The following is a 57,322-nucleotide window of genomic DNA, read 5'->3' as shown; positions in this document are numbered from 1 at the left end:
CCAGGTCTCGGCCAGGGCGGTCTCCGGCTCGTGTTGCACCATCTCCACGCGGACGTCCGGGTGGTCGCGCCGCATGGCGCTCAGGGCCGCCGGCATGAGCGCGAGCGCCGCCGACTGGAAGACCGCGACGCGGATGGTGCCCGACACGGTCGTGAGGGACGCCCCGAGGTCGGCCTCGGCGCGCTCGAGCGTGTCGAGGAGCGCGTCCGTGTGCCCCACGAGGATCTCGGCCTGTGGGGTGAGCTGCACCCGTCGACCGACCTTCCGCAGGAGCTCGACGCCGGTCTCCTGCTCGAGGACCGAGAGCTGTTGCGACACCGAAGAGGGGCTGAAGTTGAGGGCGGAGGCGACCTCGGCGATCGTCCCGCGGATCTTGAGTTCGCGCAGCAGGCGGAGCCGTCGGACGTCCAGCACGGTGCCCTCCAAAACCATCGGCTCAACCGATGGATATCATTCGAAAACCTTCGCTGTATCTTATTGGTCCAGACGCCGATACTGGCTCCATGACCGACACTCTTGCATCGACGCAGCAGCTCGACCGCGACGCCCTCGCCACCGAGGCCATCGCCCTCGTCCGCCGCTGGCTCCAGACGGCCTCGACGATCCCCGCCGACGCCTCCGCGCAGCAGCTCGCCGGTGTATTGAAGGACCCGACCGGCCTCGAGTTCACGGTCGGCTTCGTCGACGGCGTCGTGCGTCCGGAGGACCTCCGCGTCGCGGCCCGCACCCTGCAGACGATCGCCCCGAAGGTGCCCGCATTCCTCCCCTGGTACTTGAAGGCCGCCGTCCGCTGCGGTGGTGCGTTCGCCCCGATCCTGCCCGGCGTCGTCATCCCGATCTCCCGCAAGGTGCTCCGGAACATGGTCGGCCACCTCGTCGTCGACGCCACCGATAAGAAGCTCGGCCCCGCGATCGCGAAGATCAAGACGCCCGGCACGCGGCTCAACGTCAACCTGCTCGGCGAGGCCGTCCTCGGCACGGGTGAGGCGGCACGTCGTCTCGAGGGCACCCACAAGCTGCTCGCGCGCCCCGACGTCGACTACGTGTCGATCAAGGTGTCGTCGACCGTCAGCCCCCACTCGGTCTGGGCGTTCGACGAAGCCGTCGAGCACGTCGTCACCAGCCTCACCCCGCTGTTCGAGCGTGCCGCCAAGGCGACACCTGCGAAGTTCATCAACCTCGACATGGAGGAGTACAAGGACCTCGACCTCACCATCGCGGTCTTCACCAAGCTCCTCGACCTTCCGCAGTTCCACGACCTCGAGGCCGGCATCGTCCTGCAGGCCTACCTCCCCGACGCGCTCTCCGCGATGATCCGTCTCCAGGAGTGGTCGGCCGGTCGTCGTGCCGCGGGCGGAGCCGGCATCAAGGTGCGCATCGTCAAGGGCGCCAACCTCCCCATGGAACAGGTCGAGTCCTCCCTCCACGACTGGCCGCTCGCCACCTGGTCCACCAAGCAGGACTCCGACACCAACTACAAGCGCGTCGTCGAGTACGCCCTGCACCCCGACCGCATCGACAACGTGCGCATCGGCGTCGCCGGCCACAACCTCTTCGACATCGCCTTCGCCTGGCTGCTCGCCAAGCAGCGTGGCGTCGAGCGCGGCGTCGAGTTCGAGATGCTGCTCGGCATGGCCCAGGGTCAGGCCGAGGCCGTGAAGCGCGACGTCGGCGAGCTCCTGCTCTACACGCCGGTCGTGCACCCGCAGGAGTTCGACGTCGCCATCGCGTACCTCATCCGCCGCCTGGAGGAGGGCGCGAGCCAGGACAACTTCATGTCCGCCGTGTTCGAGCTGAGTGAGAACGAGACCCTCTTCGCCCGTGAGCAGCAGCGATTCCTCGCGTCGCTTGCGGAGCTTGACACCACCGTCCCCGCGCCGAACCGGCAGCAGGACCGCACGAAGCCCGCAGAGGCCTCGCCGGTGGACGCGTTCGAGAACACCCCCGACACCGACCCGTCGCTCCCCGCGAACCGCGTCTGGGGACGCGACATCCTCACCCGCGTCGCCGAGTCGCGGCTCGGGAACGACACCGTCGCCGCGTCCATCCTCGACAGCGTCGAAGCCCTCGACGCCGTCATCGACGGGGCGACCGCAGCGGGCGCCTCGTGGGGGTCGCTCTCCGGCGCCGAGCGTGCGGTCATCCTGCACCGCGCCGGCGACGTCCTCGAGCAGCGTCGCGCCGACCTCATGGAGGTCATGGCGTCCGAGACCGGCAAGACCCTCGACCAGTCCGACCCCGAGGTGTCGGAGGCGATCGACTTCGCCCACTACTACGCCGAGCGCGCCCGCGAGCTCGATCACGTGGACGGCGCGACCTTCACCCCCGCGAAGCTCACCGTCGTCACCCCGCCGTGGAACTTCCCCGTCGCCATCCCCGCCGGCTCGACCCTCGCGGCGCTCGCCGCCGGATCGCCCGTCATCATCAAGCCCGCCCGTCAGGCTCGCCGCAGCGGTGCCGTCATGATCGAGGCGCTGTGGGAGGCCGGTGTGCCGCGCGAGGTGCTCCGCTTCGCCCAGCTGGCCGACAACTCGCTCGGTGAGCGCCTGATCGCCCACCCGGCGGTGGAGCGCGTCATCCTCACCGGTGGCTACGAGACCGCGGAGCTGTTCCGCTCCTTCCGCCCCGAGTTGCCGCTCCTCGCCGAGACGTCGGGGAAGAACGCGATCATCGTCACGCCGAGCGCCGACCTCGACCTCGCGGTGAAGGACGTCGTCGCGTCGGCCTTCGGTCACGCCGGCCAGAAGTGCTCGGCCGCGTCGCTCGTGATCCTGGTCGGTTCGGTCGCCTCCTCGCGCCGCTTCCGTCACCAGCTCGTCGACGCCGTCACGTCGCTCAAGGTCGGCTACCCGGTCGACCCGAGCACGCAGATGGGCCCGATCATCGAGCCGGCGAAGGGCAAGCTGCTCGGCGGCCTGACGACGCTCGGCACCGGTGAGTCGTGGCTCGTCGAGCCGAAGCAGCTCGACGACAGCGGCAAGCTGTGGAGCCCAGGCGTCCGTGCGGGCGTCGCGCGCGGCTCCGAGTACCACCTCACCGAGTACTTCGGCCCGATCCTCGGGATCATGACGGCCGAGACCCTCGAGGAGGCCATCGCGATCCAGAACGAGATCGACTACGGCCTCACCGCCGGGCTGCACTCCCTGAACCCGGCCGAGCTGCGCCTGTGGCTCGACGGCATCCAGGCGGGCAACCTGTACGTGAACCGCGGCATCACCGGCGCGATCGTGCAGCGTCAGCCGTTCGGCGGTTGGAAGAAGTCGGCCGTCGGTGCGGGGACGAAGGCCGGCGGACCGAACTACCTCATCGGTCTCGGCTCGTGGACCAGCGCCGAGAGCACGGCTGAGCGCACCGTCGGTCGGTCGGCGGAGCGCCGCGGCCCGAAGCCCGCTGTCGCCTCGTTGCTGCGTGCCGCTGACGCGGTGCTCACCGCCGACGAGTTCGCGTTCCTGCGTCGGTCTGTCGCGAGCGACGCTGCCGCGTGGGCGGACGAGTTCGGGGTCGCGAAGGACGTCTCGAAGCTGACCGCCGAGCGCAACGTGTTCCGGTACGTGCCTCGTGAGGTCCACGTGCGTCTTGTGGACGGTGGTTCGGTCGCGGAACTCCTCCGCGTCGTCGCCGCCGGTGCGACCGCGGGCGCGACCGTGCACGTGTCGTCCGCCGTCGCGCTGCCGCCGAAGCTCGTCCCGGCCGTCGAGGCCATCGCCGGTGGGATCACCGTCGAGAGCGAGGACCGCTGGTACGTGACCGCCGCCTCACTCGTCGGGACGAAGGCCGGCGCGCGCGTCCGGATCATCGGCGGGACGACCGAGGGTGTCGCCCACGCGACCTCCGGCAGCCCCGACGTCGCGATCTACGCGGGCGACGTCACCGAGGCCGGCCGCATCGAGCTGCTGCCGTTCCTCCAGGAGCAGGCGGTCTCGATCACGGCGCACCGCTTCGGCACGCCGAACCACCTCTCGGACGAGCTCATCTGATCCGACTCCGCGCGGTTCGCAACGCAGGAACGCCCCGGCGTGTCATCCCGACACACCGGGGCGTTCTGTATCACACGCCGGCATCCTCCTGAGTTGTGGACCTGTCTCAGGAGAACCTCGGCGGGTCGGGTGGGTGCGGGGGCGACGCGCCGGAGCTTTCCTGAGTCGGGGACAGAGCGGGGGATCGGCCGAAGGGAGCGGTGGCTAGCGCAGGGTGCCGTGGACGGCGAACTCGTCGATGCGCGCGAGCTCGGCGTCGTCGAAGTCCAACCGGTGGATCGCCGCGTAGTTGCCCTCGAGCTGCTCGACCGAGCTGGCGCCGATGATCGCGGACGTGACCGTGTCGCGACGCAGTACCCACGAGAGCGCCAGCTGCGCCAGCGTCTGGCCGCGTTCTTCGGCGATCGCCTGCAGGCCGCGGGCGCGCTCGAGGTAGGTGTCCGTGATCGACTCCTCGTTGAGGAAGTGGCTCGTCGCCGCACGCGAGTCCGACGGGACCGTGCCGCCGAGGTAGCGGTCGGTCAGCATGCCCTGCGCGAGGGGGCTGAACACGACGGCACCGAGACCGAGGTCGTCGAGGGTGTCGAGCAGGCCGTCCTCGACCTCGCGGGAGAACATCGAGTAGCGGGGCTGGTGCACGAGCAGCGGGACACCGTGCTCACGCAGCGCGGCCACCGCGGCGATGGTCTGCTCGGGGGAGTAGTTCGAGATGCCGGCGTACAGCGCCTTGCCCTGCTTGACCGCCGTCGCGAGCGCACCCATCGTCTCCTCGATCGGGGTCTCCGGGTCGGGGCGGTGCGAGTAGAAGACGTCGACGTACTCGACACCGATACGGCCGAGGCTCTGGTCGAGCGACGACAGCATGGTCTTGCGCGAGCCCCACTCGCCGTAGGGGCCCTGCCACATGTAGTAGCCGGCCTTCGAGGTGATGATGATCTCGTCACGGTGGGCGGCGAGGTCCTCGGCGAAGATGCGGCCGAAGGCGGTCTCGGCGGAACCCGCGGGCGGGCCGTAGTTGTTGGCGAGGTCGAAGTGGGTGATCCCGAGGTCGAAGGCGCGGCGCACGATGGCCCGCTGGACCTCGATGCTGCGGCCTTCGCCGAAGTTGTGCCAGAGACCGAGGGACAGCGCGGGGAGGCGCAGTCCGCTGCGGCCCACTCGGCGGTAGGTCATGTCGTCGTAACGGGTTTCGGCTGCTTCGTAGGGCATGGTCTGCGCTTTCATCATCGAATCGTCGTGGTGCCGGGAGCAAGCGTACCGTGATCGTTCACGGCCGGGCCGGTGCGGCGTCGAGTAGCGTGAGCACGTGTCGTCCACCACGCTTCCACCCGCTGGAGAGCCTCTGCCGCACCCGCGCTCCGGATGCGGGGTCGCGATCGTCCGCGAGGGTCGGATCCTCCTGCTCGAGCGCCTCCGCGAGCCCGAGGCCGGTTCCTGGGGCATCCCCGGCGGAAAGGTCGACTGGATGGAGCGCCTCGAGGATGCCGTCCGCCGTGAGGCTCGGGAGGAGACCGGGCTCGAGCTCGGCTCGATCGAGCTGTTGTGCGTCGTCGACCATTTCGAGCAGGCGCTGCACCAGCACTGGATCTCGCCGGTGTACCTCGCGGAGGACACCGCGGGCGAGCCTGAACTCCGAGAGCCGGAGAAGCACGGCGGTCTCCGGTGGTTCCGGCTCGACGCGTTGCCGGAACGGGTGACCGTGTCGACGGTGGCGGCGGTCGAGGCGATCGCTCGGTCTCGGGAATTCAGGCGCCCGGGCGGCGCCCACTCGTAGACTCGGGCGCGTGACCGATCACCCGTCGTCCGACGCCCGCAACGACTTCGTCACCTTCGACGCGCTCCGTGCGGAGGCCGTCGAGCAGCCGGTTCGACGCGGAGCGGGCGCGTGGGGGTTCTTCGGCACAGTCGCGATCGTGATCGGCGCCCTGTTGATCCCGGTCGCCCTCGTGAGCACGTGGGCGGACACGATGCTCCGCGACACCGACGCGTTCGTCGACACCCTCGCCCCACTGGCCACGGACCCGGCCGTCCAAGCCTTCGTGGGGGACCAGGCGCTCGCCGCGCTGGAGAGTCAGGTCGACCTCGACGCGGCGGCTGCGGTGCCGGCCGACCTCGCGGCGACCCTCTCGCTCCCGCCGGCGATCTCGGACGTGCTGGGTGCGATCGGTGGCGACACCGCGGATGCGCTGCGCGAGGTCCTGCGCCGGAACGTCGCCGAGTTCGCGGCTTCGCCCGCGTTCGCGACCGCCTGGACCGAAGCCCTCCGGGTCACGCATGAGCAGCTCGTCGCCGGCGTCTCCGGTTCCCAGGGGGCGGTCATCGACGTCTCGGCCGAGCAGGGCTTGGGTGTGCAGTTGGGGCCGATCGTCTCCGCGACCCGCTCGTGGCTGGTCGACGCGGGATTCGGCTTCGCGGCCGCCATCCCGGACGTCGACCGCGTGGTCGACGTCGTCCCGGCGTCGCAGGTCGCGCCGGTACTCGGTGGGATCCAGGTGATCGAGACGGCGGCTGGTTGGTCGCCCTGGCTCGCGATCGGGCTCATCGCACTCGGGGTGATCCTGCTCTGGCTGGGCCGCCGCAACCCGAGCCGGACCGTCGCCGGAGCGGCGATCGGTGTCCTCCTCGCAGCGGGCCTGACGCTCCTCCTGCTCGGCGCTGCCCGACTCGCCCTCGTCCTCGCGGTGTCGGTCGCGATCCCCGGCGGCGTCGGGGACGCGGCGGCGTCGCTCCTGCTGGGCCCACCCACCGATGCGGCCTGGTCCGTACTGTGGGTGTCGCTCACCGTGGCGGTCCTCGCCTTCGTCAGCGCCGCGTTGCGGCTCCCCGAGCGCATCGCGCGGGGCGTCCGGGCGGCGCGGCGTCCGCTGGCGGGCACGAACGCCTAAGCGCCGGTGGCCGATCCGTCCGCATGGACGGCCCGGCTCGTCCGCGGTGCTGCGAGTCTGCGATGCCACGGCACCTCCACGAGCGTGTGGAGCAGCCAGGACGCGGCGAGGATCGAGCCGAACCAGACCAGGCTGATCGGAGCCCGGAGGAGGAACGGCATGCCGTCGACGGCGTTCGGCGGGATCGCCTTCGCCAGCAGGATGAGCACGAAGACGTGCACGAGGTACGTGGAGAACGAGAGCTGCCCCAGGATGCGCGCGGGGCGACTGCGCAGCACCGCGGTGGAGCGCGGGCTCGCGACCGCCAGCCCTCCGACGATGATCGCCGCGAAGGTGATCGCGGCCCAGGCTCGTGGTGCTCCGGGTTCGAGTGCGATCGCCGCCGCCACCAGGCCGCTGGCGCCTCCTGCGGCGACCCACGCCGCTCGTCGGGTGACCGGGAGGGCTGCCGTCCACTCCGCCAGACAGATGCCGAGCGCGAAGCAGCACAGCACCCGGACGGCCGGGGTCGCCATGCCGTTCATGGCCGACGGGGCGATGGCGGCGGCGATCGTCGTCGTGGAGACGAGCCCGACCGAGAGGGCGATCACCGGGACCGGGCCGCGCATCCGGTCGCGGAGGGCGAGGGCGAACACCGGGAACAGGATGAACGTGAGGAATTGGGCCGACAGCGACCAGGCGGGTGGGTTCCACCAGAGTGCGTCGCCGAACCATGCGCGGGTGAGGGTGAGTTCGGCGAGGAGGCCGATGGGCGGGAACGCCCCGTCGTCCGTTGGGACACCGACCATCGCCCCGCCGACGCAGAGCAGCACGAAGGCGAGGAGCACGGTCACGTGTGCCGGGTATATCCGCGCGAAGCGGTTCCGGAGGTAGCGACCGTAGGTGGGCCAGGTCCAGCGTCGATGCAGGTAGGCCCGGGCGATCGTGTACCCGCTCAAGACGAAGAACACGTCGACGGCGAGTCCGGTGTGGGCCATCGGCGCGAGCCACGAGAGCTCGGGGAGCACGGAGAACAGCCAGTCCGCGGAGTGTGAGAACACCACCCACCAGGCGGCGACGGCGCGGGCACCGGCGAAGGCGGTGTGGTCGACGCGGGGTGCCGGTCGGCGGTCGCGTCGGGGGTTTCCGGTCGCGTGGTTCTCCGGTGACGGCATGGTGCTCCAGGATGATCGGACGGCGGTGGTCACGCCGGATCTCCACTCTAGGATGCTTCTGTACCTCATGGTTCTGTACTGTGTGGACTGTGGACAGGACATCACGAAGCGCCGGAACAGCTCGGTGGCGGAGGACCGGAGCCGAACCCGGACCGGTCCCGGAACCCGAACCGACGGCCGTCGAGCCCGAACCCGATCCCGACCGTGAGGCCCCGTCGTCGCCACCCGAACCCGATCCCGCACCGTCGGCACCGACCGGGAACGCGGACACCCAGGCCGTCCCGCCCGTCGAGCTCGTCCTCGAAGGTCCCGGGATCGACCCGACCGGTGCCTCCGTCAGCACCGCCGCGGTCCTCGCCTGGTTCGCGGCCGTCCCGGCCGGTGGCACCGTGGTCGTCCGCGGCGGCGACGTCATCGCCGTGGACGCGACGATCAGGATCGACCGTCGCCTGCACCTCCGCGGGCGCGGCGAGCTCCGGTTCGTCGGAGGTGTCGAGGCGGCCCCGGCGCTGAAGCTCATCGTGTCGGGCAGCTCGGTGACCGGCGTCCGGGTCAGCTACGCGGGCCCGACCGCATCGAGCACGGGTGAGCGCAACACCGCGATCAGCATCTGGGCGAGCGACGTCCTGATCGACGGCGTCACCGTCGACGGGTTCCAGAACGGCATCGCCGTGCAACCGTCAGGTGAGTTCGAGGGCGTCGTCATCTCGGGGTGCCATGTCCTGAACATCCTCGGCTCGGGCGGAGGGCGAGGCTCCGCCTCATCCGCGGGCGAGGATCGTGGCGACGGCATCACGGTCTGGGGTGCGCGTTCGGCGGTCGTCGGCAACATCGTCTCGGCCGCCCCCGGAACCGACGCACGGGTCGGCATCCACGCCGAGAACCTGCCCGACTACGCGGTCGACCCCGGTTCCTGGGCCGACTCGATGGTCACGATCGAGGGCAACGTCGTCACCGGGCCGTTCCGCCGGTCCATAGCCGTGGAGGGGATGGCCCACACCGTCGTGACCGGTAACACCGTGTCCGACGCCACCTGGTGGGGACTCGCCGTCATCGACACCCGATCGGTCGCCCTGGTCGCGAACACGGTGCGCTGGACGCGGATGGCCGACGACGACCAGGGGTCCGCCTGGGGGCCCAAGCGCTGCCCGGTGATGATCTACCGCGATGCGCAGGGAACCGTGGTCTCCGGGAACGTCATCGAGATCCGCGGCGTCGCTGCTGCGGGCATCATGGCCCAGGCGGCGGCACCGCCGGGCGGTTCGACCACCGTCATCGGCGCCGTCGACGCGCTCATCACCGACAACGTGGTCCGGATCGGAGGCGGCACCTGTCCGATCGGGATCGCGCTCGATCGGACCGGACAGCCTGTCGTCTCGGGCAACCGCGTCGCCGTCACGCTCGCATCGGGCTCGGTGGGCGGTGTCGTGTCGTACCTCGCCCACGACGCGGTGGTCTCCGACAACTCCATCACCGGGGCCGCGACCTCCAACGGGTTCGGGGTGCTCCACCAGGGTGCCGGCTCGATCGTGGTCATGGGGAACCGCATCGACCGCGTCAGAGCCGCGGTCGCCGTGAACAACTGCACCGGTGGCGCGACGATCATCGGCAACACCGGACGCGACTGCGAGTACGGCCTCGACACCTTCGGCACGACCGGTCCATCCGTGGTCCACGGCAACCGTTGGGAGTCGAACAACACGGCACACGCGAACGCGCAGCCGAACACGAGCTACCTCTCCACCCGGCACATGGGTCTCGCGCGGCCGTACGGTGGCCAGTCCGGCGACATCCTCGTCGGGAACGGAAGGCTGTGGGTGAACGATCAGGGCACCTGGCGGTCGGCCACCCTCAGCTGAACGCGCGTCAGGCGGGCCCCGATGATCGGGGCCCGCCTGACGCGGTGTGGGAGCCGACTCAGCTGCGCGGGGCGTGTGCCGTGTCGGACCCGCTGGCGACGGCCGCCTCGTCGATCGCCGACTGCTCCTCGCCGCCGCGGAACTGCGTGCGGTAGAGCTCGGCGTACGCGCCGTCGACCTCGAGGAGCTGCGCGTGCGAGCCCTGCTCGACGATCCGCCCGTTCTCCATCACGAGGATCGTGTCCGCGTCGCGGATGGTCGACAAGCGGTGGGCGATGACGAAGGAGGTCCGGTCGGAGCGCAGTGCCGCCATCGCGTGCTGCACGAGCAGCTCCGTCCGTGTGTCGACGGAGGACGTCGCCTCGTCGAGGATGAGCAGCTTCGGCTTCGCGATGAACGCACGGGCGATCGTGATGAGCTGGCGTTCACCGGCCGAGACGCTGCCGCCGTCCGCGTCGAGGACGGTGTCGTAGCCGTCGGGCAGCTGGCGCACGAAGCGGTCGACCATCGTCGCCTCGGCGGCCTCGACGACCTCCGCGTCGCTCGCGTCGAGTCGCCCGTACCGGATGTTCTCGCGGATCGTCCCATCGAACAGCCAGGCGTCCTGCAGCACCATCCCGACCTGCGACCGCAGCTCGGCGCGCGTCAGGGCGGTGATGTCGACGCCGTCGAGCAGGATGCGACCGCCCGTGAGCTCGTAGAACCGCATGACGAGGTTCACGAGGGTCGTCTTCCCGGCCCCGGTCGGCCCGACGATCGCGACGGTCTGACCCGGCTGCGCGGAGAAGGAGAGGTCCTCGATGAGCGGCTTCTCGGGGTCGTAGCTGAAGGAGACGCCGTCGAACTCGACGTGGCCGTCGGTGTGCTCGGGCAGGTGTGCGTCCGCGGTCTCCGGGTCCTGTTCCTCGGCGTCGAGCAGCTCGAAGGTGCGCTCGGCGGACGCGACGCCCGACTGCAGCTGGTTCGCCATGCCGGCGATCTGGCTGAGCGGCTGCGAGAACTCACGCGAGTACTGGATGAACGCGGTCGCGTCGCCGAGGGTCATCTGGCCGGAGGCGACCCGGAGGCCGCCCACGACGGCGATGAGCACGTAGGACAGGTAGGAGACGAAGGTCATCGCCGGCATGATCATGCCGGACACGAACTGCGCGCCGAACGCCGCCCGGTAGAGCTTCTCGTTGCGCTCGTCGAACTCGGCGAGCATCTCCTTGTCGCGGCCGAAGACCCGCACGAGCTCGAGGCCTGAGAACGACTCCTCGATGTGCCCGTTGAGCGAGCCGGTGTTCTTCCACTGCGCGGTGAAGAGCTTCTGTGACCGCGAGCCGATGACTCCGGCGATCAGCGCGGACAGCGGCAGTGCGATCAGCGCGATGAGTGCGAGCTGCCACGACACGATGAACATCATCGCCGTGATGCCGAGCACCGTGAGGGCCGACTGCACGAGTTGCGAGAACGCCTGTTGGAGGGCGGTCTGGATGTTGTCGACGTCGTTCGTGACACGCGACATGAGGTCTCCGCGCTGACGGGTGTCGAAGTAGCTCAGCGGAAGGCGGTTGAGCTTGCGCTCGATGTCCCGACGGAGGTTGTAGACCACGCGCATGACGAGCCCGTTGAGGATGTACCCCTGGGCCCAGTTGAGGATCGACGCGACGATGTACATGCCGAGCACGATGATGATCAGACGGCCCAGCAGGGTGAAGTCGATCCCCTGCCCCGGGGTGATGTCCGATTTCTCGAGCATGTCGGCGTACTGGTCGTTGCCGGATGCGCGTGCCTGGTCGACGACCTGGTCGAGCGTCGCGCCGGCCGGGAGCTGCGACCCCATCACGCCGTTGAAGATCGCGTCCATCGCGAGACCGAGGATCTTCGGGGCGATGACCGTGAGCACGACCGAGAGCACGACGAGCCCGACGACGATGCTCATCTTGACCTTCTCGGGGGCGAGGAGTCCGACGAGTCGCTTCGCGGAGGGCCAGAACTGCTCGGCCTTCTTCGACGGGGTGCCGCCGAACATGTCGCCGTCGGACTCACCCGGGGTGAACTCCGGTGCGAGCGCCTCCTCCTCGACCGCGTTCAGCTCGGGAGCCTGAGCGGTGTCCTTCGAGGTGCCGGAGGAGCGCTTGTCACGTGGTGAACGGGCCATGGTCACGCCACCCCTTCCACAGCGAGCTGCGATTGGACGATCTCGCGATACGTCTCGTTGGAGTCCAGGAGTTCGTCGTGGGTGCCGCGGCCGACGATGCCGCCGTCGTTCATGACGATGATGTGGTCGGCCTCGCGGATCGTCGCGATGCGTTGCGCGACGATGATGACGGTCGCGTCGGCGGTGCTGTCGCCGAGGGCTGCCCGGAGTCGGGCGTCGGTGGCGACGTCGAGGGCCGAGAACGAGTCGTCGAAGAGGTAGACCAGGGGCTTCGCGACGAGGGCCCTGGCGATGCACAGACGTTGACGCTGGCCGCCGGAGACGTTCGTGCCGCCCTGGGCGACGCCGTCGTTCAGCATCTTCGGCTTCGCGCGGACGAAGTCCTCCGCCTGCGCGACGTCGAGGGCGCTCCACAGCTCGTCGTCGGTGGCGTCGGGGCGTCCGAATCGGAGGTTCGACGCGATCGTGCCCGAGAACAGGTACGGCTTCTGCGGCACGATCCCGACGACCCCGGCGATCTGCTGCCTGGTGAGCTGCGAGACGGGGACGCCGTCGATGGTGACGTGACCCTGCTGCGGGTCGTAGAGGCGCGGGATGAGCGAGAGGAGCGTCGTCTTGCCTGAGCCGGTCGAGCCGACGATCGCGGTGGTCTTGCCCGGCTCCGCCGTGAACGTGACGTCCGACAGGACCGGTCGCTCCGCGCCGGGGTAGCCGAAGGTGACGCCGGTGAACTCGACCCGTCCGACCGACGGCACGCGGATGTCGGTGCTCGTCGGCACGGTGAGGCTCGGCTCGGTGTCGAGGACGCTCTGGATGCGCTCGGCGCACACGACCGCGCGAGGGATCATCATGACCATGAAGACGCCCATCATCACCGAGGTGAGGATCTGGAGCAGGTACTGGAGGAACGCGGTGAGGGAACCGACCTGCATCTGGCCGGCGTCGACCCGCTGGCCACCGAACCAGAGCACGGCAGCCGTCGCCAGGTGCAGGATCATCATGATGACCGGGAACATGAGGACGAAGATGTTGCCGACCTTGATCGACACGCGCGTGAGCGCCTCGTTGGCACGGTTGTACCGCTCCGACTCGAACGGCTCGCGGACGAACGCCCGGACGACGCGGATGCCGATGATCTGCTCGCGCAGCACACTGTTGATGCCGTCGATGCGGTCCTGCATCTGGCGGAACAGCGGCATGAGGAGGTAGACCAGGAACCCGACGATGATGAACAGCACCGGCACGGAGACCCAGACCAGCCAGGACAGCCCCGCGTCCTCGCGGAGCGCCATGATGATGCCGCCGACGCACATGATGGGCGCGGACACCATGAAGTTGAGGGTCATGAGGACGAGCATCTGGACCTGCTGGACGTCGTTCGTGCCGCGGGTGATGAGCGTCGCGCTGCCGAAGCCGCCGATCTCGAGTGCGCCGAGCGAGTCGACCTTCCGGTAGAACTCCCGGCGCAGGTCGCGGCCGATGGCCATGGCGGTGCGGGCGCCGAAGTAGACCCCGCCGATGGCTGCGGCCACCTGGACGAGGCAGACGAGCAGCATGGTCATGCCGGTGGACCAGATGAAGTCCGTGTCGCCACGGGAGACGCCCTGGTCGATGATCTGGGCGTTCAGGCTGGGGAGGTAGAGGGCCGCGATCGTCGAGATGAGCTGCAGCACGAACACCGCGACGACCCAGGCCGCGTACGGCTTGGCGTGTCGGAGGGCGAGGGCGAGGAGGGCCACGTGAGGTCCTTTGTGGTTCATGTCCGCGGCGGAGCACCGTGCGGACGGAGAGGCGGAACTGGGCTGGCGCGAGACCAGTGCCTCCGGCGGCGGCGCGGACCGACGGAGACCATGAAGGACGTGCCCGAGTGACGATACTCCGAGCCGGTGACACGGTGGTGGGTCGATTCGGGATCGTGATGATCGCGAATCCAGCGTCGACCGACCGGGGATCGATCTTATCCTCTGGAATTCCAGAGGTCGAACCGGGGTGACGACCCGATCAGTCGACGCCCACGCTGATGGTGTGCCAGCCCTCCGCGCCGTCGGGGACGACGTCGACGGGGGTCTCGCTCTGCGTCTTGCCCGCGGCGTCGGTCGCGCGGACGGCGATGGTGTGGTCGCCGGCCGGGGCGTCCCACTGGAGGACCCACTGCACCCAGGTGTCGTCGGAGATGGCGGTCGCGAGCGTCGTGTCGAGCCAGTCGCCGTCGTCGATCCGGACCTGGACCCGGTTGACGCCCGTGTGCTGCGCCCAGGCGACGCCGGCGATCGCGACGTTCCCCGCCGCGACACGTCCACCGTCACGCGGCACGTCGATGCGTGACTCCGTCTTGATGGGCCCGCGCTCCGACCAGCCGCGGTCGGTCCAATAGGCCCGGGCGTCCGCGTAGCGGGTCACCTCCAGCTCGACGACCCACTTGGTGGCGGAGACGTACCCGTACAGGCCCGGGACGGCCATGCGCACCGGGAAGCCGTGCTGCAGCGGGAGCGGTTGCCCGTTCATCCCGACGGCCAGGAGGCTGTCGCGGTCCTCGTCCTGCAGGACCTCGAGCGGGGTCCCGGCGGTGAAGCCGTCGATGCTCCGCGACAGGACCATGTCGGCACCGGCCTTGGGTTTCGCGCGCGCCAGCAGCTCGCGGATCGGGTACCCGAGCCAGAGCGCGTTGCCGATGAGGTCGCCGCCGACGGGGTTCGAGACGCAGGTCAGCGTGATGATCGACTCCTGCAGCGGGAGGGCGAGGAGTTCCTCGAACCCGATCTCGACCTCCTGCTCGACCATGCCGGTGATCTTGAGGCTCCAGGTCGAGGGGTCGATGTTCGGCACCTGGAGGGCGGTGTCGATCCGGTAGAAGGAGTCGTTCGCCGACACGACCGGCGTGAGCCCGTCGATGCCGAGTTCGGCTCCGGCCGGGACCGGCGGCGCGGCCACGGCGGCCGTCGGGAGCTTGAGCGCCTTCCGGATGCTCTCCACGGCGACCGCTCCGGCCGAGGCGACGCGTGCGCCGACCCCGACGACGAGGGCACCGACCGCGGTGCCGCCGAGCAGGACGAGGAAGGAGCGTCGGGGGAGTTCGGCTCGGGAGGCCCCGACGACCGGCCTGGCCTCGTCCGCGACCGTCGCATCGTCCCAGGTGCGGAGGCGGGTCACGAGCAATCGCAGCACCAGGATGCCGACCGCCGTGCCGACGACGCTCGGGAAGGCCCAGTCGAGGCCCGCGTCGGCACGGGTGATCGCTGCGACGACCGCGACGACGCCGACGAGCGCGAGCGCGATGCTCCCGACCGCCGGCCGACGCTCCTCGAGGACACCGATCCCGACGGCGAGGGCCGCGACCAGCACGCCGAGCACGATGAGCAGCACGAGCTTGTCGTTGGTGCCGAACAGGGCGATGACGAGGTCCTTGACCCAGCCGGGCACGAGGTCGATCACGAGGGAACCCACGGAGAGCAGGGGCGAGCTCGCGGGGGCGACGAACGCCGCGACGGCCTCGGCCGAGCCGAGGGTCGCGACGGCTGCGACGACGCCGGACGCACCGGCGAGCAGGGTGCGGCGGCGGGGCTCCATGTCCGTCATGCTACGCGCGCCCGCTGTGCGTTCCTCCCCGAAGAGGCCCTAGAGGGGCAAGACGGCCGTCCGTCCCCGTACCCTGGGGGGATGACCACAGTCGGGCTCGGAATCCCACGCATCGGGTCGCCGCTCAGGCACATCCCGGACGCTGCAGGGCGCCCCGACGTCGACGGCCTCATCGACCGGTTCGGTCGCGTGGCGCGCGACCTCCGGGTGTCGATCACGGAGAAGTGCTCCCTGCGCTGCACGTACTGCATGCCCGAGCAGGGGCTCCCGGCGATCGCCCGCGACGACCTCCTCACACCGACCGAGATCGGTCGACTCGTCGAGATCGCCGTCCGCGACCTCGGCGTGCACGACATCCGGTTCACGGGCGGCGAGCCGCTCATGCGTCCCGACCTCGCGGAGATCATCGCCCGCAGCTCGGCTGTCGCCGGCGATGCGTCGATCTCCATGACCACGAACGGCATCGGACTCGACAAGCGTGTCGACGAGCTCGTGGCAGCCGGGCTCACCCGCGTGAACATCTCCCTCGACACCGTCGACCGCGACCACTTCGCGCGGCTCACGCGCCGCGACCGCCTGCCCGCCGTCCTGGCCGGCATCGATGCCGCCAAGCGCGCCGGGCTGACGCCGCTGAAGATCAACGCCGTCCTCATGCGCGACACACTGGACGGCGCGGTCGCCCTGCTCTCTTGGGCGATCGAGAACGGTTGCCGTCTCCGCTTCATCGAGCAGATGCCGCTCGACGCCGACGAGGCGTGGGTGCGGGAGAACATGGTCGACGCGGCCGAGTTGCTCGACGTCCTCGGCTCCCGATTCACCCTCACCGCTCCGCACCGCGAGGATCCCTCGGCTCCCGCGGAGGAGTGGCTCGTCGACGGCGGACCGGCGACGGTCGGCATCATCGCGTCGGTCACGCGCTCGTTCTGCGACGACTGCGACCGAACCCGGCTCACGGCCGAGGGGACGATCCGCTCCTGCCTCTTCGGCGACGACGAGACCGACCTCCGGGGCATGCTGCGTTCGGGCGTCGAGGACGTCGAGATCGCCGACCGCTGGCGCGCGGCGATGTGGCACAAGCAGGCCGGACACCGGATCGCGTCGCCCGACTTCGTCCGTCCGGAGCGGAGCATGGGAGCGATCGGTGGCTGAGACGACGCTGATGCAGGTGCTCGTGCGCTACTTCGCCGCAGCCGAAGAGGCGGCAGGCGTGCCCGAGGAGTCCCTCCCCGCGGTCGCGACGGTGGGCGAGCTCAAGTCGGTGCTGCTCGACCGCTACGGCGACCCGATGGCGAAGGTCCTCGCGTCGGGCTCGTTCCTGGTCGACGGCGTCGTCAGTCGTGACGACGCCCGTCCGCTCGGCGCCCGGGTCGACGTCCTCCCGCCCTTCGCCGGCGGCTAGGTCGCGAATGCGCCGCGCGGATGACATCGTGCGTGCGTGCGTGGTCTACGAAGCCGCCGACGAGTTGCGCTCGGAGAGTGCCCGAGTAGCGCGAAGCTGCAACCATCGGACCAGGTCCAGGACGCCTCGCGTCCGCGACCCCGCGGGATCGTCGCCGCCGCCGATCGCGTGAAATCCCGGAATCTCGTCGACCGGGTAGTCGTCGAGGCGCTCGCAGCGCATCCGCCAGTCCGGGAACTGGCGGAAGGGCACGGTCTCCTCATTGAGGACGCGCATGTCCGTGTGGCGCGCGTCACGGGAGAGGCCGTCCAGGAGCGCGGAGATGGCGTCGTCGGGTCCTTCGACCACCTGGAAGAAGTCGTCGCCGCGCACGGCGAGCATGCCGGTCAGGCCGGAACGCTCGTTGTTGCCGCGACACTCGACGAGCAGCGCTTCGAGGGACGCCTGCGTCAGCGGGCTCGTCGCCCGGCTCACGTACGTCACGGACCGGACCGCTGTTTCGGAGTGCACCACGGTTCGCACAGTACACGGTCGATGGGCCGACTTCGTCCCCCCGATCAGGTCTGATCGGGGGATTCCCCTTGCCGAGGGTGTCGGGTCCTGAGCTGACGACGTACAGCGACGGAGGGGTGGGCTCAGCCCGATCGGCGGGCAGCCTGCCAAACGCGTCGCTCGACCGCCGCCGAGCGGAACATGAGGACGAGCGAGACGATCGCCCCCAGCACGGTCGCCACGAACGCGACGAGCGCGAACGCCTGCAGCAGCTCGCCGGCCGCCGAGGACCGGCCGACGTAGGGCGGCAGTTCGTCGGACACGGTGTGCCCGATGCCGAAACCGGCGAAGAACATGGCTGGGAGTCCGAGCCAGACGAGCATCGATCCGAGCGTCGCCACGTGGACCCAGTGCGACCCGAGCCGGCCGCGCCAGCCGAGGTGGACGAACGCCGTGATGGCCGCGAGTCCGAGAAGGAACGCGACGGCGACGCTGACCAGTCCCATCGCCAGCGCGTTCGGGGTGAAGACACCGTAGATCGTCTCGAGGTCGTACGCGCCGTCCGTCATCGCGATGGGTGCCCAGACGAGTTCCTCGATGGGGGCGAACACCAGCATGGCCGCCGCGGCGAGTGCGCAGACGATGACGGCGATGCGACGGGAGCGGAGGTCACGGCGCGGATCGTGGACGGACACGCCCTCCACGATAGGTGCTCGGCCCCGGAGACGGGTTCACCCCGCGGCGTCGGCCGCCGATGCCGCGGGTGCCGCACCGAGCAGTGCCAGTCGCTTCGCCAGGTAGGGCGCGGTGCGGCTGTCGGGGTCTGCGGCGACGGCATCCGGGGTGCCCGCGGCCACGATGCGTCCACCAGCGTCACCACCGGACGGTCCGAGGTCGATCACCCAGTCGGCCGCCGCGACGACGTCCATCTCGTGCTCGACCACGACGACGGTGTCGCCGGAGTCGACGAGCGCGTTCAACTGCGCCAGGAGACGACGGACGTCGGCCGGGTGGAGGCCGGTCGTCGGCTCGTCGAGGAGGTAGAGGGTGTGACCGCGTCGCACCCGCTGGAGTTCCGTCGCGAGCTTGATACGCTGCGCCTCGCCACCCGACAGTTCGGTGGCCGGCTGGCCGAGCCGCAGGTATCCCAGGCCGACTTCGAGCAAAGTGCGGAGGCTGCGTGCTGCCGCCGGGACGGCCGCGAGGAACTCGGCCGCCTGCTCGACGGTGAGTGCGAGGACGTCTGCGATCGACTTCCCGTCGTAGGTGACCTCGAGGGTCTCGGCGTTGTACCGGGCGCCGTTGCACGTCGGGCACTTCCCGTAGCTGCCGGGGAGGAACAGCAGTTCGACCGACACGAAGCCCTCACCGAGGCAGGTCTCGCAGCGACCTCCCGCGACGTTGAACGAGAACCGGCCGGCCGTGTACCCGCGCTCGCGGGCGAGGTCCGTGGCGGCGAACGCGGTGCGGACGGCGTCGAACAGCCCGGTGTAGGTCGCGAGGTTCGACCGCGGGGTTCGACCGATGGGCTTCTGGTCGACCCGGACGAGGCGGTCCACATGCTCGAGGCCTCGCACCCGACGCACGGTGAGCGTGTCGGCGTGTCCGTCCGGCACCGTCGCCTCCGCCAGGCCGGAACCCTCGGTCGCATCGGTCTCGGTGGGCACCTCGTCGTCATCGTCTGCAGTGTCGTCCGTCGTCCGGCCGGCTGCCCGCAGGTGGTCGCGCACGACGTCGCGGAGGACGCGGCTCACGAGGGTCGATTTACCGGAACCCGAGACACCGGTGACGGCGACGAAGGTCCCGAGGGGGATCGAGGCGTCGACGCCGGCGAGGTTGTGGAGCGTGATGCCCTCGACCTCGAGCCAATCGCGCGTCTCACGGAGTGCTCGTCGCTCGGGAGCCGGACCGTGCTGTTCGGGGAAGAGGAACGGGCGGGTCGCCGAGGCCTCGACCTCGGCGAGACCCTCGACGGCCCCGCTGTAGAGCACGTCGCCGCCACCCTCGCCTGCACCGGGGCCGACGTCGACGATCCAGTCCGCGTTCCGGACGACGTCCATGTTGTGCTCGACGACGTAGACCGAGTTGCCCGAGCGCTTCAGCTGCTCCAGCACCTCGAGGAGGGGCTCCGCATCGGCCGGGTGCAGACCCGCTGACGGTTCGTCGAGGACGTAGACCACGCCGAAGAGCCCGGAGCGCAGCTGGGTCGCGAGCCGGAGCCGTTGCATCTCGCCGGGGGAGAGCGTCGTCGTCACGCGCCCGAGCCCGAGGTAGCCGAGTCCGAGGTCGGTGAGCACGCGGATGCGCGCGAGGAGATCGGTCGTGATGGCGACGGCGACGTCGGTGCGCTCGCCGGAGAGCGTGGTCGGGAGTGCGGGCGCCGCGTCCTTCAGCTCAGTGGTGGGGCGGATGACCTCGGCGAGCTCCGTCATCGGCAGGGCGTTGAGCTCGGCGATCGTGCGGCCGGCGAAGGTGACCGCGAGCGCCTCGCGGCGGAGTCCCGTGCCGTGGCAGAGCGGGCACGGACCCGAGCGCACGAACTGCAGCACCTTGTTCCGCATCATCTGGCTCTTCGAGTCGGAGAGGGTGTGGAAGACGTACTGCTTGGCGCTCCAGAACATCCCGTTGTACGGCTTGGCGACGCGGTCTCGTTGCGGCGTGATCTGCACGACCGGCTGCTCCTCGGTGAAGAGGATCCAGTCGCGGTCCTCCTGGTCGAGCTCCCGCCAGGGGCGGTCGACGTCGTATCCGAGGGCGATGGTGATGTCGCGGAGGTTCTTCGCCTGCCAGGCTCCCGGCCAGGCGGCGATCGCTCCCTCGCGGATGCTCAGCGACGGGTCGGGCACGAGGGAGTCCTCGGTGACCGTGTGCGCGACGCCGATGCCGTGGCACTCCGGGCAGGCGCCGACGGCGGTGTTGGGGGAGAAGGCGTCGGAGTCGAGTCGGGTCGTGAACCCCTCCGGGAACGTGCCGGCGCGCGAGAAGAGCATGCGGACTGAGTTCGAGAGGGTCGTCACCGTGCCGACGCTGGAGCGCGAGCTGGGGGCGCCGCGTCGTTGCTGCAGGGCGACCGCCGGTGGCAGGCCGGAGATCGAGTCGACGTGCGGGTCGTGACCCTGCTGGATCAATCGCCTGGCGTATGGGGCGACGGACTCGAGGTATCGTCGCTGCGCCTCGGTGAAGATGGTGCCGAACGCGAGCGACGACTTGCCCGAGCCGGAGACCCCGGTGAAGGCGACGATCGCATCGCGCGGCACGTCGACGTCCACGTTGCGGAGGTTGTTCTCGTTGGCTCCCCGGACGCGGACGAACGGGTCGGATGCTTCGGGGGCGTTTTCGGGCATCAGATCACCCTACGTCGCTCGCTGCCGTGATGCGGAGTGGTTGACGCGCCCCCGCAGGTGTGCGGGCGGCGATCGACGTGCACTCAGCCGACCAGGGTCGCGCGTGCGTCGGAGACCAACAGGTACAGGGCGCGACTCGAACCGGGAAATCGTTCGAAGCCGAATCGCTCGTAGAACGGGATGACGTCGTCGGTCAGGGCGTGGACCAGGATCGCTCGCATCCCGATGATCTCCGCCGCGCTGATCGCTTGAAGGACGGCATGCTGCAGGAGGGCGGTTCCAAGGCCGAGGCCGGTGAACTCCTGATCGATGGCGAGCCGGCCGATCAGGACGACGGGAATCGGATCGGGTGCCCGGTGCGCGAGCCGCTGCGGCGCATCTTCTCGAACGAGCGAACTCGCCGAGAGGCAGTAGTAACCCGCGACGCGACCCTCGGTCGTCACCGAGACCATCGTCTTCGACCCACCGCTGCGGTCGTTGTTCCGTGCGTATCCGCGGAGCCAGCTGTCGAGGACGTCGACGCCGCAGCGGAAGTCGGAGAGGACGTCTCCAGTAGCGAGCGGTCGTGGGGTCCGGAAGTCAGTCAACGAAGATCGTGGGTCGGTTCAGGAGGTCGCGGAGTCCGTCGATCGAACGCGCTGGGCGTTCCAGGATCGCTTCGAACTGTTCGAATGCGGCCGCGTCCACGCGGATGTCGCGCTCACGGCGGATGACATCAGCCGCCCGTTCCGTAGCGGCGGACGTGGTGAAATCGGTGATGGACCGGCCTTCGATCGCGGCGGCGGCGGCGATCGCGTCCTTCTGTGCGCTGGTGACGCGGACCTCGATGCGCTTGTCTTTCAGTGGAGATGCCATGCCGTCATTGTACGGCAATCTTCCGTACGGAGTCGATGTCGGAGGTCGGAGGCAGGATCGTCCTCATGACTCGTGAACGTTCCTGGCACGGCTGCGTCTTCATCGGGGTGAGCCTCGACGGGTTCATCGCGGGGCCCGACGGCGACCTCGGCTGGCTCACGGAGCTCGAGCCGCGGGAGCATGCCGCGGATGCGCCGGGGAGGCACCCGGCGCTCGACTGGGATTCGTTCTTCCCGACGATCGACACCCTCGTGATGGGACGTACCACCTACGACACTGTGCTCGGCTTCGGCGAGTGGCCGTTCGAGGGCAAGCGGGTCGTCGTGCTGAGCACCACGCTCGAGGCCGGGGACGACCGCATCACGGTCGCCGGGTCGCTCGACGAAGCGACCGCCCTGCTCGACGAGGCCGGGGCCGGCCGCGTCTACGTCGACGGAGGCAGGACCATCCAGGCGTTCCTCGGTGCGGGCCTCGTCGACGAGATCACCGTGTCCGTCGCACCGGTGCTCATCGGCTCGGGCGCCCGCCTCTTCGGCGACCTCGACGCCGACGTCGGTCTGCGGCTCCGCGGCACCCACGCGACGCCCGAGGACGGGCTCGTGCGCATCACCTACGACGTGCTGCCGCGCTGACCCCACTCGGCGGTCGGTCCGCCTCAGTCGAGCGGAGCCGACGTCCGGTAGGCGATGTTGAGCGTGCCGGGCAGGCCGCTGTCCGCGAACGCCGTCGTGATGCGCTCCTCGAGCACCGCGTCGGCGATGAGCAGCTCGACGCGGGTGACCGGTCCGCCGGCCGACGTCTGATGACGGATGTTCACCGCGGTGGGGGTCGTTGAGAGCACCGGCTCCAGGGCTTGGAGGAACGTGATCAGTTCAGCCGGCGGTGTGCCGTCGGTGTCGATGTCGACGGCGTGGAACGGGGCACGCTCGAGCGACCAGGAGTCCTTCCAGACCACCGGCCCGATCGAGTCCTCCAGTCGGGCGCCCGCGGTGAGCGACCGCAGCACGTCGAGGTACCGGGTGACGGAGTCCGCCGCGATCCGCGGCACGACCGACGCGGGTGCATCCTCCCTTCGGACACTGATGGTCTCGCGGCCGCGACCGAGGTGCGCAGCGATCGCCGACCACTGCTCGGCGGCGAAATCGGTCGTCGAGCCGAGGAGCAGCGTGGAACCGTTGGCGAGTTCGAGAGCCGACACCTCGCACGGGGCGAGATCAGACTCGGAGACGATGGTCGCCAGCATGTCGCCGACTTCGCTCGAGGTCGCACCCTCATGCACTGATACGCGGAGCTCGCACATCGGGACGACGTTGATCTTCGGCTCGATCGTCCGGACCGTCACCGTCCCCTGATCGCCGAGGACGGCTTCGACCGCGGCCTTCGCCCCGATCGCGGCGATCGTCATCGGCGCACAGGCCCGGACGAGCAGCACCGCGAGGAGGACGAGGCCTGCGGTGACCAGCAGCCTGACCACCGTGCGCCGCCGCATGACCATCCGTCGATCCGTCAACGCCTGCCCCCACCCACGGTTCGAGCCTATGCCGACGGACCGTCGGGTGCTACAGACCGACCCACTCCGTCTCGCCGTCGGCCAGGTACTGGCGCTTCCAGATGGGGACGGTGCGCTTGATCTCCTCGACCAGACGCTCGCAGGCGGCGAACGCCTCGGCCCGGTGCGCAGCGGCGACGGCGGCCACGAGGGCCAGGTCGCCGACGACGAGCGACCCGACGCGGTGGGCGGCGGCGACCCGGAGGCCGGTCTCCGCGGCGACCGTCCGGCAGCAGTCCTCGAGGAACCGTTGGGCGTCGGGGTGGGCGCGGTAGTCGAGGGCGTCGACCGCCTCGCCGTGGTCGTGGTCGCGCACGATCCCTCGGAAGGCCACGAGTGCACCGTTGGCGGGCGCCGCGACGAAGTCCTCGATCGCGTGCGCGTCGAGGGGCGACTCCGAGATGAGGGCGAAGACCTCGGGAACCGTCGACTCACTCATGCGCGCCACCTCCGGCGATCTGGGCGACGAGGTGGTCGAGCAGGCCGTCGAGGACCGCGAGTCCGTCCTTCACGCCGCCGGTGGACCCCGGCAGGTTCACCACGACGGTGCCGCCGGACACCCCCGCGAGCCCGCGACTGAGCGCCGCGGTCGGGGTCTTGGTCGACCCGAGGGTGCGGATCGCCTCCGAGATGCCGGGCAGTTCGCGGTCGAGGTGGGGCTGCGTCGCCTCCGGGGTGCGATCGCTCGGCGAGAGGCCGGTGCCGCCCGTCGTGATGAGCACCGCGGGCGCGGCGTCCAGGGCTGCCGTGATCGCGAGGTGCACGTCGGCGTCGGACACGACCGTCACCGCATCCACCGCATAGTCGTGCTCGGACAACCAGGCGGAGATGCGGGGCCCCGTGAGGTCCTCGCGCGTGCCGGCCGCGCCGGCGGTCGACGCGACGATGACGGCCGCGGTTCGCGGACGGACCGTCCGCGCCACAGGTGCTTTGATCGGCTCCGACGCCTCCGGCGTCCAGTTCCCGCGCTTGCCGCCGGACTTCTCGAGCAGCCGGATGTCGCCGAGGACCGAGGCCGGGTCGACGGCCTTGACCATGTCGTGCAGCGTCAGGCCGGCGATCGAAGCGGCCGTCAGGGCCTCCATCTCGACCCCGGTCTGGCCGGTGGTCTTCGCCGTCGCGGTGATGACGATCGAGTCCTCGGTGAAGGCGAAGTCGAGGCTCACCGACGACAGCGCGAGCTGGTGGCACAGCGGGATGAGCTCGCTCGTCCGCTTGGCCCCCGCGATCCCCGCGATGCGCGCGGTCGCGATGACGTCCGCCTTCGGCAGACCGTCCGCCTGGACGAGCGCGATCACGTCCGGTCGGGTGGTGAACGTCGCCGTCGCCGTCGCGACCCGCTTCGTCGTGGCCTTGTCGCCGACATCGACCATGCGTGCGCGGCCGTCGTCGTCGAGATGTGTGAGCCCGGTCATAGTGCCCATGCTTCCACAGCGTCACCGGCGTCGAGCTCGAGGGTGTCCTCCGGGATCACGATCAGCACGTCGGACGCCGCGAGTCCGGCCACGAGGTGGGAGCCGGGACCTGCGACCGGTTCGACCCGGCCGTCGTCTCGTCGGCGTCCGCGGAGGAACTGGCGCTTGCCGGGCACCGAACGCACGGCCACCGCGAGTTCGGCCGGCACACGCGACGCCTGCGGCAGCCCGGCGACCCGGCGGAGGACCGGAGCGACGAAGACCTCGAACGAGAGCTGGGTGCTCACCGGGTTGCCGGGGAACGCGATGATCGGCACGCCCCGGTGGGCACCGAGCGCCTGTGGACCGCCGGGCTGCATCGCGACCGAGCCGATCCAGCCCCCCAGCGGCCCGAGGACGTCACGGACGACCTCATGTTCTCCCATGGAGATCCCGCCGGAGGTGAGGATGAGATCGACCTCGCCGTGGAGGTCGTCGAGCAGCGCGAGCAGGACGTCGGCGTCGTCGACGACGCGCGCACGAGCGGCGACCTCGGCCCCGGCTGCGACGACGGCGGCCGCCAGCGCGGTCCCGTTGGAGTCGAAGGTCTGGCCGAGCGTCGGCGTCTCGCCGGGTTCGACGAGTTCGGCACCGGTCGTGACGATCGCGACCCGCACCCGCTGACGCACCTCGACGGTCGTGATGCCGGCCGCAGCCAACACGGCGAGGTGTCGTGAAGCGAGGCGGAGGCCGGCCGGCAGCAGCTCCTCACCGGCGCGGACGTCGCTCCCGCGCTCCCGGACGAACAGTCCCACCGGGCGCTCGCCGCCGTTGCGCGGACGACCGAGGACGACGGTCTCGACACCGTGGGAATCCGTCTCGACCTCGCTCTCCTCGACGGGCACGACGACGTCCGCACCCGGCGGAACGACCGCGCCCGTCATGATGCGCACCGAGGTTCCCGGCTCGAGCGGCGCCGGGTCGATCGGGCGCGCGGCGATCTCGCCCACCACTCGCAGTCGCGTCTCATTACCCGAGAGGTCTGCCGCCCGAACCGCGAAACCGTCCATCTGCGAGTTGCGGAACAGCGGCAGGTCGACCGGTGATGGCACCGCCACGGCCGTCACCCGAGCTGCGGCCTCGTCGATCGGCACGTGCTCGGCGCTGGTGTCGGTCACGTCGTCGAGGAGGGCTGCGACGTCGGAGGCGTGCTGCTCGACGGTCTTCCGACTCGTGGGCGGTGGCGTCGTCATGGTGGTTCCCGTCGGAGAGGTCGGTCGGTGGGGCTGCACGGGGTGTTCGGAGCCGCGGTCAGTAGCGGGGGACGGTCGGATCCACGAGGCGCGACCACGCGTCGATGCCGCCCTCGAGATGGACTGCGGAGTAGCCGCGCTCGAGGAGCAGACGGAGCGCTGACTCGGACCGGATGCCGTGGTGGCAGTAGACGACCACGGGCGTCCCGGGGTCGAGCCCGTGGAGTGTCTCGGGGAGCGAGCCGAGTGGCATCAGCGTCGAACCGGGCAACCGGGCGATCTCCGCCTCCCACGGCTCCCGGACGTCGAGCAGGACGGCCTCGTCGTCGCTCGCCGCCAGCTGTGGTGCGGTGATCGTGCGTCCGGCGTGTCGCGGCTCATGGGGTGCTGCCGCTGCGGCGCTCGCCGCATCCCCTCCCGGCGTCCGGTGCAGGTGCTCGTCCAGCGACACCTGCCGGGCGCCCGCGGGGTCTCGCTCGTACCGGAGTTCGCGGAACCCGCCGCTCAGTCCGTCGAACATCGTCACACGGCCGAGCGAGAGGGTCCCGACCCCGGTGAGCACCTTGATCGCCTCGGTCGCCATGATGGACCCGATGACCCCGACCGTGGTGGGCAGGACGCCGCCGGCCTCGCAGGAGAGCACCGAACCGTCCGTCGGCGGGTGGGGGAAGAGGTCGCGGTAGCGCGGGCCGCGGGACGACCAGCTGAGCCCGGCCTGCCCGCCGTACTGCGAGACCGCACCCCAGACGAGCGGGACGTCGGCGAGCGTCGCGGCGTCGTCGACCAGATACCGGGTCTCGAAGTTGTCGCTGCCGTCGATGACGAGGTCGATCTCCGCGTCGGCCAGGAGGCCCATGATCTCGCCGGGTCCGAGGCGGAGGCGGTGTCTGAGGATCGTCGCGTCGGTGTTGACGGCGAGGGCGCGGTCGGCGGCGGAGTCGACCTTCGGACGGCCGACGTCCGCGGTGCGATGGACGGTCTGGCGATGGAGATTGCTGAGCTCGACCGTGTCGTCGTCCACCAGGTGGATCGCGCCTTCGCCGGAACCGACACCGGCAGCGGCCAGCGCCGGGATGACGATGCTGCCGAGGCCACCTGCGCCGACGATCAGTACCCGTGCGTCTGCGAGGCGCTGCTGCGCCGCTGGTCCGAACCCGGGGAGGGCGAGCTGCCTGGCGTACCGCGCGGTCGAGGACATGCGCCGATTATCCCACCGGCACCGTGCCCGACGACCCTCAGACCGGCTTGACCGGCGTGCGCAGGAGGCAGAAGGCGTTGCCCTCGGGATCGGCGAGCACGTGCCACGACTCGTCGCCCGTCTGCCCGATGTCCGTCGGGCGTGCACCGAGGGCCAGCAGTCGCTCGAGCTCGGCGTCCTGGTCGCCGTCGGTCGGGCTGACGTCGATGTGGAGCTTCGACTTCGGCTGCGGCGGGTCGTCGCTGCGGCTGAGGATGATCGTCGGCTGCGATCCACCGAAGCCGTCCCGGGCTCCGATCTCCACCCCGTCCTCGTCTCGGTCGAGCACGACGAAGTCGAGGACCTCGCACCAGAAGCGGGCGAGCGCTTCCGGATCGCGGCAGTCCAGGACGAGTTCACTGATGCGACATGACATGACCGCAATGTACCGGCGCGTTCCTCGTGGCGGAAGCCGTTGCGGAGCTATCGACCGTCGGACACGCCACGGTCCGTCTCGGCGCAGTCGGTCAGTGTGATCACGAAGCCACGGACGAGGCGGTCGAAGCTGCGGTCGAGGTCTCGATCGAGGCCGAAGGAGCCGGCCGCCTCGAGCGAGACGAAGCCGTGCAGGGTGGACCGGAACGCGCGGATCGCGTCGATGGCGTCGTCGCCGCGAAGTTCATAGGCTGTGAGGACGTCGCTGATGACCTGGATGGCGCCGAGCGATGCCGCCGTGTCCTCCTCGTCCTCCGGCCCGGCGATCCACTGCGCGGCCGTATAGCGTGCCGGGTGCTTCAGGGCCCACTCCCGGTAGGCCCCGGCCATCACCGTGATCGCGTCCGCGCCCGAACGGCCGACGGCCGCGCGCCGTAGGACGTCGCCGAGTTCGCCCTTCGCCTGGAGGGAGATGCTCCGGCGGAGTCCGGCGAGCGAGTCGAGGTGTTTGTAGAGCGAGGGCTGCCGGACGCCGAGCCGTTCGGCGAGGGCGGCGAGGGTCAGCCCCTCGAGCCCCACTTCGTCGGCGAGTTCAGCCGCTTCGTCCACCACGCGCGTGCGGCTGAGTCCCGCCCTAGGCACGGTGCAGCGCCGACTGGAGGAAGCCGAGGACGGCCTGTGAGGTGACCTCGGGCTGTTGGGCCTGCGGGTAGTGGCCGGCGTCCTCGACGAGGACGACCTCCGCCTGCAGGGTGTCGCCGATCCAGCGGGCCTCTGCCGCGGGGTCGGGGAAGTCGGGGTCCTCGGTGCCCATGATCACGAGCGTCGGAGCGCTCACGCCGGGGAGCGCAGCCTCGGCCGGGGCGTGGTCGGTCTGTCTCGTCGTCTGCGAGAAGGCCTTGCCGTAGGCGGGGCGACGCAGGCTCGCGAAGACGGCGGCGAGGTGGTCGTCGAAGTCGACCGGCTTCCGGCCCGCGTTCAACGTGGGGAGGTAGGCCTTCCAGACCCGTGCGACCCACAGCGGAGCCATCATGGCGCGGAACACGGCGAGCATGAACCCGCTCGCCTTCGGGTTGCGGACGAAGGGCCCGACGAGCACGAGACCGGACACATCGTCGGGGTGCTCGGCGGCGACGATCACGCCCGCGCCGGCAGCGAGGGAGTTGCCGACGATGACGGCCGGGGTGCCCAGTTCGCGGATGAGGGCGTGGATGTCCGAGGCGGTCGCGACGTCGCCGTAGGACGAGAACGTCGTGTCGCTGTCGCCGTGACCACGGAGGTCGGTGGAGGCGACGCGGTAGCCGGCCTGGACGAGTGCGGGGGCGAGGAAGCGGTAGGAGGAGCGGAGCTCGCCCATTCCCGGGACGAGGACGACGAGCGGGCCGTCGCCCTGGAGCTCGTAGGCGATCTTGCCCTCGGGGCGGTCGAGGTGGCGGGTGGCGGGCCCTGTCGATGCCGGGTTGGTGTTCATGAAGCTAGTGTGCATTGCCTTTCAGCTAATGTCAATAGCTTTTACGGACGAGGTCCATTCGCCCATCTTTGGGCGACAGAAGCTCCGTTCGCCCAAGAATGGGCGAACGAGTGCGGGGGAGGGGGCGTCAGGCGAGGTCTGTCCACCAGCGGACGCCGTCGAGGGTGACGCGCGTGGTCTCCTCGTGATGGAGGACGACGAGCAGGACGTCGTCGCAGTGTCGACAGCGCACCACCCACGCGTCCGGGGTGCCGAACACCAGCTCCGCGGCGAGGGGCGAGACGTCGCGGCATCCGAGGCACTGTGACATCGTGTCGCTCGGGTCGGTGCCGGTCAGTTCCGACAGGGTGCCGGCGAGGACGTTCCCGTCGAGATGCGAGGTCATCACGCGCCTCCGAACCGCTCGGTCTTGATGCGGGCGGGATCATGGCCGATCGCGACCAGGGTGTCGGCGACGGACTCGACGAAGCCGGTCGGTCCGCAGACGAACACCGACGGGGCCTCGTCGCCGGCGGCCTCGAGTGCCTGGAGGTCGGCCGCGACGAGGCGGCCGGCGGGACGAGCCCAGCCGTCGGGCGCTCGCCGGGTGTAGATCCAGGTGACCTCGACCCCGGTCGCAGTGGCGAGCTCGTCGGCGAAGAAGGCGTCCTGCGGTGAGCGGACGGAGTAGACGAGTCGGAACGGCGCCGTGCTCCCGGCCGCCTCGTGCGCTCGCACCATCGCCATGAGCGGCACGATGCCCGAACCGCCGCCGATCAGGAGGACCGGCTCCGTGTCCTCGGGCCGCCAGACGAACCAGCCGCCCAACGGCCCCCGCACCTCGACCTGGTCGCCGACCTCGATCGCGTCGACGAGGAACGGTGAAACCTCGCCGTCGGGGACCCGGTCGACGGCGATCTCGATGCGGTCACCGGCGTCCGCCGAGGCGATCGAATAGGAGCGGACCGCCTGGTAGCCGTCGGGTGCGGTGAGGCGGACGTCGGCGTGCTGCCCGGCGAGGTTCCCGCCCCAGCCGGGGGCGTCGAGGATGAGGCTCCGCCCCGACGGGGTCAGCTGCGTCGCCGTGACCACGGTTGCCGCCTTCCAGACGTCGACATGGCCTGTGCGCCTCACGAGTACCGCTGTTCGAGCCAGGGGTCACCGTAGGCGTGATAGCCGTTCTGCTCCCAGAACCCCGGTTCGTCGTCCTGTTGCATGACGAGGCCGCGGATCCACTTCGCGCTCTTCCAGAAGTAGAGGTGCGGGATGAGGAGCCTCGCCGGCCCGCCGTGCTCCGCGGCGAGCGGCTCGCCGTCGAAGCCGGTGGCGATCCAGGCCTTGCCGTCCAGGAGGTCGTCGAGTGGGACGTTGGTCGTGTAACCGCCGTAGGAGTGGGCCATCACGAAGTCGTAGCCGCTCTCGACCTCGGCGAAGAGCGTGTCGAGGGAGACGCCCTGCCAGCTCGTGCCGAGCTTCGTCCAGCGCGTCACGCAGTGGATGTCGCGGGTGATGTCGTCCTGCTGGAGTGCCTGCATGGCCGCCCAGTCCCAACGGTGGGTCTCACCCGTCTCCGTCCGGATCTGGAACTCCCACTCATCGGTGTCGATCCGCGGCGTGGGCCCGGCGGACAGGACGGGGAAGTCCTCGGTGAGGAACTGCCCGGGCGGGAGTCGATCGTCCTGCTCCCGTGCCCGTCCTCCGAAACCGCGTGTGAACACCGCCATGTCGACCTCCTCAGGATGGTCATCACCCTAGTGAGCGGGTGTCGGTGAAGCCAGACCCTCCTGGGGTCACCAAGTCGTTCCGGCCTGGCTCAGCCGGTGATGAGGTTCGACAGCGCGTCGATCGAGTGGACGACGGCGAGGGCGCCGGTGGCCTCCGCCGGCGAGCCGTAGCCCCACTCGACGAGGATCGTCGGAATCCCGTGCGCCGCTGCGCCCTCGATGTCGTGGAGGCGGTCGCCGACGAGCACGGTGCGGGACGTGTCGACGCCGGCGGCCGTGAGACGCCGGAGGGCCTCGCCGACGACGTCGGCCTTGCTGCTGCGCACCTCGTCCTCTGAGGCGCCGGTGACGACGGTGAAGTACTGGCTCAGACCGAAGTGGTCGAGGATCGTGTTCGCCTGTGACTCGGGCTTCGAGGTCGCGAGCCCGATCGGGATCCCGGCCTCGGAGATGCGCGCGAGCAACCCGGCGACGCCTGGGAACACCGCGGTGCCGACTTCGGCGCCCTCGATGGCGACCTGGCGGCGGTACTCGGTGAGGGCGAGCTGCGACTGCAGCGGGTCCATGCCCGCGAAGTCGCGGAAGGAGTCGAGCAGCGGCGGCCCGACCCAGCGCAGTAGGGATTCGTCGGACGGGACGGGGGCACCGACGTTCGCCAGGGTCGCCTTCATGCGGGAGATGATGCCGGGAGCCGAGTCCACGATCGTGCCGTCGAGGTCGAACAGCACGCAGGACCAGCTGCGGTGGAAGGACACGGTCGTACTGGCGAGGTAGAGATCGGTCACACGCTCCATCCTAGGGCGACCCCTCCCATCAGGCAGGGTTGTCAACCGGTTGCCAGAGTCGTAGGCTGACAGGACCGGCAGCGCGACTGCCTGGTTCCCGATGACGAGAACGAACGCGAAGGCGGAAGCGCACGTGAATGCACAACACCCGGTGAGCTGGACCCTGTCGGGTTTCGGCGACGAGATCGACGCCGACCCGACGACGCAGATCGCCGTCCTCGAGGCGCTCGGTGCATCGCACATCGAGGTCCGGAGCGCATGGGGCGTCAACGTCATCGACCTCGACGCCGACCAGCTCGCCCGACTCGGTGCGCAGCTGGAGCGGTCGGGCATGGGCGTGTCCGCCATCGGATCACCGATCGGCAAGGTCGACGTGGCCCTCGACGCCGAGCTGGAGGTCGCCCGCCTCGCGCGAGCGATCGCCGCTGCACACGCCCTCGGGACCCCGAACATCCGCATCTTCTCGTTCTTCCGCGGCGAGGGCGTCCCGGTGGAGGCCACCCGCGACGACGTCCTGGTCCGCATGCGCCTGCTCGCCGACCTCGCCGAGCGTGAGGGGGTCGTGCTCCTGCACGAGAACGAGAAGGACATCTACGGCGACGTCCCGGAGCGCATCCTCGACCTCGTCGAATCGGTCGGATCACCGGCACTCCGTCTCGCCTGGGACAACGCGAACTTCGTCCAGGTGGGCGTAGCTCCGTTCGACGACGGCTACGCGATGCTGCGCCCCTACCTCGACTACCTGCAGGTCAAGGACGCGGTCGCCGCGAGCGGCCAGGTCGTGCCGTCCGGCGATGGTGACGGGCAACTGCGTGAGACGCTCACGGCGTTGCGCGACGACGGCTACACCGGGTTCGCCTCGCTCGAGCCGCACCTCGCCGACACCCACGCGCTCGGCGGCTTCTCCGGTCCCGCCTCGTTCGGCGTCGCCGCCCGGGCCTTCCGGAGGCTCACCGACGAGCTGGGGATCGAGCTGCGATGAGCCGCGGGCCAGCCCCCGTCCTCCGCCGCGTCGCCGTGATCGGGTGCGGTGACATCGCTGCCCTCCACCTCGCGGCGATCGGAACGGTCCCCGGCGCGCAGCTCGTGGCGGTGTGCGACGTCGACACCGGCCGGCTCGATGCCGCGATGGCTACGACGGGTGTCCCGGGCTTCACCGACCTCGATCGACTGTTCGACGAGGCGCGACCCGACGTCGTGCACATCTGCACCCCGCACCACTTGCACGCCGACCAGGCGATCCGAGCGCTCGAGCGCGGGATCAGCGTCATCCTCGAGAAGCCCCTTGCCCACACGCGCGAGGAGGCCGAACGGCTCCTGGCCGCGGCGGAGCACAGTCGCGCGAAGATCGCGGTGTGCTTCCAGAACCGCTACAACCAGCCGGCGGAACGCGCCAAGGAACTCCTCGACTCGGGTGAGCTCGGCGCAGTGCTCGGCGCCTCGGCGGTCGTGCCGTGGCATCGGACGGCGGCCTACTACGAGGATCGCCCTTGGCGTGGTCGCTGGGCGACCGGCGGCGGCGGACTCCTCATGAACCAGGCGATCCACACGATCGACCTCGTGCAGTGGTTGGTCGGCGATCCGGTCGAGGCGACGGGATCGATCGCCACCCGCGCGCTCGCCGAGGTGATCGAGGTCGAGGACACGGCCGAGCTCCGCATCGTGCACGCGGGAGGCGCGACGAGCACGGTCTACGCGACGGTCGCCGGGGTCGCGAACCTGCCCGTGACGATCGACGTCGTCTGCGAGCGGGGCAGGCTGAGCCTCGGCGCCGAACTCACCGCCCGCTTCGCCGACGGGCGCGTCGAGACCACGGTCGAGCGCGTGACGGCCAGCGGAGCGCGTGCCTACTGGGGCGTCTCCCATGAACGGCTGATCCAGGACTTCTACGCGGGGCTCGACGAACCGGGCGCCTTCTGGCTCCACCCCGCAGAAGCGCGGAAGGCGTTCGATGTGATCCAGGACGTCTACGACGCGGCGATCCCCGAGCGACGGTCGCCGGTCCTCGCCGCGCAGTCCGGCGGTCGCTGAGCCACGATCGGTCGTGGGTCAGCGACGGCTCAGGACGCTGCGTCCCGCTTGACGAGCAGCTGCGCTCCCGCCGGGTCGGGGAACCGCTCCACGTCTCGGACCGCCGTCTGCAGGACGGTGTCGAGGTGCTGGGACGCCAGGCTGACGCCACCCATCGCCACCGCCTCCGAACCGAGCGAGGAGACGACCACGTCCGGTGGCAGCGGGCAGATCCCGCCGAGGGTGCGGATGAAGCGCGGCAGGAAGACGTCCGCGCCCGGAGCGCTACCGCCTCCGACCACGAGGAGTTCCGGATCGAGCGCCAGGATCATGGCCGCCGCGCCGGTGGCCAGGTCGTCCGCGAACTCCTCCATCGCCGTCAGGGCGATCCGATCACCGGCGCGAGCCGCCTCGAAGATCGCTTCGCGGGACGGCCGTGGAGAGCCGAGGACCGACTCGCCGTACCGCTCGTTCAAGCGGGACCACCGGAGTTCGGGCATCTCGCCGACGATCCCTGCCGCACCGTGCACGCCGCGATGCACCTTCCCGTCGACGATGGAGGCCGCGCTGGTGCGCACGCCGCAGAGCAGGTAGACGACGTCGCGGTGGCCCTGTGCTGCGCCGACGGTCAGTTCCGCGCGGGCGCCGAGCGCGACGTCGCCCTCCACCAGGACGGCTCCGTCGAACTCCTGCTCGAACCGCTCGCGCAGGTTCAGTCCGACCCAGTCCGGCAGCCCCGTTCCGCCGAAGTGCAGCACCTCGCCGTCCCGGCCGATCGCGCCCGGGGAGCCCACGGCGACGATCCACACCGACCCGCGGGTGAGGCCGAGAGTGCTGAGCACCGCATCGCCGGTCGCCAGCGCCAGGGTGATGCGCTCGGTCGCGCCCGTGTCCTCGGGCAGGCGAGCCGTGCGCTGGCCCAGGACGGCACCGGCGAGGTCCGTCACGACGGCGTGGATGTGGTTCGCGCCGATGTCGAGCGACAGGAGGTGGCCGAGTCCGGCCCGCACGCTGAAGGCGGTGGCCGGTCTGCCGATCCGGGACGCCGAGGCGCGTTGGACGGATTCGAGCCAGCCCATCTCGACGAGGTCCGTCACGATCGCGTCGATGGCCGTCCGAGACAGCCCGGACGCATTCGCCAACTCCCGCAGGGTGAGTGGCTCCGGGAGCAGGGCGCGCAGCACACCGAGCGAGTTCATCCTCCGGAGCAACGATCGACTGCCCATCGATCCGCCGGAGGGCTCCACCATCGCCTCTCGAGGCATCCGCCATTCCCCTCTTGCGACTTTTCACGGCACGTTGCAGTATTAACTCCGCCTCCTCGACTCTACCCGCGGCAGCCCCGCGGTGGCAGGAGGGAATCCCGCGTCGATCCCGAGAGCGCCCATCCAGACAGAAAGCCGGCCATGCTGCACACCTTCACCTTCGGTGACCTCCGCGTCCCCGCGAACCTCGCCGGCGAACCGACCGCCACGAGCACCGGCTTCGTCGTGCCCGCCGGTCCGGTCGCGATCCTCCACCCCTTCGGCGACACCGGGTTCTACCGGCACGGCTGGAACTCGTGGAGCCCGAGCGGCTGGACCACCACGGACGGCGAGACCATCGGCATCAAGGACAACCCCGACCGGCTCCTCACCGCCGACGATGCGGTCAACGAGACCCCGCACCTCCACTCCGGCAGCGGTGTCGGAGCCATCGCTGGACCGGACGGCACCGTGCTGCTCATCGGGACCCTCGGGCTCGGTAACCCCAGGGTCGGTGCCGACCGCAACACGATCTGGGCGCGGAGCGAGACCGACGAAGCCGAGTGGTTCGTCACGTTCGGGCCGGAGCAGCAGGCCTTCGCCGACTATGCGGCGATCCTGTCAGAACGACTCGGCCGGCGCTCGCAGCGCGCCGGCCGAGTCTGGAGCAGTTGGTACTCCTACTACGAGGGCATCGACGAGGAGCTGGTCGCCCGCACCGTGGCCGACCTCACCGGATACCCCTTCGACGTGTTCCAGCTCGACGACGGCTGGGAGCCGATCGTGGGCGACTGGACGGCCGGTCCGGACTTCCCGTCCGGCATGCAGGCGACCGCCGGTCGCATCGCCGAGGCCGGGTTCCGCCCGGGGCTCTGGCTCGCCCCCATGATCGCGCTTCCCGATTCCACGATCGCGCGGGAGCGCCCCGACCTCCTCGTGCAGGACGACGCCGGCCGCCCGCTGGCGACCGGCTACAACTGGAACTCCCACTACTACTCGCTCGACACCACGCAGCGGGAGGTGCAGGACCACCTCCGCGAGGTCTTCGAGCGCGTCACCGGGTGGGGCTTCAGCTACCTCAAGCTCGACTTCATGTACGCGGGGGCCGTCGCCGGTCGGCGGCATCAGGACGTCCACCGCGAGACCGCCTACCGGGACGCGATCTCGTTCATCAGGGAGACCGTCGGCGACGACGTGTACCTGCTCGGCTGCGGCGTCCCGATGATCCCGTCCATCGGGGTGTTCGACGGCGCGCGCGTGGGGCCGGATGTCGGTCCGTTCTGGGACAACGCCGAACGGGTCGGCGACCCGTCGGGCGTCGGCGCATGGAACTCGATCGTCGACTCCGTCAACCGCGTCTGGCTGAAGGACGTCTACGAGGTCGACCCCGACGCCGTCTACTTCCGCAGCGCCCGCAACCTCCTCGACCCGGACGAGCGACGCATGCTCCAGGACGTGGCGGCCATCCTCGAGTTCAAGTCGACCTCCGATCCGGTGGTGTGGCTGCACGAGAGCGAGCGAGCCGAACTCCGGCAGTACCTCACGGAGACCCCCACGGTCGAGCAGACCGGTCGGTTCACCTTCCGGCTCGACGGCCGCGAGGTCGACCTGACGGCCGTCGTGGCAGGGGAGGCCCGGTCCGACACCTCGTACATCGGGTGATGCTTGGCGCTCGCCGGAGACCCGGCCCTATCCGATAAACGAACGCCGATCCTCCAAAGATGGAGCTACCACGGACTCGTGAGATTCTGGGCAGGATGAGCGTGAATGCTGGGCCCGCGGAGCGGTTCGAGGCCGCGGGCGGCGACGTCGACGACGCGCGCGAGCTGTACCGCGAGGCGTACCAGATCGGCGGGATCACCGTCGAGCCGACGGCCACCGACTTCGGATACCGCTTCACGTCCATCGGCGACGCCGACCTCGCGCTGCGCGCATCGCAGGTCGAGGGCCGGATCACGGGCGCTTCCTTCACCCAGGGCGAGTACGTGGTGACCTGGCTCACGCGTGGCGAGGGCGTGATGGACCTGCTCGGCTCGCCGATGAAGCTCCACCCTGGCGTGCCCTCGATGTTCGCGAATGACCGGCCCGCGCAGTTCGATCTCATCGACTATCGGCTCAACATGATGCACTTCGGCGGAGCGTACTTGGAAGGCGTCGCGGCGGACACCGAGGGGGCGGTGGGTCCGATCCGGTTCGACACGACGTTCCGCCCGTCGGGCGACGCCCTGCGGCGTTGGACCGAGACGGTGGCGACCGTCGCGCGCGTGATCTACGACGACGGGAGTTCCGCGGTGCTGCGCGCCGAGGCCAACCGAGCGGCCGCCGTCACGTTGCTCGAGGTCTTCCCACATCTCGCTCTGCAGTCACGGACCGATCTGGCGGTTCCTCCGAGCAGCAAAGCCCGCGCCGCCGTCGAGTTCATGGTCGCGAACGCCCACCGACCCATCGCGACCGCGGAGATCGCGGAGGCCGCCGGGCTCAGCCTGCGCAGCCTGCAGGCGGCGTTCCGCCGTGAGTACGACGTCACCGCCACGGACTACCTGCGCTCGATCCGCCTGGATCGCGTGCGACAGGAGCTGCGGGATGCGGAACCGGGCCTGGCCACGGTCGCCGAGGTCGCCAGACGGTGGGGGTTCACCCACCTCGGGCGGTTCGCGGCGTCGTACACGAGCCGCTTCGGCGAGTACCCGAGTGTCACCCTCGCGTCGAGCGCCCGCTGAGCGGAATCCCGGTCCCTGAGCGGCATCCCCCGGTCCCTGAGCCTGTCGAAGGGCGGCACCCCGAAGCTGAGTGCTCCCACCAACGAGGCCTGTCCGGCGCGGGCACCCGGTACGGTGTCCGGATGACGACTGGACGACACTGCGGTTCCCCATGGCAGTAGGGGCGACGCGACGCGACGCGCAGCTCGTGCTCGACGACCTCTCCTTCCGGATCATCTCCACGACCGCCGATCGCGACCCCGGCGCGGCCCGCTTCGTCCTCGTCCACGGTGTCGGCACCTCGCACCGGTACTTCGCCCGGCTGCACGACGACCTCGCCCGCGACAGTGACACCGTCTCCGTCGACCTCCCCGGGTTCGGTGGTCAGGCGAGGCCCGTCCGCACGGTCGAGGTCGGAGAGATGGCGACGGCACTCGGGCACGCGCTGGACACGCTCGGGACCGCGCCGTTCGTCCTCGTCGGTCATTCCATGGGCGCGCAGTGGGTCGTCGAACTGGCCGCTCAGCGCCCCGATCTGGCGCGTGCCGTCGTCATCATCGGTCCGGTGACGGACCGCGATCATCGGTCGATGGTGGCGCAGGCGCTGGCACTCGCGTGGGACACGGTCGGTGAGACCATGAGCGTGAACCGACGGGTATTCGTCGACTACCTCCGCGCAGGGCCGTCGTGGTTCCTGCGGCAGGTGCGACGGATGGTCGACTTCCCCATCGAGGACCGCATCGTCGAGGTCACCGCTCCCGTGCTCGTCGTCCGCGGCGGGAACGACCCGATCGCCGGTACGGGATGGAGTCGGTTGCTTCGTGATCGGGCGTCACACGGTTCGATGGCGGTCGTGCCCGGCCACCGGCACGTCGTGCAGCACACGGCACCACGAGCGATCGCCTCGGCGATCCGTGCCTTCGTCGCGTCGACGTCCTGAGTCGCTGCGAGCGGGCGCCGGCGTGGTCACTTGTCCCAGGCCGCGGTCGGCGGCAGGCCGCGTGCTGTGCGTTCCTCGTTCAGCAGCTCCTCGATGAGCGGCAACTTCGCCGCCGTGTAGGCGCGGCCGTCGTCGGTCCTGGCGAGCTCCAGCTTGAGCTCCTGGTAGCGGCGCCGAGCGGATGCGTCGTGCAGCAGCTTGTCCCGGAACAGCCGCTGGTTGCAGTACTCCCACGCGTCTGAGTCGAACACGTGGAGGATGTGCGTGCGATGGACTCCGTCCGAGCGGACGTACACGGCATGCGTCCTCGGTCCGGCGGCGTTCGGCTCGTACCCGAGCCCGGCCAGGAGTGGTCCGAGGGCGAACGGGTCGACGGCTGCCGTCGCTCTCGCAGCGAGGTCGATGATCGGCTTGGCGACGAGACCGGGGACGGCGGTGCTCCCGATGTGCTCGATCGCGTCGACGCGTCCATGGAGGACGTCCGAGAGCTGTGTCGCCTCGTGTCGGAACGCCGCCGCCCACTCCGTCCGGTGCGGGCTCAGCTCGATCATCGGACCGAGCGTACCCCGCGGTCGATCCCTGGGCGACGGGCCATCCGGTCCCTGAGCCTGTCGAAGGGCTGGGCGGCGGCGGGGATCAGTCCGTGGCCGGCGGCGGGGCGGTCGACTCGCGCATGATGAGCGTGGTCGCGAGGTCGGTGATGGTCGGGACGTCGGTGCCCCCGAGGTGCGCGAAGAGGGTCTGCACGGCGTAGGAGCCGGAGGCGATGTGCGGGCTGCGGATCGAGGTGAGCGCCGGTGTCGTGAAGTCCGAACCGAAGATGTCGTCGAAGCCGATGAGGCTCAGTTGGGCGGGCATCTCGACGCCACGCGAGCGCAGCTCCAGCATGATGCCGATGGCCAGGAGGTCGTTGTACGCGAGGACCGCGGTGGCACCCGTCTCGAGCACGGCCGTGGCCGCCGCCCTGCCCGCGGCCATGTCCGGCTGCGTCGACGGCACTCGCACCGTCTCGATGCCGCGTTCGGCGCACAGCTCCCTCGTCCGGCTCCAGCGATGCCGCGACATCCAGGACCGGCCGGGGCCGGAGACGAACGCGAGCCTCCGGTGACCGAGCTCCGCGAGGTGGTCGATCGCCGCGGTGAGGCCCGGGTCGACGTCGGCGACGATGCTGTCGACGTCGTCGACCTGACGGTTGATCACGACGACGGGCTTCTCCTGGCCCAGCGCGCGCACGTCGTCGGGCAGGAGCCTCGAGGTCGCGAGGATGAGACCGTCGACCGACGGCATGAGCCGCCTGGCGGTCAGCAGCTCCATCTCCGCCGACTCCTTGAACTCCGCGAGCACGAGCGTGTAGTTGCGCTCGGCGGCCTCACGCTCCGCACCGCGGACGACATCGAAGAACATCGGGTTCGTGATGTCGGCGACGATGAGGCCGAGCGTGCCGGTGCGCCCGGTGGGGAGCGCCCGGGCGGCGGGGTTCGCCACGTAGTTGAGCTGCTTCGCGGCGTCGTGGATCTTCTGCGCCGTCTTCTCGTTGATGCGGCCAGGGCGGCTCAGCGCCCGCGACACGGTCGACGGGTTGACGCCGGCGAGCTGCGCGATGTCGTAGATCGTCGCGGCACGTTTCGTCTTCGCGGCCCCCGCCGTGGGTTCGGGCGTTCCGGGCTCGGGAGCGATCGTCTCCGCGGATGCGTCAGAGGTGCTCATGGGGCCCGCTCCTCTCGATCGCCGCCCTCGGCGACCTGAGCCATCGTACTGCCGCGGCCTCGGCGTACGGGCTCAGGCCTGTCTGGTCAGCGGGTCGCGACATCGAGTGCGTGGCCGGCCCATTCGTACGACAAGCGGTGGGACTCGTAGACGCTCTCGACGCTCGGGAAGTCGACCTCGATCATGTAGTCGCCGTCGTAGTCCGCGGGCATCGCCGCGACGATCGCGTCGAAGTCGAGCACACCGAGCCCGGGTTCCGCCCACAGCCGCTTCGTCTGCGACGTCTCGTGGTAGCTCAGCGCACCGTCCGCTGCGCCGTCGAGGTGATCGGCGTAGACGTCCTTGATGTGGATGCCGCCGAGGCGGTCGCGGTAGTCGGTGATCATCGCGACCGGGTCCGCTCCCGCCCAGCGGAGATGTCCGGTGTCAGGCCCGAACCCGATGAGGTCCGGTCCGAGGGTGTCGAGCAGACTGCGGATCTCGTGCTCGGTCTCGAAGACGCCACCGACGTGCGAGTGGTGCAGGGGGCGGATCCCCTCGGCGAGCAGGACCTCGCAGGTCCGGCCGGCGTTCTCGATGGCCAGGTCGAGCCGCCCCTGGGAGAAGTCGGCGCCGATCGCCGGCGTGGCCATGCGCGCCGGGATCGCCATCGAGGAGATCATCGTCCGGTCGAGTCCGAGGGAGGCCTGGGCCGCCCCGAACGCCTTCGCCGCCTCGAGGACCTCGGCGAGGACGATCGTCTCGTCGAACGCGCTGCTGAACAGGCTGAGCGACGGTGCGAGGCCGTAGCCGCCGATCCACGTGCGGTACTCGTCCGCGGTCATGCCCTCGGGGATGTCGGCCTTCACCGCGGTGAACCCGATGCGCTGGAAGTCGGCGAAGGCCTCCTCGAACACCTCGCGGGTCTTGCCTCGCGCACTCCAGTACGGGATGGGGTTCGCCGCCACCCGGTTCGTCCGCTGAGCGCTCATCGGGCCACCGCCGCAACGGCGTCGAGGCGGACCGGTTGGCCCGTGCGTGCGGACTCGTAGAGACCGGTGATGATCGAGATCGCCTGGCGGTTCTCGGCCAGCGTCACGCGGAGCGGCTCCTCCCCGCGGATCGCGGCGAGGACGTTCCGGTACTGGTGCAGGTGCGCGTCCGACATCTGTCCGGCGACGCTCGAGCCCGCCTGCGTCTCGTCGGCGAACTGCGCCGCCTGGTTCGTGTCCTTGCCCTGCGAGCCGAAGAAGGCCTCGGCGCGCTCCGTTCCGGCGGGAGTGGAGTGGAAGTACGTCAGCTGGTCGTTCTCGATGACCGCGGAGCCGCGGTCGCCGTGGACCTGCAGCCGCGCGACCAGGCCCGGGTAGACGGCCGTCGAGCCGTGGATGACACCGAGCGCACCGGATGCGAAGCGGACGACACCGACCGCGACGTCCTCGGTCTCGATGCGCTCGTGGGCGAGGAGCGCGGTGTACCCGAAGACCTCGACGGGACGTCCGAGGAGGGCGACCAGCAGGTCGACCGTGTGCACGCCCTGGTTCATGAGCGCGCCGCCGCCGTCGAGCGCCCAGGTGCCGCGCCAGTCGCCGGAGTCGTAGTAGCTCTGCCCGCGCCACCAGTCGACCGAGGCGATGCCCGAGGTGATGCGCCCGAGGTCTCCGCGTTCGGCTGCGGCGAGGACGATCTCCGTCGAGGGGTCGAAGCGGTGCTGGGAGATGACGGTCACGACGGTACCGGCGCGCTCCTGCGCGGCGATGATGTCGTCCGTCCGCGAGACGGTGACGTCGGCCGGCTTCTCGATGATGACGTGCTTGCCGGCCTCGAGCGCCTCGATGGCGAGGTCGGCGTGCAGGCCGGTGGGGGTGCAGACGACGACGATGTCGGGGTCGGTCTGCGCCAGCGCCTCCGCGAGGGTCGTGAACGCCCGTCCGCCGCGCTCGGCGACGAGGGCCTCCGCCTTCGCGAGCTCCGGGTCGGCGACGGCGACGAGTTCCAATTCGTCGCGAAGCTGGTCGATGACGATGCCGTGCTGCTTCGAGATGATGCCGGCGCCGGCGATGGCGATGCGGTGCGGTCGGGACATGCGGGGGTTCGCTCCAGTTCTGTGCGTGGGGTGGGTCGGTGTCCGTGCCGGCTCAGGCGAGCTGGCGGAGGTGCGCGAGGGCGGCTTCGAGCTCCGGTTCGAAGTCCTCGAAGAGGCACTCGACGGTGACGGGGCCGTCGTAGCCGCCATCGCGCAGGGCCGTGATGAACTCGGTGAGCGGCCAGTCGCCCTGGCCGGGCGGCCGTCGTCCGGTGTCGGCGATGTGGGCGTGTCCGATGCGGGCGCCGAGGGCCTTGACGACGGCGAGCGGCTCCTCCTCCAGCATGATGTGGAAGAGGTCGGCGACGACGGGCACGCGGTCGATCCCGAACTCGTCGAGGAAGGCGACCGTCTCCTCGAGCGAGTTGAGCAGGTTCGTCTCGTCCCGGTTCAATGGTTCGAGGACGATCTGCAGTCCGTTCCGCTCCGCCGTGTCGCGCGTCTCGACGACGACTTCTGCGAACCTCGCGCGGGCGGCCGTGACGTCCACCCCGGCGGGGATGGTGCGCGCCGTCCCGCTCCCGAACACGATCTTCGCGCCGGGCTCCGAGACCGAACCGATGATCGGCATGACGGCGTCGAGGTACGCCGTGACGCGTTCCGCCGGGAAGTCGGGGTCGGCGAGCGACAGGTCGCCGGGGAACAGGATGGCGAACGACCCGCGTCGGATGCTCGCGTCGTAGTCGGGATGGCGCGTCCACCCGTCTCCGTCGGCGACGACGAGGTTGCCGACGATGGTCGGTTCGGCGTAGTCGGCTCCGGACGCGAACGCACCGGGGATGCGTTCGGAGGGGACGATCACGCCGTACCCGGTGAGCGGGTACCGCTGGGCGGTCGGGTTCGAGTCGGACATGTGGTTCCGTTCCGTCGTCGGTGGGATGGTCATCGCTACTTCAGGCTCCCCGAGATGAGGTCGAGGCGCCAGAACCGCTGGAGGACGAGCACGAAGATCACCACGGGGATGACGGCGATGAGCGCCCCGGCGATGGCGACCGAGTAGAGCACCGGTTCGCTACCGCCACGGTTGAGCATGAGGAACATGGCGACCGTGATGGGCGACAGCTCCGACTTCGACTGCATGATGTACGGCAGCAGGAAGTTGTTCCAGGCGCCGATGAACTGCAACAGGAACACGGTCACGAGACCGGGGAACAAGAGCGGCAGGCCGATCGAGACGAAGGTGCGCCCCTCGTTCGACCCGTCCACCCGAGCCGCCTCGAGGAGTTCCTGCGGCACCGAGCCCCGCGCGAACACGTAGGAGAGGTAGATCCCGAACGGGGTGATCGAGATCGGGATGAGCACCGCCCAGTAGGTGTTCGTGAGGTTCAGCTGTGCGAAGAGCATGTACTGCGGGATCGCCAGCGTGATCGTCGGGAGCAGCACACCCGCGAGCAGTCCGACCATCACGGCCTTCTTACCCGGGAACCGGTAGAGCGCGAGCGCGTAGCCGGCGGCGGCCGAGACGGCGGTCGACAGGAGTGCGCCGCCGATCGAATAGATGAAGCTGTTGCCCAACCAGCGCGCGAAGGAGCCGTTCTCGTACGCGAACAGGTCGGTCATGTTGTCGATGAGGCTCGACCCGAAGGTGAACGCGCTCGTGGAGAACAGCTCGCCGGTGCTCTTCGTGGCGGCGAACACGACCCACACCATCGGGAGCAGGAAGTAGAGGACGGCGATCAGGAGCACGACCGTCGGGAGGATTCCGCCGAGCTTGTGGACGAGGCTGACGGATTCCTTCGGCTTGCCGATGCGGCCGCGATCGGCGCGGACGACGGTCTCGCGAGCGCGACGGTCCTCCTCCGCGCGTTCCGCGGTGCGTGCGGTGGTGGTCATGCGTTCCTCCGAGCTGCGAGGCGTTGCCCGCCGAGCACCAGGAGCGACAGCAGCACCGTGGCGAGGGCGAGGATGATGGATGCCGCCGACGCCGAGTTGAGGTCGTCGTGGGCGAAGGCGTCCCGGTACACCCGCATCAGTGGGAAGTAGGTCGAGCTGATGGCCGGGGTGAGGCTCGAGAGCATCTGCGGCTCGCTGTACACCTGGAGGGCGCCGATGATCGAGAAGAGCCCGGTGAGGATCGTGGCGGGCACGATGTGCGGCAGCTTGATGTACCAGGCGATGCGCGGTTCGTTGCAGCCGTCGATGCGGGCGGCGTCGATCTGCTCCTTCGGTAGCGACTGCAGCGAGGTGTACAGGATGATCGTGTTGAAGCCGATCCCGCCCCACAGCACGACGTTGATGATCGCCGTCATGACGAGGTCGCCGCGCAGCAGCGTCGGGAACTGCAGGCCGAAGGTCTCGGCGAGCTGGTAGATCGGGCTGATCTCGGGCACGTACAGGAAGCCCCACATGAGCGCCGCGATGACGCTCGGCACGCCGTACGGCAGGAAGATCGCCATGCGGCTGAACGCGCGGAGGCGGGCTCTCGGGAGGTCGAGCAGCAGTGCGAACAGCATCGCCGTGAGCATCATGATCGGCACGAGGAAGAGCGCGTACACGGCGAGGTTGCCGAGGCTCGTCCAGAACGTGGGGTCCTGGAGCACCTTCGTGTAGTTGCCGAGACCGACGAAGACCTCCTCGCGCACGCCGTAGGCGCTCGCACCCGCCGCGGTACCCATGAGACTGAGGCCGCCGGAGTACACGATCGGGATGACGAACACGAAGACGAACAGGACCACCGCGGGGGCGATGAGCACCCAGGCGAACAGGTGGTGCGGGCGGGTCAGCGAGACGCGCCGTCTGGTGGGGACCGCGGTCGGATCGTCCTCCGTCCGACCGCGGCCCCGCTCGATGGTCGGCGCGGTCATCAGCCGGCCAGGTCCTTCTGGACGATGTCCTGCACCTTCGGGAGCACATCGGCCCACGGGCTCGTCCCCTCGATGGCGTTGCCGAGCTCGTCGGTGATGGCGGTGAAGGCCACCTGCGTGTTCGGTCCCCACTGCACGGTGACGAGCTTCGACGCGGCTTCCGTGGCGCTCGGCCAGTAGGTGGTGTCCTCGGGCATGAGCTCCGGCGGCGTGCGGTCGATCTCCTGGCCGTGCAGGGCCCCGGTGAACTTGTTGACCTCGACGAGCCCCTCGGCGCCCTCATCGGACGCGTTCAGCCAGGTGATGAACTCGAGCGCCTGATCGTAGTGCGGGCTCTCCTTGAGGATGACGTTGGCCGAACCGCCGCGGGCGAAGACCCGCGGATCGGCGGCGTCCCACTGCGGGATCTGCGCGGCCGACCAGAGCCCGACGGTGTCGGGGTACTGGTTGAGCAGTGGACCGGGAGCCCAGGCGCCGGCGATCGTGCCGAGCACCCGGCCACTCGCGGTCGCCTCGATCTGCTCGGGGCTGCCGGTCTGGTAGGTGCTCACGAGGTCGTCCTCGACCATGCCCTGCCAGAAGTCCAGGACCTCCCGCGTCTCGGCGCTGTCGATGTCGACACCCCATTGCTCGTCGGCGTAGTCCCACCACTGGGCGCCGTTCTGCAGGGCCAGTCCCATGAACTGGTCGGCGTCGATCGAGCTGAAGTTGAAGAGGTAGCGGTCACCGTCGAGGGTGCGGACCTGCTCGGCGAGGGCGCGGAAGTCCTCCCAGCTCGCAGCCGGGGTGAGACCGTACTGTGCGAAGAGGTCGTTCCGGTAGACGAAGAGTGCCGGCCCGAGATCCTGCGGGACGCCGTAGACCGTGTCGTCGAAGGACACGCTCTCGAGCACCGTGGGGGAGTAGGCCTCCTCGAGGTCCTGCTTCGCGCTGTCGAGTGGGGCGAGGACGCCGGCCGACACGTAGGTCGGCAGCTGCGTGTACTCCGCCTGCGCGATGTCGGGGCCGTCGCCGGCTCGCACCGCGCTCAGGACACGAACGGGCATGTCCGCTCCGCTCGCGGGTTGCGAGATGTTGACCTGGATGTCGGGGTTGGCCTGGTTCCACACCTCGACGCGCTTGTCGATGTTCGAGCCCCAGGCCCAGAACTCGAGCGTCACCGGGCCGTCGGCCGAGTCGTCGTCGCCCGGTCCCGAGCACGCGGTCAGCGCGAGGGCGAGGATTCCCGCGGTCGCGATTCCGATACGAACGCTGTTTGCCACTGCAATCTCCTTTGATAGCGGGGTCTGCTCCTCGCGTCGCTGAAGCGTTTCAGTGGTGCTGGACCACGACGGTTCCGGGCGGAAGCGGGATCAGTCTCGCAGACGGTCGTCGATCTGGCAAGCGATTGCCAGAAGGACATGGCAATCGGTTGACAGGCGGGGGTCTCCCGGTTTCAATGGAGGCGTGCCAACGACGCTGCAGAACGATCCAGACCGCCTCCTTCCCGCCGACCCGGGGACCCGCGACGTCGCCAGGGCGCTCTACCGCTCGGTCGAGGCCCTGCCGATCGTCTCGCCGCACGGACACGTGGATCCGGTGATCCTCGTCGAGGACACCCCGTTCGCGAACGCCACCGAGCTGTTCCTCCGGCACGACCACTACGTCACCCGCCTGCTGCACGCCGCCGGGTTCTCCCTCGCGGACGTCGGCGTGCCCGACCTCGCGGAGGGTGGTGCCGTCGCCGCGCCGCGGGACGCCTGGCGACGCTTCTGCGAGCACTGGCACCTGTACGCCGGCACCGCCTCCGGGTACTGGCTGAGCTCGATCCTCGGTGAGCAATTCGGTGTCACGGAGCAGCCGGACGGAGCGAACGCCGACCGGCTCTTCGACACGATCCAGGAGGCGCTCCAAGCGCCGGCGTTCCGTCCGCGTGCGCTGTTCGACCGCTTCCGCATCGAGGTGCTCGCGACCACCGACGACCCGATGGACGACCTCGCCGCACATGCCGCCCTCGCGGCGGACCCCACCTTCAGCGGGCGCGTCCTGCCGACCTTCCGGCCCGACGCGTACCTCGATCCGACGAAGGCCGGGTGGGTGGAGCGGGTCGCGGCACTCGCCGCCTGGAACGGGACACCGGAGTCCAGCTACCGCGGCTATCTCGAGGCGCTCGTCGGGCGCCGTCGCCACTTCATCGAGCACGGGGCGGTGTCGGCCGACCACGGTGTCCTGCAGCCGCTCACGATCGAACTCGAGGAGGCGGACGCCGCGGCGCTGTTCGACCGCGCGCTGTCGGGAACCGCCGACGCCGCGGACCTCGAGCGGTTCGCAGCGCACATGCTGTTCGAGAGCGCCCGGATGAGCGTCGAGGACGGCCTCGTCATGACGGTGCACCCCGGCGTCCACCGCAACCATCACGCGCCGACCCTCGCCCGCTTCGGGCCCGACAGCGGCCACGACCTCCCGGTCCGCACCGACTACGTCCGTCCCCTGCGTCCGCTGCTGGAGCGTTTCGGCACGGCTCCGGGGTTCCACCTCGTCCTCTTCAGCGTCGACGAGACGAGCTACTCGCGGGAGATCGCACCGCTCGCCGGGTTCTACCCGAGTGTCTTCGTCGGCGCACCGTGGTGGTTCCTCGACGCACCCGACGCCGTCCTGCGCTTCCGGTCCGCCGTGACGGAGACGGCCGGGTTCTCACGCGGATCGGGCTTCATCGACGACACGCGGGCGTTCCTCTCGATCCCCGCCCGACACGACATGTCCAGGCGCCTCGACGCGTCGTTCCTCGCGCGGCTCGTGCGGGAGGGGCGCGTCGACGAGGCGACGGCCGAACGCATCATCCTCGACCTCGTCGTCGACCAGCCGCGACGGGTGTTCAAACTGTGAGCACCGTGACGACCGCGGACAGCGCTGCCGGAGCCCAGGGGGAGCAGGCGGTCCCGCGTCTGTCCCGCGCGCGGCTGCCCGAGTTCCCGTCGGCACCGGTCCGGATCGTCCACCTCGGACTCGGCGCCTTCCACCGTGCCCATCAGGCCTGGTACACCCAGCTCGCCGACCCCGATCACGAGTGGGGCATCGCCGCCTTCACCGGCCGGAGTCCGCAGGCCGCAGTCGATCTGGACGCCCAGGACTGCCTCTACACGGTCGTCGAGCGATCGGCGGACGGCGACTCGGCGACGATCGTCGGTTCGATCGTCGAGGCGCGGGACGGTGGCGACGTCGCACGGCTCCACGACCTCCTCGCCGCCGAGACCACCGCCATCGTCACGCTCACGGTCACCGAGGCCGGGTACCGGCTCGATGCCGAGGGGAGGCCGGATGCATCGGATCCGGCGGTCGAGCAGGACGTCGCCCTGCTGTCTGAGGCCTTCGCCGAACAGGGGGACCTCCGCGCCGCGCGACCGACGACGACGCTCGGCAGACTACTCCTCGGCATCGAAGCCCGTCGTCGTGCCGGGGCCGGTCCGATCGCGATCCTGCCGTGCGACAACATCGCCGACGGCGGTGCGCTCGTCCGTCGCGCGATGCTCGCCCTTGCTGACCGGGTCCACCCGGAGACCGCTCGGTGGATCACCGATGAGGTCTCGTTCGTCTCGTCCTCGGTCGATCGCATCACGCCGCGTCCCACGGCCGCCGACGAAGCGACGGCCGCGACGCTCACCGGATTCGCCGACGCCGCTCCCGTCGTCACCGAGCCCTTCACCGACTGGGTGCTGAGCGGCGACTTCCCCGCCGGGCGGCCGGCGTGGGAGTCCGCGGGCGCCCGGTTCGTCGACGACCTCGAACCTTACGAGCAACGCAAACTGCGGCTGCTCAACGGCGCCCACAGCCTCCTCGCCTACGCGGGCCCGCTGCGCGGTCATGCGACGGTCGCCGAGGCGGTCGGCGACCAGCGGTGCCGGGCCTGGGTCGAGGAGTACTGGGACGAGACGGAGCACCACCTGCCGGACGACCTCGGGCTGACGGCGTATCGCACCGCGCTCCTGGAGCGCTTCGACAACGCGCGCATCGAGCATCGGCTGCAGCAGATCGCGCTCGAGGGGGTCACCAAGCTGCGGGTGCGGATCGTGTCGACCCTCTTGGCGGAACGGGCCGCCGGTCGGCCGGGAACCGGGTCCCTGCGCGTGATCGCCGCGTGGGTGGCGGCCGTCCAGGGCGACGACCGGCCGGGTGACGCGAGCGGTGCCGCCGTCGCCGAGGCGCTCCGGCTCCAGGGGCGGGAGCGGACCGCGGCGCTCGTGCGCCTGATCGACCCCCGTCTCCTCGACTCGGAGCCGGCTGACGGATCCAGGCTCGTCATCGAGCTGGAGCACCTGGTCGACGAGCTGACCGGACGCCCACGGAACCCCTGACACCCGCCACTGCAGCCGACCCGCAGTCCGTCGGAACCACCCCGGCCACATCGGCCGCAACGCACGAAGGAGTAGCACCCATGAACATCGACAAGGCCGAGGTCATCGTCACGAGTCCCGACCGGAACTTCGTGACGTTGAAACTCACGACCGACGACGGCCTGACGGGCTTGGGCGACGCGACGTTGAACGGGCGCGAGTTGGCGGTGGTGGCGTATCTGTCCGAGCACGTGGTGCCGTTGTTGCTGGGGCGGGATGCGTCGCGGATCGAGGACACGTGGCAGTTCCTGTACCGGTCGGCGTATTGGCGTCGGGGTCCGGTGACGATGGCTGCGGTCGCGGCGGTCGATATGGCGTTGTGGGACATCAAGGGCAAGGCTGCGGGCATGCCGGTGTATCAGTTGCTGGGCGGTGCGTCGCGGACGGGGCTGCTCGCCTATGGGCATGCGTCGGGGAAGAGCAACGAGGAGTTGTTCGACAGTGTGCGTGAGCATCAGGCGCAGGGCTACAAGGCCATCCGGATCCAGACGGCGGTGCCGGGGTTGCAGTCGATCTATGGCATCGCGTCGAACGCGACGTTCGAGGGCAACACGGGTGTCCGGTACGACCATGAGCCGGCGCAGCGTGGCGGGCTGCCGAACGAGGAGGACTGGGACACGAGGTCGTATCTGCGGCATCTGCCGACGGTGTTCGAGGCGGTGCGGAACGAGTTCGGTCCGGAGTTGCCGTTGCTGCATGACGGGCATCACCGGATGACGCCGATCCAGGCCGCGAAGCTCGGGAAGAGCCTGGAACCCTACGATCTGTTCTGGTTGGAGGACTGCACGCCGGCGGAGAACCCGGAGGCGTTGCGGCTGGTGCGGCAGCACACGACGACGCCGTTGGCGATCGGGGAGATCTTCAACACGGTGTGGGACTACCAGCAGATCATCCGCGAGCAGCTCATCGATTATGTGCGTGGTGCGGTGACGCACATGGGTGGGATCTCGCATCTGAAGAAGACGTTGGACTATGCGGCGCAGTACCAGATCAAGTCGGGCATGCACGGGCCGACGGACATCTCCCCGGTTGGCATGGCGGCCGCGATGCATTTGGGGTTGTCGATCCACAACTTCGGTATCCAGGAGTACATGAAGCACGGAGCGAAGACCGACGCGGTGTTCGAGCAGTCGTACACGTGGGAGGACGGCATGCTGCACCCGGGGGACCAGCCCGGCCTCGGTGTCGAGTTGAACGTGGACGAAGCGGGCAAGTATCCGTACCAGCGGGCGTACCTGCCCTACAACCGTCTCGCCGACGGAACCGTCCACGACTGGTGACCCCTTCGGCCAGCGCGGTGCGCTGACCCGACCGCGCCCCTGTGGCGTGAGTGCGCCCCTCCGGAGGCCCGCGCTCACGTCGCAGGGGCGCGCTCGCGTCACACCCTCGTCACACAAGCCCCTCTAGTATTTAAAATTTCAGCACGCTACCGTGGTGCGGTACGAGGACGCGCACGACGGTTCGGGGGAACAGATGACGAGTGACGACACTCAGCCACCGGACGTCCAGCCCGACCCCGCCCCATCGCCGACACCAGACCCGGCGTCCGAGCCTCCCGCCTCGACCCCACCCAGCCCGGCACCCGACGCCCCCGAGACTCCCGCCGAGGCCGATCCGGCAGCCCCCTCGACGCAGGCGAGGGACGACGGCACGATCGTCCTGGCCGGTGACGGCATCGATCCGACCGGCGCGACCGTGTCGACGACCGCGGCCCAGGCGCTGTTGTCGGCGGCGCCGGACGGCAGCACGATCATCGTGCCGGGCGGCGCCGTCATCGCGCTCGACGCGACCCTCCTGCTCGACCGTCGGCTGGCACTGCGGGGGAGCGGCGAGCTGCGGTGGACGGCCGGCATCGCGAACGCGCCAGCGATCCGCATCACCGCTCCGGGGTCGACCGTGCGGGAGGTGCGCCTGACGAACCCGAACCACCTCGGTTCCGCCACGGGTGCGCGCAACATCGGCATCGACATCCGGACGAGCGACGTCATCGTCGACGGGGTGCGGATCGTCGGCTTCCAGAACGGCGTGGTGAACGAGCCCACCGGCGAGTTCGAGGGCGTCATCGTCACGAACTGCCACATCGTCGACATCGTGGGCGTGGGCGGTGGCCGAGGTTCGACCTCGAGGGCCGGCGAGGACCGCGGCGACGGCATCACCATCTGGGGTGCTCGTGCGCTCGTGTCCAGCAACGTCGTGAACGCGCTCGCCGGCACGGACGCGCGGATCGGCATCCACGCGGAAGGCCTGTCGGACTACGAGGTCGACCCGGGGCTCTACCCCGACGCGATGTTCTCGATTAACGACAACGTCGTCAGTGGTCCGTTCCGCCGCGGCATCGCGTCGGAGGCGGTGTCGCACGCCACCGTGTCGGGGAACACCGTCACCGGGAGCACCTGGTGGGGCATCGCCGCGATCGACACGCGCTCGACCGGGATCTCGAACAACACGGTGCGCTGGACGCGGGCGGCTGAGGACGACCAGGGGTCGGTCTGGGGTCCGTCGCGCGGGCCGATCATGGTCTACCGCAGCGCGGAGGCCACGGTGGTGGACGGCAACATGCTGGAGATCCGCGGCGTCGCCTCCGCTGCCATCCGCCTGCAGGACGCGACCATGCCCTCGGGCGACACCACGACGCCCGTCGGTTCGACCGACACGGTGATCACCGACAACGTCATCCGGCTCGCCGGCGGCACGTGTCCGAGTGGGGTGGTGCTGCAACGCGCGATCCGGCCGCTCGTCGTCGGCAACCGGCTCAGCGTGACCACGCCGAGCGGGACCACGGGAGGCGTCGTCTCGTATCTCAGCAGTGACATGGTCGTCGCCGACAACTCGCTCCTCGGTGCAGGTGAGGCCAGCGGGTACGGGGTGCAGCATCAGGGTGCCGGAGCCGTGCAGGTCACCGGCAACCGGGTGGAGGGGTTCCGGATCGGGCTCGCCGTCACCAATTCGACGGGCGGGGTGACCATCGTCGGCAACACGGTTCTGGCGTGCGCGACCGGGATCGACACCTATGGCTCCACCGGCCGCTCCATGGTCGCGGCCAACCGTCTCTCGGTCTCCGGTACCGCACACATCAATGCACAGCCGGCGACGAGCTACGTCACGACCAGGCACATGGGTACGGCGCGCCCGGCCGGTGGCGGGTCCGGCGACCTGCTGGTGGGCAACGGCCTGCTGTGGGTGAACGATCAGGGCACATGGCGCTCGGTGAAGGTCACCTGACTGGATCGGTGGCACCGGGCGCTACCGTCCTACTGATATATTAATATTCTCGTGGCAGTCGGTCGATCGCCCAGGATACGAAGGTCAGGGGACAGCCATGAGCAGCGACGCGCAACCTGCGCCTCCGGAAGCGGAGCCCACGCCGACGCCCGATCCGAACCCTGAGCCCGATCCGGGGTCGCCTCCCCTGGCACTAGACGCTCAGCCCCCTGTCGCCGATCCCGACGCGACTCTAGACCCTCGAGCAGCCGACAACAGCACCATCGTGTTGGCCGGACCGGGTATCGACCCGAGTGGCACAACGCCCTCCACGGAGGCCGTGCAAGCGCTGCTCTCGGCGGCCCCGGAGGGGTGCCTGGTGGTGGTCCCCAGCGGAGCGGTCCTCGCTTTCGACGCAACGCTCCTGATCGACCGCCGGATCACCCTTCGCGGCACCGGTGAACTCCGTTGGACGGCAGGCATCGAGCAGGCTCCAGCATTGCGTGTAACCGCCGAGGGCGTCGCGGTTCGCGAGGTGGTGCTCAGCAACCCGGATCATCTCGGGTCCGCCTCGGGGAAACGCAACATCGGCGTCGACATCGCTGCCAGCGAGGTGACGGTGGACGGTGTGCGCATCGTGGGGTTTCAGAACGGTGTGATCAACGAACCCTCCGGGGAATTCGAGGGGACCATCGTTACCAACTGCCGGATCGTGGACGTCGTCGGGGCCGGTGGCGGACGTGGTTCGACGTCGAGGCACGGCGAGGATCGCGGCGACGGCATCACGATCTGGGGTGCGCGTGCCGTCGTCGCCGACAACGTCGTCTCCGCGCTCTCTGGAACGGATGCGCGCATCGGCATACACGCGGAATCCCTCGCGACGTACGCGAACGATCCCGGCGAGTACCTCGACTCGATGTTTGCCATCACCGGCAACGTCGTGACCGGCCCGTTCCGTCGGGGCATCGTGCTGGAGGCGGCGATGCACGGCACGGTGTCCGGGAACACCATCTCCGACAACACGTGGTGGGGAATCGCGGCGATCGACACCAGATCGGTGACCATCTCCGACAATACGATCCGATGGACGCGAGCGGAGGAGGATGACCAGGGGAAGGCCTGGGGGCCGAGTCGGGGGCCGATCGTGGTCTACCGCAGCGCTTCCTCCACGGTCGTCGACGGCAACGTCATCGAGATCAGAGGGGTGGCCTCCGCCGCCATCCGATTGCAGGACGCGGTGATGCCTGAGGACGAATCGGAGACCTTCGTCGGATCGGTCGACACCGTCGTGAGCGCCAACATCGTCCAGATCGCCGGCGGAAGCTGCCCCAGCGGGTTGGTGCTGCAACGTGCCCTCCGTCCGGTCGTCGTCGGCAACCGGTTCACGGTGTCCGCGCCGTGGGATGCTCGGGGTGGCATCGTCTCGTACCTCAGTGCGAATCTCCTCATCGCAGACAACTCCCTCCTCGGACCAGGGGAGGAGAGCGGGTATGGAGTCCGACACGAGGGTGAAGGGACGGTGCACGTCACCGGCAACCGGGTGGAGGGCTTCAGGGTGGCCTTGGCCGTCACCAATTCCTCGGCGGGTGTCACCATCGCGGGGAACACGGTCCAGGCCTGCGCCACCGGCATCGACACATTCGGTTCGTCCGGGCCCTCGGTCATCGCGTCCAATCGACTCCAGGTGTCCGGCACTCGGCACATCAATGCACAGCCGGCGACGAGCTATGTCACGACCAGGCACATGGGTACGGCACGCCCGGCCGGCGGAGTGTCGGGCGACCTCCTCGTCGGCAACGGCCTGCTGTGGGTGAACGACCAGGGCACGTGGCGCTCGGTGAAGGTCACCTGACGCGGGCGTCGCGGTGGTCAGTGCCGGCGTCCGGGAGTCCGCTGGTCAGCCCGCGAGGAGGGCGACGCCGATCACGACGACGGTCGCCGCGGCGATCCGGCGCACGGGTCGGCCCTCGCGGAGCACGAGTGCACCGAACAGGCTGACGAGGATGACGCTCACCTCGCGCATCGGTGCGACGAGCGCGACCGGTGCCATGGTGATGGCGACGAGCACGAGGATGTACGACATCGGCGAGAGCACCCCGAAGGCGAGGATGCGTGGCCAGTGGGCGCGCAGGACCGCCGGAAGCTCGCGCGCCCGGCGACCGAGCGAACCGGAGAACAGCACGACCTCGACCGCGGTGCAGCCGACCATGTACGCGACGGGCGAGGCGCCCCACGTGCGGACGGCGTGCGCGTCCCAGATCGTGTAGGCCGCGATCGCGACCCCGGTGAGGAGTCCGAAGGCGACCGCCGGATCGATGCGTCGTCGCGTGGCGCGTACGTCGACGGCGACCGGTGCAGGGTCGCTCCCACGATCGACGAACCCGATCGCGACGACGCCGACCACGATCGCCGCGACACCGAGGAGCGCGAGCAGTGACGGGCGTTCACCGAGGATGAGGATGGCGATGATCACGCTGATCGTCGGGCCGGTGCCGCGCGCCGTGGCGTAGACGGTGGAGAGGCGTCCGCTGGCGTAGCCGCGTTGCAGCACGAGCATGTAGACGTAGTGCAGCACGGCGGAGACCACGACGCCGATGGCGAAGCCGGTGAGGTCGTCCGTACCGAGCCCGCCGGTGAACGGCACGACGATCGCCCACAACACGGTGCTCGACACGGCCCCCCACCAGAGGAAGGGCATGCCGATCCGGCTGACGCCGTGGGCGACGATGTTCCACGCCGCGTGGCAGACCGCGGCGGCGAGGACGATGGTGACGGCGAGCAGAGACACGTGAGACCCTTCCGATCCTCGCGGGCGCGACGATCAGGGTCCTCCGGGCTTTTGTCCTGTCAGATGACGGTCTTCGGCTGGCCGCCGACCGTGGCGCCGCTCGGACCAGTCGAGCTGTCGCTCCGGAACCCTAGGCGCTATCGCGCACCACGCTACCAGCCTCCGGCGAGACGTGTTCGTTCGCCCGAAGATGGGCGAACGAACGCTCCTTCGCCCGAACTCGGGCGAATGGACGTGCGTCAGTCGACGATCGCGATGGCGTCGATCTCGACGAGCATCTCCTCGCGGGGGAGGCCCGTGAAGACCGTGGTGCGGGAGGGCAGGACGCCACCCTTGACGCGCGAGCCGACGAACTCGCCGTAGGCGTCGTTCATGATCGCGAAGTCCTCGCGCTTGGTGAGGTAGACGCGCAGCATCATGACGTCGTCGAAGGTCGCGCCGCCGGCCGCGAGGATGGCCTCGACGTTCTGCAGGGTACGGGTGGTCTGCGCGGCGACGTCGCCCGGGAACAGGTACTCGTTCGTCGCGGGGTCGACGGGGCCCTGGCCGGAGACCTGGACGAAGTTGCCCTTGCGGACGCCCTGGGAGAAGGTGTGCGCGGGAGCCGGGGCGTCGGTGGTGGAGATGGCGGTGCGTTCGGTCATGGGGTGTGTCCTTCGGTTGGTGGCCCTTCGACAAGCTCAGGGACCGGGGTAGGTGGTCAGGGACCGGATGGGTGGGAGGTCAGGAGGTGACGGGTGCCTCTGCGGGCGTCGGCGGTGCGTAGCCGAGTTCGGCGGAGATCGCGGTCGTGGTGGCGAGGAGCTGCGGCAGGAGGGCTCGGACGCCGCTGTGGGGGAGGACCATCGTCGGGACCGAGATCGACACCGCCGCGGTGACCCGGCCGTCGGGCCCGAAGACCGGAGCGGCCACGCAGTTCATGAAGCTCTCGTGCTCCTCGTGGTCCTCGGCCCATCCGCGTTCGGTCGAACGCTCGATCTCGGCGAGCAGGGCGTCGGCGTCGGTGATGGTCTTGTCGGTGTACCGCTCGAACACGATGCCCGTGACGACGCGTCGACGCTCCGCCTCGTCGAGTCCGCCGAGGAGGACCTTCGCGACGCCGGTCGCGTACAGGGAGGCCGGCAGACCGACGCGTGAATACATGCGGAGGGGCTGACGGGACTCGACCTTGTCGATGTAGAAGACGGAGCCGCCCTCGTAGGCGGCGAGGTGCACCGTCTGGCCCGTGGCCGCCCCCAGCGCCCGGATGTGCGGAGCGGCGACGCCGCGGACGTCCTGCTCGTCGAGCGCGGTCTGGGTCAGCTCGAACATCGCGCGCCCGAGGTGGTACCGGAACGACGCGTCGCGCGTGACGAAGCCGTGCTCCTCGAGCGTGTTGAGCAGGCGCAGCACCGTGGTCTTGTGCACACCGGCCGTCGCCGCGAGCGCGTCGAGGGAGTTGGTGCCCGAGACGATCTCGCGGAGGAGGTCGAGCGCGCGGGACAGGGACTGGCTCATGCGTCGATCATCCCGTGTGCGCCGACGGTGGTCCACGGCAGTGGGCGCTCCGCGGTGACGCGCCACGACGCCCATTCCTCATCGGTCGCCTCGACGATGGTGCTGACACCCTGGGCGTCCGGCACGAGCTCGGGGCGGTCGCCGTGGCAGACGAGCGTCGACGCCGCTACCGCGTGGCCGAGCCGCGTGCAGGCGGTGTCGGAGCGACCCGAGGCCAGCCCGGCGAGGTAGCCGGCGGCGAACGCGTCGCCCGCACCGACGGTCTCGACGACGTCGACCGACAACGACCGCACGTCGACACCCGCCTCGGACCCGCGGTGGAGGGTGGTCGCGGCGTTCTCCTCGTCCTTGAGCACGATGCGCCGCAGGGTCGGCAGCTCGGCGAAGAGGCGGGTGGCGTCCGTGTGGCCGAAGAACAACTCCGCTTCGTCGACGCCGAGGAACAGGACGGACGCCTGGTCGAGCAGGCGATGCAGCGGGGCGGTCGAGCGACGCTCCCAGAGTCGCGGCCGGAAGTTGAGGTCGACGCTCAGGACGGTGTCTCGG

At 69.9% G+C, this 57,322-nt stretch carries 53 protein-coding genes (2 of these 53 running past the window's edge); 17 read left to right on the top strand and 36 right to left on the bottom strand.

Annotated features, from left to right (window positions below; all coding sequences use genetic code 11):
• Positions 1–414, bottom strand: the 5' end (the start) of a protein-coding gene (locus tag QRN44_RS08100) for a LysR family transcriptional regulator (RefSeq protein ID WP_121293249.1). It extends 477 nt beyond the left edge of the window; only the first 414 of its 891 coding nucleotides appear in the window; it begins with the start codon at positions 412–414; the stop codon falls past the left edge of the window.
• 89 nt (positions 415–503) lie between these two features.
• On the opposite strand from QRN44_RS08100, the gene QRN44_RS08095 reads away from it, so the two are divergent.
• Positions 504–3,977: a bifunctional proline dehydrogenase/L-glutamate gamma-semialdehyde dehydrogenase gene (locus QRN44_RS08095; protein WP_285038802.1), complete on the top strand. Its 3,474-nt coding sequence runs from the start codon at positions 504–506 to the stop codon at positions 3,975–3,977.
• A 204-nt stretch (positions 3,978–4,181) separates the two neighbouring features.
• Here the strand turns inward: QRN44_RS08095 and QRN44_RS08090 are convergent, their stop codons facing one another.
• Positions 4,182–5,186, bottom strand: a complete 1,005-nt coding sequence (locus QRN44_RS08090; RefSeq protein WP_175117160.1) for an aldo/keto reductase — start codon at positions 5,184–5,186, stop codon at positions 4,182–4,184.
• Between the two features lie 97 nt (positions 5,187–5,283).
• On the opposite strand from QRN44_RS08090, the gene QRN44_RS08085 reads away from it, so the two are divergent.
• Both QRN44_RS08085 and QRN44_RS08080 read left to right on the top strand, forming a co-directional pair.
• Positions 5,284–5,751, top strand: a complete 468-nt coding sequence (locus QRN44_RS08085; RefSeq protein WP_285038801.1) for an NUDIX hydrolase — start codon at positions 5,284–5,286, stop codon at positions 5,749–5,751.
• Positions 5,752–5,761: 10 nt separating this feature from the next.
• Complete coding sequence (locus QRN44_RS08080) at positions 5,762–6,862, top strand: hypothetical protein (RefSeq protein WP_175116653.1); 1,101 nt, start codon at positions 5,762–5,764, stop codon at positions 6,860–6,862.
• Here the strand turns inward: QRN44_RS08080 and QRN44_RS08075 are convergent.
• A complete protein-coding gene (locus QRN44_RS08075) occupies positions 6,859–8,049 on the bottom strand; it encodes an acyltransferase family protein (RefSeq protein ID WP_175116654.1) in 1,191 nt (396 codons plus the stop codon). The genes QRN44_RS08080 and QRN44_RS08075 overlap by 4 nt on opposite strands.
• A gap of 56 nt (positions 8,050–8,105) precedes the next feature.
• Here QRN44_RS08075 and QRN44_RS08070 point away from each other — a divergent pair, with 56 nt between their 5' ends.
• Positions 8,106–9,875, top strand: a complete 1,770-nt coding sequence (locus QRN44_RS08070; protein WP_285038800.1) for a right-handed parallel beta-helix repeat-containing protein — start codon at positions 8,106–8,108, stop codon at positions 9,873–9,875.
• Positions 9,876–9,933: 58 nt separating this feature from the next.
• On the opposite strand, the gene QRN44_RS08065 is transcribed toward QRN44_RS08070, so the two are convergent.
• The 3 genes from QRN44_RS08065 to QRN44_RS08055 all read right to left on the bottom strand — a co-directional run bounded on the left by QRN44_RS08065 (position 9,934) and on the right by QRN44_RS08055 (position 15,585).
• On the bottom strand, positions 9,934–12,018 hold the full coding sequence (locus QRN44_RS08065; RefSeq protein WP_369808439.1) for an ABC transporter ATP-binding protein: 2,085 nt from the start codon (positions 12,016–12,018) through the stop codon (positions 9,934–9,936).
• A 2-nt stretch (positions 12,019–12,020) separates the two neighbouring features.
• A complete protein-coding gene (locus QRN44_RS08060) occupies positions 12,021–13,757 on the bottom strand; it encodes an ABC transporter ATP-binding protein (protein WP_285038799.1) in 1,737 nt (578 codons plus the stop codon).
• A gap of 262 nt (positions 13,758–14,019) precedes the next feature.
• Complete coding sequence (locus tag QRN44_RS08055; RefSeq protein WP_285038798.1) at positions 14,020–15,585, bottom strand: molybdopterin-dependent oxidoreductase; 1,566 nt, start codon at positions 15,583–15,585, stop codon at positions 14,020–14,022.
• Positions 15,586–15,675: 90 nt separating this feature from the next.
• On the opposite strand from QRN44_RS08055, the gene moaA reads away from it, so the two are divergent.
• Positions 15,676–16,743 (top strand): GTP 3',8-cyclase MoaA, encoded by a 1,068-nt coding sequence (moaA, locus tag QRN44_RS08050; protein WP_079000497.1) that lies wholly within the window; start codon positions 15,676–15,678, stop codon positions 16,741–16,743.
• Between the two features lie 7 nt (positions 16,744–16,750).
• Positions 16,751–16,993: a MoaD/ThiS family protein gene (locus tag QRN44_RS08045; RefSeq protein WP_121293258.1), complete on the top strand. Its 243-nt coding sequence runs from the start codon at positions 16,751–16,753 to the stop codon at positions 16,991–16,993.
• A gap of 45 nt (positions 16,994–17,038) precedes the next feature.
• Here the strand turns inward: QRN44_RS08045 and QRN44_RS08040 are convergent, their stop codons facing one another.
• The 5 genes from QRN44_RS08040 to QRN44_RS08020 form a co-directional block, all read right to left on the bottom strand.
• Positions 17,039–17,506: a BLUF domain-containing protein gene (locus QRN44_RS08040; protein ID WP_285038797.1), complete on the bottom strand. Its 468-nt coding sequence runs from the start codon at positions 17,504–17,506 to the stop codon at positions 17,039–17,041.
• A 122-nt stretch (positions 17,507–17,628) separates the two neighbouring features.
• Positions 17,629–18,180, bottom strand: coding sequence for a hypothetical protein (locus QRN44_RS08035; RefSeq protein WP_158596633.1), 552 nt, complete (start codon positions 18,178–18,180; stop codon positions 17,629–17,631).
• A 36-nt stretch (positions 18,181–18,216) separates the two neighbouring features.
• On the bottom strand, positions 18,217–20,829 hold the full coding sequence (locus QRN44_RS08030) for an excinuclease ABC subunit UvrA (RefSeq protein ID WP_285038796.1): 2,613 nt from the start codon (positions 20,827–20,829) through the stop codon (positions 18,217–18,219).
• Positions 20,830–20,912: 83 nt separating this feature from the next.
• A complete protein-coding gene (locus QRN44_RS08025; protein WP_121292946.1) occupies positions 20,913–21,416 on the bottom strand; it encodes a GNAT family N-acetyltransferase in 504 nt (167 codons plus the stop codon).
• A complete protein-coding gene (locus QRN44_RS08020) occupies positions 21,409–21,684 on the bottom strand; it encodes a type II toxin-antitoxin system TacA family antitoxin (protein ID WP_064293940.1) in 276 nt (91 codons plus the stop codon). Before QRN44_RS08020 ends, QRN44_RS08025 begins: the two co-directional genes overlap by 8 nt.
• A gap of 65 nt (positions 21,685–21,749) precedes the next feature.
• On the opposite strand from QRN44_RS08020, the gene QRN44_RS08015 reads away from it, so the two are divergent.
• The gene (locus tag QRN44_RS08015; protein WP_121293260.1) at positions 21,750–22,316 is read left to right on the top strand and encodes a dihydrofolate reductase family protein; all 567 of its coding nucleotides are present in this window, start codon (positions 21,750–21,752) and stop codon (positions 22,314–22,316) included.
• Positions 22,317–22,339: 23 nt separating this feature from the next.
• On the opposite strand, the gene QRN44_RS08010 is transcribed toward QRN44_RS08015, so the two are convergent.
• The 12 genes from QRN44_RS08010 to QRN44_RS07955 form a co-directional block, all read right to left on the bottom strand.
• Entirely contained in the window at positions 22,340–23,179 is an 840-nt protein-coding gene (locus tag QRN44_RS08010) for a hypothetical protein (protein ID WP_285038795.1), read from the bottom strand.
• Positions 23,180–23,243: 64 nt separating this feature from the next.
• Positions 23,244–23,672 carry a molybdenum cofactor biosynthesis protein MoaE gene (locus QRN44_RS08005; protein ID WP_285038794.1) on the bottom strand — a complete coding sequence of 143 codons (429 nt, stop codon included), beginning with the start codon at positions 23,670–23,672 and terminating at the stop codon, positions 23,244–23,246.
• A complete protein-coding gene (gene moaCB / locus QRN44_RS08000) occupies positions 23,665–24,648 on the bottom strand; it encodes a bifunctional molybdenum cofactor biosynthesis protein MoaC/MoaB (protein WP_285038793.1) in 984 nt (327 codons plus the stop codon). The genes QRN44_RS08005 and moaCB overlap by 8 nt, the downstream gene beginning before the upstream one ends.
• Complete coding sequence (locus QRN44_RS07995) at positions 24,645–25,880, bottom strand: molybdopterin molybdotransferase MoeA (protein WP_285038792.1); 1,236 nt, start codon at positions 25,878–25,880, stop codon at positions 24,645–24,647. The genes moaCB and QRN44_RS07995 overlap by 4 nt, the downstream gene beginning before the upstream one ends.
• A 58-nt stretch (positions 25,881–25,938) precedes the next feature.
• The gene (locus tag QRN44_RS07990) at positions 25,939–27,078 is read right to left on the bottom strand and encodes a ThiF family adenylyltransferase (protein WP_285038791.1); all 1,140 of its coding nucleotides are present in this window, start codon (positions 27,076–27,078) and stop codon (positions 25,939–25,941) included.
• A gap of 37 nt (positions 27,079–27,115) precedes the next feature.
• Complete coding sequence (locus QRN44_RS07985; RefSeq protein ID WP_071261898.1) at positions 27,116–27,493, bottom strand: VOC family protein; 378 nt, start codon at positions 27,491–27,493, stop codon at positions 27,116–27,118.
• 47 nt (positions 27,494–27,540) lie between these two features.
• On the bottom strand, positions 27,541–28,104 hold the full coding sequence (locus QRN44_RS07980) for a TetR/AcrR family transcriptional regulator (RefSeq protein ID WP_285038790.1): 564 nt from the start codon (positions 28,102–28,104) through the stop codon (positions 27,541–27,543).
• A gap of 22 nt (positions 28,105–28,126) precedes the next feature.
• The gene (locus QRN44_RS07975; protein ID WP_285038789.1) at positions 28,127–28,963 is read right to left on the bottom strand and encodes an alpha/beta fold hydrolase; all 837 of its coding nucleotides are present in this window, start codon (positions 28,961–28,963) and stop codon (positions 28,127–28,129) included.
• A gap of 127 nt (positions 28,964–29,090) precedes the next feature.
• Complete coding sequence (locus tag QRN44_RS07970; RefSeq protein ID WP_064293931.1) at positions 29,091–29,348, bottom strand: DUF6510 family protein; 258 nt, start codon at positions 29,346–29,348, stop codon at positions 29,091–29,093.
• Positions 29,348–30,034 carry a ferredoxin reductase gene (locus tag QRN44_RS07965; protein WP_285038788.1) on the bottom strand — a complete coding sequence of 229 codons (687 nt, stop codon included), beginning with the start codon at positions 30,032–30,034 and terminating at the stop codon, positions 29,348–29,350. The genes QRN44_RS07970 and QRN44_RS07965 overlap by 1 nt, the downstream gene beginning before the upstream one ends.
• Positions 30,035–30,072: 38 nt before the next feature.
• Positions 30,073–30,666: a sulfite oxidase-like oxidoreductase gene (locus QRN44_RS07960; RefSeq protein ID WP_086472594.1), complete on the bottom strand. Its 594-nt coding sequence runs from the start codon at positions 30,664–30,666 to the stop codon at positions 30,073–30,075.
• Between the two features lie 89 nt (positions 30,667–30,755).
• Entirely contained in the window at positions 30,756–31,451 is a 696-nt protein-coding gene (locus tag QRN44_RS07955) for an HAD hydrolase-like protein (RefSeq protein WP_231884265.1), read from the bottom strand.
• Between the two features lie 100 nt (positions 31,452–31,551).
• Here QRN44_RS07955 and QRN44_RS07950 point away from each other — a divergent pair, with 100 nt between their 5' ends.
• On the top strand, positions 31,552–32,433 hold the full coding sequence (locus QRN44_RS07950; protein ID WP_285038787.1) for a sugar phosphate isomerase/epimerase family protein: 882 nt from the start codon (positions 31,552–31,554) through the stop codon (positions 32,431–32,433).
• Complete coding sequence (locus QRN44_RS07945; RefSeq protein ID WP_285038786.1) at positions 32,430–33,482, top strand: Gfo/Idh/MocA family protein; 1,053 nt, start codon at positions 32,430–32,432, stop codon at positions 33,480–33,482. Before QRN44_RS07950 ends, QRN44_RS07945 begins: the two co-directional genes overlap by 4 nt.
• Positions 33,483–33,511: 29 nt before the next feature.
• Here QRN44_RS07945 and QRN44_RS07940 read toward each other — a convergent pair whose 3' ends face one another.
• A complete protein-coding gene (locus QRN44_RS07940; RefSeq protein ID WP_285038785.1) occupies positions 33,512–34,660 on the bottom strand; it encodes an ROK family transcriptional regulator in 1,149 nt (382 codons plus the stop codon).
• A 207-nt stretch (positions 34,661–34,867) separates the two neighbouring features.
• Here QRN44_RS07940 and QRN44_RS07935 point away from each other — a divergent pair, with 207 nt between their 5' ends.
• The 3 genes from QRN44_RS07935 (at position 34,868) to QRN44_RS07925 (ending at position 38,344) form a co-directional block, all read left to right on the top strand.
• Entirely contained in the window at positions 34,868–36,367 is a 1,500-nt protein-coding gene (locus QRN44_RS07935) for a glycoside hydrolase family 36 protein (RefSeq protein ID WP_285038784.1), read from the top strand.
• A gap of 95 nt (positions 36,368–36,462) precedes the next feature.
• Positions 36,463–37,425, top strand: coding sequence for a helix-turn-helix domain-containing protein (locus QRN44_RS07930; protein ID WP_285038783.1), 963 nt, complete (start codon positions 36,463–36,465; stop codon positions 37,423–37,425).
• A gap of 151 nt (positions 37,426–37,576) precedes the next feature.
• Positions 37,577–38,344, top strand: coding sequence for an alpha/beta fold hydrolase (locus QRN44_RS07925; protein WP_285038782.1), 768 nt, complete (start codon positions 37,577–37,579; stop codon positions 38,342–38,344).
• Positions 38,345–38,370: 26 nt separating this feature from the next.
• On the opposite strand, the gene QRN44_RS07920 is transcribed toward QRN44_RS07925, so the two are convergent.
• From QRN44_RS07920 to QRN44_RS07885, 8 genes are all read right to left on the bottom strand, one after another.
• Positions 38,371–38,895 (bottom strand): GrpB family protein, encoded by a 525-nt coding sequence (locus tag QRN44_RS07920; protein WP_175116675.1) that lies wholly within the window; start codon positions 38,893–38,895, stop codon positions 38,371–38,373.
• An 85-nt stretch (positions 38,896–38,980) separates the two neighbouring features.
• A complete protein-coding gene (locus QRN44_RS07915; RefSeq protein WP_285038781.1) occupies positions 38,981–40,051 on the bottom strand; it encodes a LacI family DNA-binding transcriptional regulator in 1,071 nt (356 codons plus the stop codon).
• Positions 40,052–40,137: 86 nt separating this feature from the next.
• The gene (locus QRN44_RS07910; RefSeq protein ID WP_064293921.1) at positions 40,138–41,022 is read right to left on the bottom strand and encodes a sugar phosphate isomerase/epimerase family protein; all 885 of its coding nucleotides are present in this window, start codon (positions 41,020–41,022) and stop codon (positions 40,138–40,140) included.
• Positions 41,019–42,116 (bottom strand): Gfo/Idh/MocA family protein, encoded by a 1,098-nt coding sequence (locus QRN44_RS07905; protein ID WP_071261881.1) that lies wholly within the window; start codon positions 42,114–42,116, stop codon positions 41,019–41,021. The genes QRN44_RS07910 and QRN44_RS07905 overlap by 4 nt, the downstream gene beginning before the upstream one ends.
• 52 nt (positions 42,117–42,168) lie before the next feature.
• Positions 42,169–43,002 (bottom strand): sugar phosphate isomerase/epimerase family protein, encoded by an 834-nt coding sequence (locus tag QRN44_RS07900; protein ID WP_285038780.1) that lies wholly within the window; start codon positions 43,000–43,002, stop codon positions 42,169–42,171.
• A 2-nt stretch (positions 43,003–43,004) separates the two neighbouring features.
• Entirely contained in the window at positions 43,005–43,949 is a 945-nt protein-coding gene (locus tag QRN44_RS07895; RefSeq protein WP_175116678.1) for a carbohydrate ABC transporter permease, read from the bottom strand.
• Complete coding sequence (locus tag QRN44_RS07890; RefSeq protein WP_079000544.1) at positions 43,946–44,920, bottom strand: carbohydrate ABC transporter permease; 975 nt, start codon at positions 44,918–44,920, stop codon at positions 43,946–43,948. The genes QRN44_RS07895 and QRN44_RS07890 overlap by 4 nt, the downstream gene beginning before the upstream one ends.
• Entirely contained in the window at positions 44,920–46,182 is a 1,263-nt protein-coding gene (locus tag QRN44_RS07885) for an ABC transporter substrate-binding protein (protein WP_285038779.1), read from the bottom strand. Before QRN44_RS07885 ends, QRN44_RS07890 begins: the two co-directional genes overlap by 1 nt.
• Positions 46,183–46,366: 184 nt before the next feature.
• Here QRN44_RS07885 and uxaC point away from each other — a divergent pair, with 184 nt between their 5' ends.
• From uxaC to QRN44_RS07860, 5 genes are all read left to right on the top strand, one after another.
• A complete protein-coding gene (gene uxaC / locus QRN44_RS07880) occupies positions 46,367–47,785 on the top strand; it encodes a glucuronate isomerase (RefSeq protein WP_285038778.1) in 1,419 nt (472 codons plus the stop codon).
• 5 nt (positions 47,786–47,790) lie between these two features.
• Positions 47,791–49,251, top strand: coding sequence for a mannitol dehydrogenase family protein (locus QRN44_RS07875; protein WP_285038777.1), 1,461 nt, complete (start codon positions 47,791–47,793; stop codon positions 49,249–49,251).
• An 80-nt stretch (positions 49,252–49,331) separates the two neighbouring features.
• The gene (gene manD / locus QRN44_RS07870; protein ID WP_285038776.1) at positions 49,332–50,570 is read left to right on the top strand and encodes a D-mannonate dehydratase ManD; all 1,239 of its coding nucleotides are present in this window, start codon (positions 49,332–49,334) and stop codon (positions 50,568–50,570) included.
• 193 nt (positions 50,571–50,763) lie between these two features.
• Positions 50,764–52,512: a NosD domain-containing protein gene (locus tag QRN44_RS07865; RefSeq protein ID WP_285038775.1), complete on the top strand. Its 1,749-nt coding sequence runs from the start codon at positions 50,764–50,766 to the stop codon at positions 52,510–52,512.
• A gap of 358 nt (positions 52,513–52,870) precedes the next feature.
• Positions 52,871–54,343, top strand: a complete 1,473-nt coding sequence (locus tag QRN44_RS07860; protein WP_285038774.1) for a NosD domain-containing protein — start codon at positions 52,871–52,873, stop codon at positions 54,341–54,343.
• A 45-nt stretch (positions 54,344–54,388) separates the two neighbouring features.
• Here QRN44_RS07860 and QRN44_RS07855 read toward each other — a convergent pair whose 3' ends face one another.
• From QRN44_RS07855 to QRN44_RS07840, 4 genes are all read right to left on the bottom strand, one after another.
• Positions 54,389–55,279: an EamA family transporter gene (locus tag QRN44_RS07855; RefSeq protein ID WP_285038773.1), complete on the bottom strand. Its 891-nt coding sequence runs from the start codon at positions 55,277–55,279 to the stop codon at positions 54,389–54,391.
• 239 nt (positions 55,280–55,518) lie between these two features.
• On the bottom strand, positions 55,519–55,923 hold the full coding sequence (locus QRN44_RS07850) for a RidA family protein (RefSeq protein WP_064293914.1): 405 nt from the start codon (positions 55,921–55,923) through the stop codon (positions 55,519–55,521).
• Between the two features lie 79 nt (positions 55,924–56,002).
• Entirely contained in the window at positions 56,003–56,776 is a 774-nt protein-coding gene (locus tag QRN44_RS07845) for an IclR family transcriptional regulator (RefSeq protein ID WP_121292989.1), read from the bottom strand.
• Positions 56,773–57,322, bottom strand: the 3' portion of a protein-coding gene (locus tag QRN44_RS07840) for a sugar kinase (RefSeq protein ID WP_285038772.1). It continues 500 nt past the right edge of the window; only the last 550 of its 1,050 coding nucleotides appear in the window; its start codon lies beyond the right edge, outside the window; it ends in the stop codon at positions 56,773–56,775. Before QRN44_RS07840 ends, QRN44_RS07845 begins: the two co-directional genes overlap by 4 nt.

Source organism: Plantibacter sp. lyk4-40-MEA-4 (genome assembly GCF_030209415.1).
GTDB lineage: Bacteria > Actinomycetota > Actinomycetes > Actinomycetales > Microbacteriaceae > Plantibacter > Plantibacter flavus_A.
The sequence above is the reverse complement of the archived record's forward strand: the minus strand, read 5'-3'. Positions and strand labels throughout refer to the sequence as shown.

Excerpts from the sequence above, each read along its gene's own strand:
- QRN44_RS07970 (WP_064293931.1), bottom strand. The coding sequence starts at position 29,348 with ATGACCTCGCATCTCGACGGGAACGTCCTCGCCGGCACCCTGTCGGAA.
- moaCB (WP_285038793.1), bottom strand. The coding sequence starts at position 24,648 with ATGACCGGGCTCACACATCTCGACGACGACGGCCGCGCACGCATGGTC.
- QRN44_RS07935 (WP_285038784.1), top strand. The coding sequence starts at position 34,868 with ATGCTGCACACCTTCACCTTCGGTGACCTCCGCGTCCCCGCGAACCTC.
- QRN44_RS08065 (WP_369808439.1), bottom strand. The coding sequence starts at position 12,018 with ATGGCCCGTTCACCACGTGACAAGCGCTCCTCCGGCACCTCGAAGGAC.
- QRN44_RS07850 (WP_064293914.1), bottom strand. The coding sequence starts at position 55,923 with ATGACCGAACGCACCGCCATCTCCACCACCGACGCCCCGGCTCCCGCG.
- QRN44_RS07960 (WP_086472594.1), bottom strand. The coding sequence starts at position 30,666 with ATGGCGGTGTTCACACGCGGTTTCGGAGGACGGGCACGGGAGCAGGAC.
- QRN44_RS07945 (WP_285038786.1), top strand. The coding sequence starts at position 32,430 with ATGAGCCGCGGGCCAGCCCCCGTCCTCCGCCGCGTCGCCGTGATCGGG.
- QRN44_RS08090 (WP_175117160.1), bottom strand. The coding sequence starts at position 5,186 with ATGCCCTACGAAGCAGCCGAAACCCGTTACGACGACATGACCTACCGC.
- QRN44_RS07905 (WP_071261881.1), bottom strand. The coding sequence starts at position 42,116 with ATGTCCCGACCGCACCGCATCGCCATCGCCGGCGCCGGCATCATCTCG.
- QRN44_RS07925 (WP_285038782.1), top strand. The coding sequence starts at position 37,577 with ATGGCAGTAGGGGCGACGCGACGCGACGCGCAGCTCGTGCTCGACGAC.
- QRN44_RS08015 (WP_121293260.1), top strand. The coding sequence starts at position 21,750 with ATGACTCGTGAACGTTCCTGGCACGGCTGCGTCTTCATCGGGGTGAGC.
- QRN44_RS07890 (WP_079000544.1), bottom strand. The coding sequence starts at position 44,920 with ATGACCGCGCCGACCATCGAGCGGGGCCGCGGTCGGACGGAGGACGAT.
- QRN44_RS07845 (WP_121292989.1), bottom strand. The coding sequence starts at position 56,776 with ATGAGCCAGTCCCTGTCCCGCGCGCTCGACCTCCTCCGCGAGATCGTC.
- QRN44_RS07950 (WP_285038787.1), top strand. The coding sequence starts at position 31,552 with ATGACGAGAACGAACGCGAAGGCGGAAGCGCACGTGAATGCACAACAC.
- QRN44_RS07940 (WP_285038785.1), bottom strand. The coding sequence starts at position 34,660 with ATGAACTCGCTCGGTGTGCTGCGCGCCCTGCTCCCGGAGCCACTCACC.
- QRN44_RS07900 (WP_285038780.1), bottom strand. The coding sequence starts at position 43,002 with ATGACCATCCCACCGACGACGGAACGGAACCACATGTCCGACTCGAAC.
- QRN44_RS08095 (WP_285038802.1), top strand. The coding sequence starts at position 504 with ATGACCGACACTCTTGCATCGACGCAGCAGCTCGACCGCGACGCCCTC.
- QRN44_RS07920 (WP_175116675.1), bottom strand. The coding sequence starts at position 38,895 with ATGATCGAGCTGAGCCCGCACCGGACGGAGTGGGCGGCGGCGTTCCGA.
- QRN44_RS08010 (WP_285038795.1), bottom strand. The coding sequence starts at position 23,179 with ATGGTCATGCGGCGGCGCACGGTGGTCAGGCTGCTGGTCACCGCAGGC.
- QRN44_RS08030 (WP_285038796.1), bottom strand. The coding sequence starts at position 20,829 with ATGCCCGAAAACGCCCCCGAAGCATCCGACCCGTTCGTCCGCGTCCGG.
- QRN44_RS07915 (WP_285038781.1), bottom strand. The coding sequence starts at position 40,051 with ATGAGCACCTCTGACGCATCCGCGGAGACGATCGCTCCCGAGCCCGGA.
- QRN44_RS08020 (WP_064293940.1), bottom strand. The coding sequence starts at position 21,684 with ATGGCATCTCCACTGAAAGACAAGCGCATCGAGGTCCGCGTCACCAGC.
- QRN44_RS07975 (WP_285038789.1), bottom strand. The coding sequence starts at position 28,963 with ATGAACACCAACCCGGCATCGACAGGGCCCGCCACCCGCCACCTCGAC.
- QRN44_RS08055 (WP_285038798.1), bottom strand. The coding sequence starts at position 15,585 with ATGGAGCCCCGCCGCCGCACCCTGCTCGCCGGTGCGTCCGGCGTCGTC.
- QRN44_RS07985 (WP_071261898.1), bottom strand. The coding sequence starts at position 27,493 with ATGTCATGTCGCATCAGTGAACTCGTCCTGGACTGCCGCGATCCGGAA.
- QRN44_RS07910 (WP_064293921.1), bottom strand. The coding sequence starts at position 41,022 with ATGAGCGCTCAGCGGACGAACCGGGTGGCGGCGAACCCCATCCCGTAC.
- QRN44_RS07865 (WP_285038775.1), top strand. The coding sequence starts at position 50,764 with ATGACGAGTGACGACACTCAGCCACCGGACGTCCAGCCCGACCCCGCC.
- QRN44_RS07995 (WP_285038792.1), bottom strand. The coding sequence starts at position 25,880 with ATGACGACGCCACCGCCCACGAGTCGGAAGACCGTCGAGCAGCACGCC.
- QRN44_RS07930 (WP_285038783.1), top strand. The coding sequence starts at position 36,463 with ATGAGCGTGAATGCTGGGCCCGCGGAGCGGTTCGAGGCCGCGGGCGGC.
- QRN44_RS07990 (WP_285038791.1), bottom strand. The coding sequence starts at position 27,078 with ATGTCCTCGACCGCGCGGTACGCCAGGCAGCTCGCCCTCCCCGGGTTC.
- QRN44_RS07895 (WP_175116678.1), bottom strand. The coding sequence starts at position 43,949 with ATGACCACCACCGCACGCACCGCGGAACGCGCGGAGGAGGACCGTCGC.
- QRN44_RS08005 (WP_285038794.1), bottom strand. The coding sequence starts at position 23,672 with ATGAGTGAGTCGACGGTTCCCGAGGTCTTCGCCCTCATCTCGGAGTCG.
- manD (WP_285038776.1), top strand. The coding sequence starts at position 49,332 with ATGAACATCGACAAGGCCGAGGTCATCGTCACGAGTCCCGACCGGAAC.
- moaA (WP_079000497.1), top strand. The coding sequence starts at position 15,676 with ATGACCACAGTCGGGCTCGGAATCCCACGCATCGGGTCGCCGCTCAGG.